The sequence below is a fragment of the Sphingomonas sp. Leaf257 genome (assembly GCF_001422185.1).
Lineage (GTDB): Bacteria > Pseudomonadota > Alphaproteobacteria > Sphingomonadales > Sphingomonadaceae > Sphingomonas > Sphingomonas yabuuchiae.
Window position 1 is genome coordinate 1 of the sequence record NZ_LMMH01000009.1, and the last position, 56473, is coordinate 56473.

The 56473-nt window shown below is 66.8% G+C and carries 48 protein-coding genes, 1 other RNA gene and 1 pseudogene (1 of these 50 cut by a window edge); 22 read left to right on the forward strand and 28 right to left on the reverse strand.

All coding sequences use genetic code 11. The annotated features are described in order from the left end of the window. Positions 1–825 (reverse strand): TonB-dependent receptor (locus ASF14_RS06970; RefSeq protein WP_236696969.1); only part of this gene is annotated, 825 nt, incomplete at both ends. A 772-nt stretch (positions 826–1597) separates the two neighbouring features. Between ASF14_RS06970 and ASF14_RS06975 the strand changes: the two genes are divergently transcribed. Then, the gene (locus tag ASF14_RS06975) at positions 1598–3079 is read left to right on the forward strand and encodes a family 43 glycosylhydrolase (protein WP_056433456.1); all 1482 of its coding nucleotides are present in this window, start codon (positions 1598–1600) and stop codon (positions 3077–3079) included. Positions 3080–3589: 510 nt separating this feature from the next. Here ASF14_RS06975 and ASF14_RS22180 read toward each other — a convergent pair. Beyond that, positions 3590–3793, reverse strand: a pseudogene (locus ASF14_RS22180) (transposase); the annotation flags it as partial. A 525-nt stretch (positions 3794–4318) separates the two neighbouring features. On the opposite strand from ASF14_RS22180, the gene ASF14_RS06985 reads away from it, so the two are divergent. From ASF14_RS06985 to ASF14_RS06995, 3 genes are read left to right on the forward strand one after another with little or no spacing between them, the layout of a single operon-like run. After that, a complete protein-coding gene (locus ASF14_RS06985; protein WP_056433459.1) occupies positions 4319–6085 on the forward strand; it encodes a methyl-accepting chemotaxis protein in 1767 nt (588 codons plus the stop codon). Further along, on the forward strand, positions 6082–6288 hold the full coding sequence (locus tag ASF14_RS06990; protein WP_056433462.1) for a chemotaxis protein CheW: 207 nt from the start codon (positions 6082–6084) through the stop codon (positions 6286–6288). The genes ASF14_RS06985 and ASF14_RS06990 overlap by 4 nt, the downstream gene beginning before the upstream one ends. 50 nt (positions 6289–6338) lie before the next feature. After that, the gene (locus tag ASF14_RS06995; protein ID WP_056433465.1) at positions 6339–7544 is read left to right on the forward strand and encodes a carbohydrate porin; all 1206 of its coding nucleotides are present in this window, start codon (positions 6339–6341) and stop codon (positions 7542–7544) included. 82 nt (positions 7545–7626) lie between these two features. Here the strand turns inward: ASF14_RS06995 and ASF14_RS07000 are convergent, their stop codons facing one another. Then, entirely contained in the window at positions 7627–10536 is a 2910-nt protein-coding gene (locus ASF14_RS07000; RefSeq protein ID WP_056433467.1) for a TonB-dependent receptor domain-containing protein, read from the reverse strand. Positions 10537–10989: 453 nt separating this feature from the next. Between ASF14_RS07000 and ASF14_RS07005 the strand changes: the two genes are divergently transcribed. Together ASF14_RS07005 and ASF14_RS07010 are read left to right on the forward strand one after the other, a co-directional pair. Continuing rightward, positions 10990–12537, forward strand: coding sequence for a L,D-transpeptidase family protein (locus ASF14_RS07005; RefSeq protein ID WP_156361078.1), 1548 nt, complete (start codon positions 10990–10992; stop codon positions 12535–12537). A 9-nt stretch (positions 12538–12546) separates the two neighbouring features. Then, positions 12547–12897, forward strand: coding sequence for a hypothetical protein (locus ASF14_RS07010; protein WP_236696970.1), 351 nt, complete (start codon positions 12547–12549; stop codon positions 12895–12897). Positions 12898–13034: 137 nt separating this feature from the next. Here the strand turns inward: ASF14_RS07010 and ASF14_RS07015 are convergent, their stop codons facing one another. Genes ASF14_RS07015 through uxuA form a run of 3 tightly spaced genes read right to left on the reverse strand, consistent with a single transcriptional unit; the run spans position 13035 to position 17019 of the window. Further along, the gene (locus ASF14_RS07015; RefSeq protein WP_056433472.1) at positions 13035–14411 is read right to left on the reverse strand and encodes a mannitol dehydrogenase family protein; all 1377 of its coding nucleotides are present in this window, start codon (positions 14409–14411) and stop codon (positions 13035–13037) included. Further along, positions 14408–15820 (reverse strand): glucuronate isomerase, encoded by a 1413-nt coding sequence (gene uxaC / locus ASF14_RS07020; RefSeq protein ID WP_056433475.1) that lies wholly within the window; start codon positions 15818–15820, stop codon positions 14408–14410. Before uxaC ends, ASF14_RS07015 begins: the two co-directional genes overlap by 4 nt. Next, on the reverse strand, positions 15817–17019 hold the full coding sequence (gene uxuA / locus ASF14_RS07025; protein WP_236696971.1) for a mannonate dehydratase: 1203 nt from the start codon (positions 17017–17019) through the stop codon (positions 15817–15819). Before uxuA ends, uxaC begins: the two co-directional genes overlap by 4 nt. Positions 17020–17158: 139 nt before the next feature. Here uxuA and ASF14_RS07030 point away from each other — a divergent pair, with 139 nt between their 5' ends. Continuing rightward, on the forward strand, positions 17159–18058 hold the full coding sequence (locus tag ASF14_RS07030) for a sugar kinase (protein ID WP_056433478.1): 900 nt from the start codon (positions 17159–17161) through the stop codon (positions 18056–18058). A 355-nt stretch (positions 18059–18413) separates the two neighbouring features. On the opposite strand, the gene rplA is transcribed toward ASF14_RS07030, so the two are convergent. Continuing rightward, a complete protein-coding gene (gene rplA / locus ASF14_RS07035) occupies positions 18414–19106 on the reverse strand; it encodes a 50S ribosomal protein L1 (protein WP_056433483.1) in 693 nt (230 codons plus the stop codon). 4 nt (positions 19107–19110) lie between these two features. Next, positions 19111–19542, reverse strand: a complete 432-nt coding sequence (rplK, locus tag ASF14_RS07040) for a 50S ribosomal protein L11 (protein WP_007407063.1) — start codon at positions 19540–19542, stop codon at positions 19111–19113. Positions 19543–19786: 244 nt separating this feature from the next. Between rplK and ASF14_RS07045 the strand changes: the two genes are divergently transcribed. Genes ASF14_RS07045 through ASF14_RS07055 form a run of 3 tightly spaced genes read left to right on the forward strand, consistent with a single transcriptional unit; the run spans position 19787 to position 22314 of the window. Beyond that, positions 19787–20554 (forward strand): hypothetical protein, encoded by a 768-nt coding sequence (locus tag ASF14_RS07045; RefSeq protein ID WP_056433486.1) that lies wholly within the window; start codon positions 19787–19789, stop codon positions 20552–20554. 12 nt (positions 20555–20566) lie between these two features. After that, entirely contained in the window at positions 20567–21730 is a 1164-nt protein-coding gene (locus ASF14_RS07050; protein ID WP_056433489.1) for a M48 family metallopeptidase, read from the forward strand. Continuing rightward, positions 21727–22314 (forward strand): hypothetical protein, encoded by a 588-nt coding sequence (locus ASF14_RS07055; RefSeq protein WP_056433492.1) that lies wholly within the window; start codon positions 21727–21729, stop codon positions 22312–22314. Before ASF14_RS07050 ends, ASF14_RS07055 begins: the two co-directional genes overlap by 4 nt. 260 nt (positions 22315–22574) lie before the next feature. Here the strand turns inward: ASF14_RS07055 and nusG are convergent, their stop codons facing one another. The 4 genes from nusG to ASF14_RS07075 all read right to left on the reverse strand — a co-directional run bounded on the left by nusG (position 22575) and on the right by ASF14_RS07075 (position 25919). Continuing rightward, complete coding sequence (nusG, locus tag ASF14_RS07060; RefSeq protein ID WP_042491307.1) at positions 22575–23111, reverse strand: transcription termination/antitermination protein NusG; 537 nt, start codon at positions 23109–23111, stop codon at positions 22575–22577. A gap of 9 nt (positions 23112–23120) precedes the next feature. Continuing rightward, positions 23121–23318, reverse strand: coding sequence for a preprotein translocase subunit SecE (gene secE / locus ASF14_RS07065; RefSeq protein WP_056433493.1), 198 nt, complete (start codon positions 23316–23318; stop codon positions 23121–23123). 376 nt (positions 23319–23694) lie between these two features. Beyond that, a complete protein-coding gene (locus tag ASF14_RS07070; protein WP_056433496.1) occupies positions 23695–23877 on the reverse strand; it encodes a YbdD/YjiX family protein in 183 nt (60 codons plus the stop codon). Beyond that, positions 23874–25919, reverse strand: a complete 2046-nt coding sequence (locus ASF14_RS07075) for a carbon starvation CstA family protein (RefSeq protein ID WP_056433498.1) — start codon at positions 25917–25919, stop codon at positions 23874–23876. Before ASF14_RS07075 ends, ASF14_RS07070 begins: the two co-directional genes overlap by 4 nt. A gap of 311 nt (positions 25920–26230) precedes the next feature. On the opposite strand from ASF14_RS07075, the gene ASF14_RS07080 reads away from it, so the two are divergent. The 3 genes from ASF14_RS07080 to ASF14_RS07090 all read left to right on the forward strand — a co-directional run bounded on the left by ASF14_RS07080 (position 26231) and on the right by ASF14_RS07090 (position 27601). Continuing rightward, the gene (locus ASF14_RS07080; RefSeq protein ID WP_056433501.1) at positions 26231–26440 is read left to right on the forward strand and encodes a cold-shock protein; all 210 of its coding nucleotides are present in this window, start codon (positions 26231–26233) and stop codon (positions 26438–26440) included. Between the two features lie 58 nt (positions 26441–26498). Then, positions 26499–26684 carry a hypothetical protein gene (locus ASF14_RS07085; RefSeq protein WP_056433505.1) on the forward strand — a complete coding sequence of 62 codons (186 nt, stop codon included), beginning with the start codon at positions 26499–26501 and terminating at the stop codon, positions 26682–26684. Between the two features lie 323 nt (positions 26685–27007). Next, positions 27008–27601 (forward strand): NADPH-dependent FMN reductase, encoded by a 594-nt coding sequence (locus tag ASF14_RS07090; RefSeq protein ID WP_056433508.1) that lies wholly within the window; start codon positions 27008–27010, stop codon positions 27599–27601. Between the two features lie 411 nt (positions 27602–28012). Here the strand turns inward: ASF14_RS07090 and ASF14_RS07095 are convergent, their stop codons facing one another. Further along, complete coding sequence (locus ASF14_RS07095; RefSeq protein WP_056433510.1) at positions 28013–28684, reverse strand: thymidylate kinase; 672 nt, start codon at positions 28682–28684, stop codon at positions 28013–28015. After that, the gene (locus ASF14_RS07100; protein ID WP_056433511.1) at positions 28684–28962 is read right to left on the reverse strand and encodes a chorismate mutase; all 279 of its coding nucleotides are present in this window, start codon (positions 28960–28962) and stop codon (positions 28684–28686) included. The genes ASF14_RS07095 and ASF14_RS07100 overlap by 1 nt, the downstream gene beginning before the upstream one ends. 110 nt (positions 28963–29072) lie before the next feature. On the opposite strand from ASF14_RS07100, the gene ASF14_RS07105 reads away from it, so the two are divergent. The 3 genes from ASF14_RS07105 to ASF14_RS07115 all read left to right on the forward strand — a co-directional run bounded on the left by ASF14_RS07105 (position 29073) and on the right by ASF14_RS07115 (position 33139). After that, positions 29073–30083, forward strand: coding sequence for a polyprenyl synthetase family protein (locus ASF14_RS07105; protein WP_056433513.1), 1011 nt, complete (start codon positions 29073–29075; stop codon positions 30081–30083). 311 nt (positions 30084–30394) lie between these two features. Continuing rightward, the gene (gene hrpB, locus ASF14_RS07110) at positions 30395–32845 is read left to right on the forward strand and encodes an ATP-dependent helicase HrpB (protein WP_056433516.1); all 2451 of its coding nucleotides are present in this window, start codon (positions 30395–30397) and stop codon (positions 32843–32845) included. 12 nt (positions 32846–32857) lie between these two features. Further along, on the forward strand, positions 32858–33139 hold the full coding sequence (locus ASF14_RS07115; RefSeq protein ID WP_042491340.1) for an ETC complex I subunit: 282 nt from the start codon (positions 32858–32860) through the stop codon (positions 33137–33139). 436 nt (positions 33140–33575) lie between these two features. Here the strand turns inward: ASF14_RS07115 and ASF14_RS07120 are convergent, their stop codons facing one another. From ASF14_RS07120 to ASF14_RS07135, 4 genes are read right to left on the reverse strand one after another with little or no spacing between them, the layout of a single operon-like run. Further along, on the reverse strand, positions 33576–34109 hold the full coding sequence (locus ASF14_RS07120; RefSeq protein ID WP_082442125.1) for an NUDIX hydrolase: 534 nt from the start codon (positions 34107–34109) through the stop codon (positions 33576–33578). Continuing rightward, positions 34106–34771, reverse strand: coding sequence for a TPM domain-containing protein (locus tag ASF14_RS07125; protein WP_056433522.1), 666 nt, complete (start codon positions 34769–34771; stop codon positions 34106–34108). The genes ASF14_RS07120 and ASF14_RS07125 overlap by 4 nt, the downstream gene beginning before the upstream one ends. Position 34772: 1 nt before the next feature. After that, complete coding sequence (locus ASF14_RS07130; protein ID WP_056433525.1) at positions 34773–35675, reverse strand: TPM domain-containing protein; 903 nt, start codon at positions 35673–35675, stop codon at positions 34773–34775. A gap of 10 nt (positions 35676–35685) precedes the next feature. Beyond that, positions 35686–36279 carry a LemA family protein gene (locus ASF14_RS07135; RefSeq protein WP_056433527.1) on the reverse strand — a complete coding sequence of 198 codons (594 nt, stop codon included), beginning with the start codon at positions 36277–36279 and terminating at the stop codon, positions 35686–35688. Between the two features lie 108 nt (positions 36280–36387). Here ASF14_RS07135 and mscL point away from each other — a divergent pair, with 108 nt between their 5' ends. Continuing rightward, positions 36388–36840: a large conductance mechanosensitive channel protein MscL gene (mscL, locus tag ASF14_RS07140; RefSeq protein WP_056433530.1), complete on the forward strand. Its 453-nt coding sequence runs from the start codon at positions 36388–36390 to the stop codon at positions 36838–36840. A gap of 169 nt (positions 36841–37009) precedes the next feature. On the opposite strand, the gene ASF14_RS07145 is transcribed toward mscL, so the two are convergent. Next, entirely contained in the window at positions 37010–37441 is a 432-nt protein-coding gene (locus ASF14_RS07145; protein ID WP_056433595.1) for an RrF2 family transcriptional regulator, read from the reverse strand. A gap of 37 nt (positions 37442–37478) precedes the next feature. On the opposite strand from ASF14_RS07145, the gene ssrA reads away from it, so the two are divergent. Further along, positions 37479–37828, forward strand: a transfer-messenger RNA (tmRNA) gene (gene ssrA / locus ASF14_RS20695). Between the two features lie 373 nt (positions 37829–38201). On the opposite strand, the gene mutS is transcribed toward ssrA, so the two are convergent. The 3 genes from mutS to ASF14_RS07160 are packed head-to-tail and all read right to left on the reverse strand — an operon-like array spanning position 38202 to position 41243. Further along, the gene (mutS, locus tag ASF14_RS07150; protein ID WP_056433598.1) at positions 38202–40772 is read right to left on the reverse strand and encodes a DNA mismatch repair protein MutS; all 2571 of its coding nucleotides are present in this window, start codon (positions 40770–40772) and stop codon (positions 38202–38204) included. Positions 40773–40800: 28 nt separating this feature from the next. Then, complete coding sequence (locus tag ASF14_RS07155) at positions 40801–41124, reverse strand: type II toxin-antitoxin system RelE/ParE family toxin (protein WP_082442126.1); 324 nt, start codon at positions 41122–41124, stop codon at positions 40801–40803. Beyond that, positions 41064–41243, reverse strand: coding sequence for a hypothetical protein (locus ASF14_RS07160; RefSeq protein ID WP_056433535.1), 180 nt, complete (start codon positions 41241–41243; stop codon positions 41064–41066). Before ASF14_RS07160 ends, ASF14_RS07155 begins: the two co-directional genes overlap by 61 nt. Positions 41244–41375: 132 nt before the next feature. Between ASF14_RS07160 and ASF14_RS07165 the strand changes: the two genes are divergently transcribed. Continuing rightward, positions 41376–43634 carry an NADP-dependent malic enzyme gene (locus ASF14_RS07165; protein ID WP_056433537.1) on the forward strand — a complete coding sequence of 753 codons (2259 nt, stop codon included), beginning with the start codon at positions 41376–41378 and terminating at the stop codon, positions 43632–43634. Positions 43635–43956: 322 nt separating this feature from the next. After that, positions 43957–46344, forward strand: a complete 2388-nt coding sequence (locus tag ASF14_RS07170; protein WP_056433539.1) for a TonB-dependent receptor — start codon at positions 43957–43959, stop codon at positions 46342–46344. Positions 46345–46466: 122 nt separating this feature from the next. Here the strand turns inward: ASF14_RS07170 and ASF14_RS07175 are convergent, their stop codons facing one another. The 4 genes from ASF14_RS07175 to ASF14_RS07190 form a co-directional block, all read right to left on the reverse strand. Further along, a complete protein-coding gene (locus tag ASF14_RS07175) occupies positions 46467–47750 on the reverse strand; it encodes an Hsp70 family protein (RefSeq protein ID WP_056433541.1) in 1284 nt (427 codons plus the stop codon). A gap of 243 nt (positions 47751–47993) precedes the next feature. After that, a complete protein-coding gene (gene treF, locus ASF14_RS07180; protein WP_056433544.1) occupies positions 47994–49547 on the reverse strand; it encodes an alpha,alpha-trehalase TreF in 1554 nt (517 codons plus the stop codon). A 13-nt stretch (positions 49548–49560) separates the two neighbouring features. Then, a complete protein-coding gene (locus tag ASF14_RS07185) occupies positions 49561–50919 on the reverse strand; it encodes a sensor histidine kinase (protein ID WP_330218779.1) in 1359 nt (452 codons plus the stop codon). Then, positions 50916–51584: a response regulator gene (locus ASF14_RS07190; protein WP_056433550.1), complete on the reverse strand. Its 669-nt coding sequence runs from the start codon at positions 51582–51584 to the stop codon at positions 50916–50918. The genes ASF14_RS07185 and ASF14_RS07190 overlap by 4 nt, the downstream gene beginning before the upstream one ends. A 127-nt stretch (positions 51585–51711) precedes the next feature. Here ASF14_RS07190 and ASF14_RS22015 point away from each other — a divergent pair, with 127 nt between their 5' ends. After that, positions 51712–52395, forward strand: a complete 684-nt coding sequence (locus ASF14_RS22015) for a hypothetical protein (protein ID WP_056433553.1) — start codon at positions 51712–51714, stop codon at positions 52393–52395. A gap of 212 nt (positions 52396–52607) precedes the next feature. Then, complete coding sequence (locus tag ASF14_RS07200) at positions 52608–53735, forward strand: mechanosensitive ion channel family protein (protein ID WP_056433556.1); 1128 nt, start codon at positions 52608–52610, stop codon at positions 53733–53735. Positions 53736–53790: 55 nt separating this feature from the next. On the opposite strand, the gene ASF14_RS07205 is transcribed toward ASF14_RS07200, so the two are convergent. Beyond that, entirely contained in the window at positions 53791–55206 is a 1416-nt protein-coding gene (locus tag ASF14_RS07205; protein ID WP_236696972.1) for an alpha,alpha-trehalose-phosphate synthase (UDP-forming), read from the reverse strand. Continuing rightward, positions 55203–56473, reverse strand: partial view of a glycoside hydrolase family 15 protein gene (locus ASF14_RS07210; protein ID WP_443025767.1) — the 3' portion only. Its footprint extends 496 nt past the window's final position; 1271 of the gene's 1767 nt are visible here — the last part of the coding sequence; its start codon lies beyond the right edge, outside the window; the stop codon is at positions 55203–55205. The genes ASF14_RS07205 and ASF14_RS07210 overlap by 4 nt, the downstream gene beginning before the upstream one ends.

Consider the following 56473-nt stretch of genomic DNA (forward strand, 5'->3'; position numbering starts at 1 on the left):
CTGGGTGTTGCGATAGGGGCGGAAGACGCGGCTGCCGTCGCTGGCATTGATCTGCGCCACGCGGTTGTTCAGATTGTAGATATAGCCGTAACGCGAATAGATCGTGGTGTCGCAGCTCAGCGGGCCGTCGATGCCCGCCTGCAACAGGTGGCAGGACTGGGTCGAACGCGAATTGTACGGCAGRTTGTCGGTCTGGCGATAGCTGAAATAGCCCGACACCGACAGCCGGTCCTCGAACAGCTGGGTYCCCGCCGCCACGTTGATCGTCGCGCGCGCGCCGTCATTGGTCCAGCCCAGCGGSGTSGGGAAACCGCGCGACYTGGCGGTGTCGGTCACGACGTTGGCGCGGTTCAGGTGGTTGAAGAAGCCRTAATTGGCATCGACCTGMACSCCCTTGAAATTCTTCTTCAGGATGAAGTTGACCACGCCGGTCAGCGCGTCSGGGCCATAGACCGCGGCCGCACCGCCGGTCAGCACGTCGACCCGCTGCACCAGGGCAGGGGGGATCGAGTTGACGTCGGCCGCCACCTGGCCRCCCARGCGCATGCCGTCGAGCAGCACCAGCGCCGCGCCGCCCGAACCACCGATGTTGCGCAGGTTGACGCGCGCGGTGCCGTTGCCTTCGTCATCGGCCTGGGGCGCGTAAGGSACGATCTGCGGCAGGCGGTTGAGCACGTCCTCGATATTGACGRCACCGCTCAGCTTGATCTCCTGCGCGGAGACGGCCTGGATCGGCGCGGCCGAGGCCAGGTTCGGATTGACGATGCGCGAGCCGGTGACGACGACGTCGTCCGATGCCGGATCGACATCTTGCAGGCGCTGGGTNTGGATCGGCGCGGCCGAGGCCAGGTTCGGATTGACGATGCGCGAGCCGGTGACGACGACGTCGTCCGATGCCGGATCGACATCTTGCAGGCGCTGGGTGAGATTCAGCCGGGCGTCCTCGCGCTCGGCGGCCTTCTGGCTTTCGGACTTGGCGGATACGGAAACGGCGTCCGTCGCCCCATTTGTCGGCTGCGCCGTCTGCGCAGCGGCCGGTGCGGCGACGATTGCCAGAACGGCGCTCGTGGCCAGCAGGAATCCCGTATTCTTCATATACTCCCCCCTTTTTTTCCAAGCGATGATTCGGCCCCGCCATCCGTCCGACCTGTCTGGTTCGCGCCTGATCGTGCGCGACCCATTCCCCTTGGACGTAAACCCTTGCGTGGGGCGGATTTTCCGCCTCCTCGCTTGGGATGACAAAGACCTTATTTGGTATCTTTACGCTGATGCCAATGCTTGCAGAGCAGTCATATTTTTTCAATACTATACTACCACTACGCAACCGGAGACGTGGGACAAATTGGGATAAGCATCTGAAAGCCCGCAATTTCCGACTTTAAAAAAATAGGATTGAGATATTCGGGACGGATTGATCGCAAATTGGTATGGCCGGTGCCTATACCTTTGACACTTCCCCGACGGAGCTGCGGGACCTGTCGCACGAGCCTCCCGGACAAGGTCTTGCCGCCACTGCCATCATGGCTAGGCAACCTCGCCGCCAGCCCAGACCGTATACGATATCGACAAGCGACCGGGTTGCGATCAGGATGCCGTCATGATCCCGCTGATTGCTCTCGCCCTGCAGCTCGCCCCCGAAACCGTACATAGCCGGGGCAACCCGATATTGGCCGACGGGCGTACCTATTCGACCGACCCAGCACCCTTGGTCGATGGCGACACGCTCTGGATCCTGGCGGGGCGCGACGAGGCGCCGGACGGGGTGAACGACTTCATCATGAACGAGTGGCAGCTGCTCTCGACCCGGAACCCCGCGAGCGGCGTGTGGCGGCATTACCCTGCCATCGCCCGGCCGGAGCGCGTTTTCGCCTGGGCCGAGCCGGGCCGCGCCTATGCCGGGCAGATCGTGAAGGCGCGCGACGGACACTTCTATATGTACGCCCCAGTGCTCCAGCGCGACGGCGCCGCGAAGGACCGGTTCGCGATCGGCGTCGCAGTCGCCGACCGCCCGACCGGGCCATGGCGCGATGCGCATCCGTCTGGCCCGATCATCTCGCAAACCGTGCCCGTCGCCAACGATATCCAGAATATCGACCCGACCGTGCTGATCGACGATGCCAAGGGCGGGGACGGCCGCGTGTACATCTATTGGGGGACCTTCGGGCGACTGCGTGCGATGGAACTGGCCCCCGACATGGTCACGCCCAGGGGCCCCGAGCAGGTCGTGACCGGCGCGACCGGCTTTTTCGAGGCGCCTTGGGCAATGAAGCGGCGAGGCACCTATTATCTGCTCTACGCCGCGAACAATGCCGGACCCGACAGCCCCTGTACCCCAACGCTCTATCATGCCTGCCAGGCCTATGCCTCGGCGCCTTCGCCGATGGGGCCATGGACCTATCGCGGCGTGGTGCTGCGCCCGGTGTCCTCGACCACCTCGCATGCCGGCGCGGTGGAGTTCAAAGGCCGCTGGTATCTGACCTATCACACGGCCGACGCGAAGGGCGGCGGGCATTTCCGCCGCTCGGTCGCGATCGATCTGATGGCTTGGGACGACAGCGTCTCGCCCCCCGCCATCCGCCCGGTGCGGCCGACCAGGGCGCCCGCGTCTCCCGCCGCCCCGACCCGCAATGTGGCTTTAAGCGCCTGGCCCACCGCCTCCAACGCCCCCGGCCCGAAGCAATATTGGATCGCCGCGCTAAACGACGGCAAAGTCCGCAGCGCCCCACTGCCACCCGACATGTGGGGCAACTGGACGAAGCAGAACCCGGCCAGCGCCTGGATCGAATATCGCTGGCCCCGGCCGGTGACGCTGAATGCCAGCCGAATTCGCTTCTTCGCCGACCACCCCGCAGGCGCGGACGAAGGCGTCGCGCCCCCTGCGGCCTGGTATCTGGAATATTGGGACGGGCATTGGCGGCGGATCGCGGGCACCTATCCGACCGGCGTCGACGGTTTCCAGGAGGTGAGGTTCGCCCCCGTCACCACCCGCTGCCTGCGCGCGGTGATGCAGGCGTCGGGGGCGGGGGATCGCCATGCCGGGCTGGCTGTGGAGGAATGGGAAGCGCTGGCACCGACCTAATTTAAGTGGCCTCGCAAGGCTGCAGGAAATGCTGCCTGCGCGAGAATTCGAGGCGGCGGCCATCCGCCGTTACATCCGCCTGGTTATCGCGGAGTCCGAGATCATTCGTGAGTTTAAGGTCGGATCGATATTCAGCGTAGCCAGTTCATGACAGTGGCGAGGTGGATGAAGCCGTTGAAGTGGATGGTTCGTCGATCGTAGCGGGTAGCGAAGCGACGGAAATGCTTGAGGCGTCCGAAGGCATCGCTCGATCTTGTTACGGTGTTTGTAGATGGTGTCGTCATGAGGGATGGCGACCTTGCGGTTGTGCTTGGAGGGGATCACCGCCTCGGCGTCGATGCCTGCGATCTGGTTGCGCAAGTCGTGGCCGTCATAGGCTTTGTCGGCGAGTACCGCCTTGGCGCGCTGGCCTTCGAGCAGAGCGGGTGCCGATGCTATGCCGCTGGCTTGTCCGGACGTGATGCGGAAGGGGCGTACGGGGCCTCCCCCCGTGCGCCCCTTTGCTTTGTNGATGCCTGCGATCTGGTTGCGCAAGTCGTGGCCGTCATAGGCTTTGTCGGCGAGTACCGCCTTGGCGCGCTGGCCTTCGAGCAGAGCGGGTGCCGATGCTATGCCGCTGGCTTGTCCGGACGTGATGCGGAACCGCAGGGGCCGACCGAGCGTGTCGGCCTGCATGTGGATCTTGGTGGTCAGCCTGCCTCGGGAACGCCCCAGCGCCTGGTCCTTGGCCTCCCTTTTCCAGTCGCCGCCTGACTATGCGCCCGGACGATGGTGCTGTCGATCATGAGATACCGTTTGTCGCGGTCTGCCGTCTGCGCCTCGAACACCCGCTCCCAGACACCGGCATGGCACCAGCGGCTGAAACGCCGGTGTACCGTCAATTCGATCCTGTATTCATGACATTTCTGTCATGTAATCGTGAGGGAAGGGCTGCCGGAGGGTGGCATCTTGCAATTTCCTGAAAATGATCAGCGAGATTTTTGAGCTGTAAACTCATGCGAAAACAAGATGCTAGCCGGATAGCTTTGGAGGGGCGGTAATCGCGGATGCCGTCTGGTTAACAAAACCACCCCTACAAGCAAACGCTATATTAAATTCCTGTCATGCATGAGCCTGGCGCAAGGATCGAAAGAACCTTGTCGGATTTCTCATGTGCCATTGCTGATCGATGCCGGCATCTTGCTGATTTGCATCGTTTTTACAGTGTGTGGCACGTAAAAGTGAACAGGAAGCAGAGACATGCGTGCCACGATCAAGGTGAAGCTGATCACGACATTCGCCATCGTCCTCGCGATGCTGGCGATCATCGTGGGGTTCAGCGTCAATCGCTTGTCGACCCTGAACACCGCCCAGAGCGACATGGTGGACGACCCGGCCGCCTCGCTGGACCGAATCCAGCAATTCAAGGATGCCATCACGTCGTCGATCGTGGCCCAGAAGAATCTGACCATGAGCGACGATCCCGACTTCATGGCTGGACAGCATGCGGAACTGCGCAAGCAACGCGCCCGTGCGGACCGGCTGATCGCTGAGGCATTGCGCACGGGGGACGATGTCGATCGCGAGATGTATACGGACGCGCAGCGCGGCTGGGCCGAATACAAGTCCATCGCCGACCAGGCGGTCGAACTGGCGCTGGCCAATCGCAACGCGGAAGCCTCGGTCATTTCGCTGGGCGGCGCCAACAAGGCGGCGGTGCGGATCGGCGATGCGGTGAACAAGATCGTGCAGCGCCAGCGACTGGAATTGAAGGCCGCCGATGAGGCGGGGAATGTCCTTTATGCGGAGTCGCGTACGACCCTGCTGATGGTGGCGGCTGCGGCCTTCCTCACGGCCGTGGCGGGGGCCCTGTGGATCAGCCGTATCGTGTCGCGCGGCCTGAACCGCATTGCCGTCGCCCTGGGCGCGGTGGCCACGGGCGATCTGGACCAGAAGGTCGAGGTGTCGAGCAACGATGAAATTCGCGATCTGGTCGATGTCGTCAACCGGATGACCGAAAACCTGCGGACCTCGGCCACGCTGGCGGACCATATCGCGCGAGGCGACCTGACGGTCGAGCATCAGCCGCTGTCCGACAAGGACAAGCTGGGCCATGCGCTGGTCGCGATGGTCGAGCGCCTGCGCGTGGTGGTCGGCGAGGCCACTGAGGCGGCTTCCAGCGTGGCCGCAGGCAGCCAGCAGCTATCGTCTTCGTCGGAACAGGTGAGCCAGGGCGCAACCGAACAGGCCGCCGCCGCCGAAGAGGCTTCGTCGTCGATGGAGCAGATGGCCGCCAATATCAAACAGAATGCCGACAACGCGACGCAGACCGAGAAGATCGCGCGCCAGTCCTCGCAAGACGCCGAAATCAGCGGCACGGCGGTGCAGAAGGCCGTGGTCGCGATGCGCACTATCGCCGAGAAGATCGGCATCGTGCAGGAAATCGCGCGCCAGACCGACCTGTTGGCGCTGAACGCGGCGGTCGAGGCGGCGCGCGCGGGTGAACATGGTCGCGGCTTCGCGGTCGTGGCGGCCGAAGTCCGCAAGCTAGCCGAGCGCAGCCAGACGGCTGCGGCCGAAATCAGCGGCATGTCGTCCGACACCGTGTCCGCCGCCACCCAGGCGGGCGAGATGCTGGTCAAGCTGGTCCCCGATATCCGCCGCACCGCCGAGCTGGTCGCCGAGATCAGCGCGGCCTGCCGCGAGCAGGACCTGGGCGCGGTGCAGATCAACCAGGCGATCCAGCAGCTCGATCAGGTCACGCAGCAAAATGCCAGTGCGTCGGAAGAGATGTCGGCCACGTCCGAACAGCTGGCCGAAAGAGCGGGCCAGTTGCAGTCCAGCATCTCGTATTTCCGCATCGAGGAAGCCGGGCGGGATCACGGCACCCGGCGCCCGGCGCAGCGCACCGTAGCCCGCAAAGCTGCAAAGTCGACCATGGCTTCCGCGCCGTCACGGGGTTTTGCGCTCGATCTGACGTCGGGCGGTCCGGATGACCAAGACCGCGCGTTCGGGCGCGCGGCATGAGCGGGTACACCGAAGCGGGCGTCTTCGCGATCGACGGCGGGCTGTTCGCCCTGCCGGTGACGGCGGTGCGCGAGATACTGGACCGACGCCCGGCCTTTCGGGTGCCCTCCGCGCCCGGCTGGATGGTCGGGCTGCTCGACATGGATGCGATTTCCGGCCTGGCGGACGAAGTCGGTGCCGCCCGTCTGGCGGTCGCGGCATGAAGGGCGGGGCGGGCTCTCGCCTGCCCATACGCCAAAGGGGATTATGAACGATGACGCTGCGTCAATCGATCATGCTGATGGCCGCGCCCATGCTGGCGGTGCTGCCGTCGCCTGCCTTGGCGCAGGAGGAGGAGCCACGCGCCGAAACCAATGGCGAGGGCGAGGATGAGCGGACCAGCGCCTTCAGCCTCGATCTGCTCTACAAGGCCGATCTCGTTGGCGTGGCGGCCGGCGGGGGCACGCGGGGGGCGCGGTTTCTCGACAATATCGATCTGATGGCCGCGGTGGATCTGGACCGCGCGGCCGGATGGGAAGGGGCGAGCGCCTATGTCGGCGTCCTGAGCAATGCGGGCGCGCGGCCCAACGACATTGCGGGCACGTTGCAGGGCGTCAACAATATCGAGGTCGGCAGTCCCGATGCCGTCCTCTATCAGGCCTGGTTGCAACAGCGTTTTGCCGGGGATCGTGGATCGATCCTGGTCGGCAAATATGATCTGAACAGCGAATTCTACGCCAATCCCTCGGCCGCGGCGTTGATCGCACCTGCTTTCGGCATCGGGTCGGAGCTGGCCGCGACGGGACCCAATGGGCCGTCGATCTTTCCCCAGACCGATCTGGGCCTCCGCCTCCGCCTGGAAGACAGACGCCATTATGTGCAGGCGGCCGTGATCCGGGCCCCGCGCGGCGTGGCGGACGAGGGCGGGCCGCGATCGGCCCTGTTCATTGCGGAGGCGGGCCTGAGGGGGCGGACGGCGATCACCGTCGGCGGCTGGACCTATAGCGATCGGCAACCGCGGATCGTGCCACCGGGCGTTACGCTCGGACCCGATACCGCCGCGTCGCATGGTCTGTACGCGTTGGTGGAGCAGGATCTGGCCGGTGAGGCCGACAAGATGGGCTATTGGTGCGCCTTTCTGCGCGTGGGCCTGTCCGATGGGCTGACGACACCCTTTGCGGACGGGATGCAGGTCGGCGTGACCGGGCATGGTGTCCTGCCGTCACGCCCCGAATCGCTCCTTTCGATTGGGTTCGCGACCGCCGGGCTGAGCCGCGCCTATCGCCGGGCCAATCCCGCCGACGAGCCGCCGCTGACGCGGTCGGAAAGTACGATCGAACTGACCTATAGCGACCGCGTGGCACGCTTCCTGACGCTTCAGCCGGATGTGCAATATGTCCATCGCCCCTCCGGGCTGCGCGATGCACCCGGCGTGGTGGTATTGGGCCTGCGGGTAATCGTCGACTGGAAGATCCATTGAACATCACCCCTCCCCTGAAGGGGAGGGGCTCCGTTTGTAACCCATGGGAATGCCCGGGTTCGTCACCCCGGCCACGCCATCGTCAGAATTTGAAGCCCAGTCGGGCATAGCCGAACTGGCCCGGCAGGTCGTAGGTCGTCGGATCGAACCCGCCGCAGCTCAGGCAGTCGGGCGCGCGTTGGCCCAGGATGTTGTTGACGCCCATGGTCAGGGTCAGCCGCTGCGCCAGCCAGGGCATGGTCCAGCCGATCTGGGCGTCGAGATACAGGATCGGCTTCATCTCGCGATTGTCATAGGCGGGCTCGATGACCTTGCCGATATAGCGCCCGGTGAGCGAGGCGAGGAAGGTCTCGCTCGACCAGTCGATCGTCGCGACGCTCTTGAAGCGCGGATAGGCCTGGTCGCCGCGCTCGGTACCCTGCCGCTCCAGCTTCTCGCTGCCGGTCGCGGTGGGCAGGGTGGTCGAATATTCGAACAGGAAGTTGCTCGCCCAGTTCAGGCCGAAGCTGCCCGCCCCGACACGCGGGCTGCGATAGATGAGGGTCACGTCGATCCCCTCGCTCTTCAGCGAAGCGATATTCTGGAGCAGGCCGCGAATCTGCGTGATCTGGCCGCTGCCGGTCGAAGAACGCGTGATCGCGCCGCAGCTGACCGCGTCCCGCTGGTTGACGCAATTGGCGAGCAGCACGTCGGCGCCGACCGACGCGATCGCGTCGTCGACCCGGATGGTATAGTAATCCGCCTCCAGGCTCAGCTGGCTGGCGATACCGGCCTCGCGCGCCCAGCTCGGGCTATAGACGCCGCCCAGCACCCAGCTTTCCGACCGTTCGGGCTTCAGCGCGCGATTGCCGCCGGTCAGGATCGGCAGCTGAAGGCCGTTCTGCACGTAATTGACCGGCACGCCGAGCGCGACGCAGTTCTGCCGCACCGTGCTGTTGGCGGGCAGGCTGGCGATACCCGAGCAGGGATCGATGACATTGCCGTCGAAGCGCGACGGCGTGCCGAACAGCTCGCCGATGCTGGGGGCGCGGAACCCTTGCGCCCAGGTGCCGCGCAGGCGCAGATCCTCGAACGGTTTCCAGCTGAGCCCGCCCTTCATCACCGTGCGGTTGCCGCTGGTCGAGTAATCCGAATAGCGCGCCGCGAACGACCCTTCGAGCAGGCGGAAGAAGGGCACGTCCTTCAGCACCGGGATGCTGAGTTCGCCATATACTTCGTGGACGTCGAACGCGCCTGCCGTCGGCTGGGCCGGAATGTCCGAGCCCAGGCCCGCCGCGACGATGGCGTCGGGGTTGAACGAGCCCGTCTGGCGGCGGAACTCATACCCCGTGGCCAGCCCCAGCGGCCCGGCGGGAAGCTGGAACAGCGTGCCGGTCAGGTTGAGGGTCGCGTCGGTCATCGTCTGTTCGGACCGGTCGCGCTGGGTGAAGGTGACATAGTTGATCATCGCCGGGGTGATCGAACCCGCCCCGCCGAAGATGTTGAACGGTACGCAGGCGCCGGTGCAGTTCGCCACCGGGCCCAGCGCCTGCGCCAGATTGGCGGCGTTGACGTTGCCATGCGCCACCTGCTTGGCCTGGTTCTCGGCATAGATCAGGTTGGCGTCCCAGTACCAGGTGCCCGCGCCGATCGGAATTTGGCCGTCCAGCGTGCTGGACATGTACATGGTGTCGACCCGCTGGCTGTAATGGCGCGGGCCGTTCTCGACGAAGCGGCGGCCGATAAAGGCATAGTTGGCGGGCGTGCCGTTATTGCCCGCGCTCAGCGTCACGCCGAACGGGTTGAACGGATTGGTCCGGTCGATCGAGATGGTGTCGAGCAGATTGCCGTTGCCCGCATCCGGCCCGACGAACAGCGGCAGCGGCGCGGCCTGATTGTCCGAGGTGCGGCGATTGTAGATCAGCCGGGTGCTCAGCCGGACATTGTCCGCCAGCTGGCCGGTGAAATTGACGAAGGCGCCGAAGCGCTCCTGCGGGGTCAGCAGATAGTTGAACGGGCGGAAGTTGAACCGGTCGGCGACGGTGAAGGCCTTGAAATCGCTGTTCGCGCCGGTCGGGTTCAGCGGATCGAAGCGCGGCTGGGTCAGCGGATTGCTCTTCAGCGTCAGGTTCATCGACTCGCCCGTGACGGGGTTGTTGATGATGAACCGGCCATTGGGCGTGCCCGAGCTGCACGTCGTGGTGCACGCGGTCGCGCCGGGATCGGGGAAGGCGTAATAGGGCCGGTCGCCCGCGAAGACCGATCCCTGGTTGATATAGTTCGCGCCGACCACGAGCGAAACGCGGTCGTCCGCCGTCCGGTGGCCCCAGCTGAGCTGATAGTTCTGGGTAACGCCGTCGCCCTTGTCGTAACCGCCGAGCTGCGCGGTGGCGAGGAAGCCGTTCTGGCGCTTCTTGGTGATGATGTTGACCACGCCGGCAATCGCGTCCGAGCCATAGATGGTCGAGGCCCCGTCGCGCAGCACGTCGACACGCTCGATCATGCTGTCGGGAATGGCGTTCAGGTCGACCGCGCCGGGGATGCCGCTCGCCGCGCTGCCGTTGATGAAGCGCAGGCCGTCGACCAGCACAAGGGTACGGCGGCTGCCCAGATAGCGCAGGTCGATTTCCGCCGACCCGGCCCCGACGCCGCCGCCATCGGGCGGGTTGCCGTTATTGCCGGAGCGGTTGAAGCGGGAATTGAGGCCGCCCGCCGCGCCCGGCAGGCGTTGCAGCACGTCGCCGATTGAGGACAGGCCGGTGCGCGCGATATCCGCGCTGTCGATCGCGGTGAGGGGGGCGCTCTGGTCCAGCGGGTTGCGGCGGATACGCGAACCGGTGACGACGATCGTATTGTCGCCCGCCGTCGCATCGTCGCTGGCGGCATTTTCCGCCACGCCCGTGCCGCCGCCCGTCACCTGGGTCTGAGCCTGGGCGTCGACCGCCAGGATCAGGGCACCGACAGCCGCACTTGCCAGCGCCCATTTGCGCAACCGGCTTGCTCCATGAACCATGATCTTTTCCCTCTTTTTGGTTTTGCTGACTCCCGTTCCTGCTGCGGATGTGCGGCGCCTCTTTTCGGGCTGCCTTCGATATTCGGTACGTACGGCCCGGTGATCCGGGATCGATGAGGTGCTTTCTGGTGAATCGGTGACCGATCTTGTGCCGAAGGAGTTTGCCGATCCTGCCGTTCGTCTTACCCAGTCGACAGTCGTATACAGAATATGATCCCGGCGTCGTGTCAAGCGTTGGTCATGGAGAGAGGGGCGGCCGTATCGGCTCTCGCCTCGGTACGCCCAAGCCGGGCCGCCCGGCGTTGGCCGGTTAACGTATGTTGGCGGACAATCTCAAATTCAGGACGTGTGCGACGTTTTGCCTGTCGATCGGTTCAGCTTGGCGTAGGATAGCGTGATGTAAAGCGCCGCTCCCACGACGACATGCCGACGAACAGGGGCTATCATATCCGCATGACCAAAATGCCTTTCTCCGTTTCCCGCCCGTCCGTTGCCCGGCTGCTCGGTACGTTGGCGGTCGGGTCCATGATCGCGACGCCGCTGCTGGCGCAGGTCGCGCCGCCGCCGGTGATGGTCCCCACGACGCCGCAGCAGATTCAGCCCCCCGCCGCGCAGACCCAGATGGCACCGCCCGCCACCGTGCAGCCGCTGCCGCAAGCCGCCCCCGCCGTGGCGATCCCCGCTTTGTCGGAGGCGCAGGCCCGGCAGCTCGCAACGCTGATCGCCGCAGGAGAGGTGGCGCAGGGGCTGCGTCAGGGGCCGCCACGCGACCTGACCACCCTGTCGCCCGCCGCGCTGACCCGTGTGGCGCTGGATTATGCCCATGCGGTGCATGTCGGGCGGCTGGATGCGGCCGACTTCACCAAGGACTGGGGCATCCGTCCGCAGCCCTACGACCCCGCGCCCGGCTTTGCGGAGGCGGTGCGGCGCGACCGGCTGTCGGCCTGGATCGCCTCGCTGCCGCCGCCCTATGCGGGCTATGACGCGCTGGTGAAGGGGCTGGCCCGCTATCGCGCCATGGCGGCGGCGGGGGGCTGGTCGTCGCTCCCGGCGGCCACCATCAACTTCGGCGCGAGCGGACCGCAGGTGCTGGCGCTTCGCAAGCGGCTGGCGATGGAAGACCCGGCGGTCAGCGCCACGGGCGACAGGTTCGACGAGGATCTGCTGGCGGCGGTGCGGCGGGCGCAGCGCCGTTACGGCCTGAACCCGGTCGGCACCGTCGGCACCCAGACCATCGCCGTGCTGAACGTGCCGGTGGCGCAGCGCATCCGCCAGATCATGGCGAATATGGAACGCTGGCGCTGGTTGCCGCAGCAGTTGGAGGCCAAGCGCGTCCAGGTGAACATCGCCGCCGCCGTGCTGACCGTGTTCGACGGCGACAATCCGGTCATGTCGATGAAGGCGGTGACGGGCCGTCCGGGCAACGAGACGCCGATGCTCGTGTCGACCATCCGCAGCATCGTGCTGAACCCGCCCTGGAACGTGCCCAGCTCGATCGCCAACAAGGAGCTGTGGCCCAAGGAAAAGGCCAATCCCGGCTATCTGAAGCGTGCCGGTTTCCGCGTGATCGACAATGGCGACGGCAGCAAGCGGTTGCAGCAATCGTCGGAAAAGAGCGCGCTGGGTCGGTTCAAGTTCGACTTCCCCAACGACTTCGCGGTGTATCTGCACGACACGCCCGCCCAGTCGGGCTTTTCCAAGTTCGACCGGCTGGCGAGCCATGGCTGCGTCCGGCTGGAAAAGCCCGCCGACCTCGCCGCGCTGATGCTGAAGACCACGCCCGAATGGCAGCCCGAGCAGGTCGATGCCGTCCTCGCCTCGGGCAAGACGGTGCGCGCCAGCATGGCCGAGCCGGTGGCGGTCTATCTGCTCTACTGGACGGCTTTCGCGAATGCCGACGGACAGGTGGGTTTCCGCGAGGATCCCTATAGCTGGGACGCGCAGCTCGCGACCAAGATCGAGGCCCGCTCGGCCGAGCGCGCCCAGGCGACCAAGGACTAAAGGGGACAGATGATGAAGATTGCCACCAAAAGCGCCATGGCGCTGTTCGCCGCCGGGCTGTTGCTGGCGGGCTGCTCGCGCTCGTCGGAGGACCCGCCCGTGCCGGTGGAGAACGATACGGCCGTCGTGGAAGAAAATATGACCGCGCCCGACGAGACGCCGGTCATGACCAATGACGCGGACGCCGTCGCCCCGGTCAACATGGCCGCCGACACGATCCCGCCACCGCCGCCCGAGCGGACGGTCGACCAGCAGATGCTGGACGATGCCTCGGCTACCGGCATGACCTCGCGCGTGCAGCGCACACCGAGCAACGATGCGCCCCCGGCGGAGGGTATCGAGCCGAAGGACGGGCAGTAACGAAAGATCCTCCCCGGCACGGGGAGGGGGACCGCCGCGAAGCGGTGGTGGAGGGGGCTCTCCACTGAGTATGTCCTGTGAGGAAGCCCCCCTCCGTCAGTCCTTCGGACTGCCACCTCCCCTTCCAGGGGAGGAATTTACTGCTCGATCTCTCGGACCAGCACCTGCCGCTGTGCCTCGGTCGGCCGCCATTGGCCCGCCATCGAACCACCGTGCCCGAACAGCGCGTCGACCACCTGCGCCGCGTCGCCCTGCGCCCATAGCGCGGCCAATTCCGCCCGGCGCGGATCGGGCGAGGCGTCATTCCCCGTCCGGATAAAGCGCAGCCACGCCGCCAGTGCCGTCACCGTCGCTGGCGCCTCCCCGCCATGCGCCGCCAGAGAGGACAGCCAGCGCGGGCCGACCTTTTGCGATCCGTCGCTGGCGATCTGCGAGAGGCGATGTTCCAGCGTCCGGTTGGCAAAGCGGGCGAGCAGCGCATCGGCATAAGGCCCCAGCGCCTGCCCCGCGGCGGCGGTGAAGCTGGTCGCCGCCTCGTCCCGCATCAGCCGTTCTATCACGGGGCGGATGGCGGGATCGGCGACCGCTTGGTGGACGAATTCATGCCCGCGCTCCAGGCCCAGATAGGCGAGGGCCGAATGCGCGCCGTTGAGCATGCGCAGCTTGGCGGTCTCATAGGGTGCGACATCGGCGACGAACTGCGCACCGCCGACTTCCCAGTGCGGACGGTCGCCCGCGAAGTCGTCCTCGATCACCCATTGGCGATAGGGCTCGGTGATGACGGCGGCTTCGTCGCGCATCCCCAGCACCGCCTTGACGGCCGTACGATCGGCCTCGGTGACGGCGGGGACGATCCGGTCGACCATGGTGTTGGGGCAGCGCCAATCGCGCTCGAACCATTGCCGCGCCGCCGTCTCGCCCTGATGGTCCAGAAACGCGGCCACCCCGGCGCGCAAGACCCGGCCATTGTCAGGCAGGTTGTCGCAGCTGACCAGCGTGAGGGGGCGGTGCCCCGCCGCCCGCCGCGCGACCACCGCCTGCGCCAGATAATGATAGATGCTGTTCCCGTCCGCGACGATGCCCGCAAGGTCGGTCGCACCATCGGGCCGCCGCCAATAGCCCTTTTCGGTGACGGTCAGCGTCACGACCCGCGTGTCGGGCGCGGCGAGGCGTTCGGCCAGCCGTTCGGGCGTCTTGGCCGCGACGATCACGTCGCGGATTGCGCCGATCAGGCGGACGGCTTCGCCCTCGCTCGACCGTTCGGTGACGGTATAGAGGCCGTCCTGCGGCGCCATCTGGTCATGCACGCCGCCCGATCGCAGCGATGCCGCCGCAATGGCCCAGTCGCGGTCGCCCGCCGCCATCGCATCGTCGGTATAGACCGCCTGATGCGCGCGGTGGAACGCGCCGAGCCCGATATGGACGATGCCGATCCGCTGGCCTGCCCGGTCATAGCCGGGGCGCGCCACGGCGTAGGGCAGTACCGCGGCGGTCGCTTCGCTCAGCCGGGTCACAGCCGGTACGCCGTGCGGACCAGACCGTTGGTCAGAGCATGGGCCAGCTCGACCGCCTCATCCTCCTCCAGCCGGTGCTCGGCGACGAGGCGCGCCAGGAAGCCGCAGTCGATCCGCCGCGCGACATCATGCCGCGCCGGGATCGACAGGAAGGCGCGGGTGTCGTCGTTGAACCCGACCGTGTTGTAGAAGCCCGCCGTCTCGGTGGTCATCTCGCGGAAGCGTCGCATCCCCTCCGGGCTGTCATGGAACCACCAGGCGGGGCCCAGCTTCAGGCAGGGATAATGCCCGGCCAGCGGCGCCAGTTCGCGGGCATAGACGCTTTCGTCCAGCGTGAAGAGGATGATGGTCAGGTCGCGCTCATTGCCGACGACATCGAGCATGGGCTTGAGCGCATGGACGTAATCGGTGCGCATCGGCATGTCCGCGCCCTTGTCGCGCCCATGGCTGGCGAACAGGCCCGCATTGTGGTTGCGGAACGATCCGGGATGAATCTGCATCGTCATGCCGTCCGCGACGCTCATCTTCGCCATCTCGGTCAGCATCTGTGCGCGAAAGAGTTCGGCATCGGCGGGCGTCCAGTGGCCGCCGACGATCTTGGCGAACAGCGCCTCGCATTCGGCCGTGGACAGGTTGGCGGTCGCCGCGGTCGGATGGCCGTGATCGGTCGCGGTCGCGCCCAGCGCGCGGAAGGCGGCGCGGCGCTTGGCATGGGCGCCGAGATAGCCGGACCAGCTATAGACATCCTCGCCGGTCAGCTCGGCGAAGCGCTGCATCGCGCCTGTGAACTGCTCATGCTCGACATCGATCACGCTGTCGGGGCGATAGGTGGTGATGACGCGGCCCTGCCAGCCCGAGGTCTGGATCGCCTGGTGATGGACCAACGGATCGTCGGCGCCTTCGGTCGTCGCCAGGCATTCGATGCGGAACCGCTCGAACAGCGCGCGTGGGCGGAAGGCGGGGGTGGCGAGCGCCTCGCCGATCGCGTCGAAATAACGGTTGGCGGTTGCCGCCTCCAGCGCCTCGTCAAAGCCGAACACCTCGGCAAAGACATGGTCGAGCCACATGCGCGACGGCGTGCCGCGGAACAGGTGATAGTTGGACGCGAACAGCTTCCACGCCGCGCGTGGATCGGTCGCGGGGCGGCCACCACGATGTGGGATGCCCAGATCGTCGAGCGCGATGCCCTGGCTGTAGAGCATACGGAAGACATAATGATCGGGTGCGAGCAGCAGGTCGCTGGCATCGGCCCAGGGTTCGTCGGTGGCGAACCAGCGCGGATCGGTATGGCCGTGCGGGCTGATGATCGGCAGGTCCGCGACTTCGGCGTAAAGCGTCCGCGCGATGCCCCGCGTCGTCGGGTCGGCGGGCAGCAGCCGGTCGGGGTGAAGCTCCAGCTTGCGGGTCATGCGGTCAGCTCCAGTTCGGCCGGAGCGGCGTTTGCGTTCAAGCCCAGCATATGCACGATTCCCTGCTCCAGCCCGCGAAGCTCGGCCAGCCCGCGCATCCGGCCAAGCAGCGAATAGCCGGGATTGGAGCTGCGATGAAGGTCGTCCATCATCCGGTGGCCATGGTCGGGGCGCATCACGATCGCACGGTTCTGGGCATGCGAAATCTCGACCACCGCCTGCATCACCTGCGTCATGCGGGCATGGCCGCCCAGATGCTCGGCCTCATGGAAATTGCGCTCGCCCGCTTCCCAGCCGACCGAGCGGAGGTGGAGGAAGTCGATCCGCTCGGCAAAGCGGCGGACCATGGCGGGCAGGTCGTTGTCCGGCCGTGCGCCGAACGATCCGGTGCAGAAGCACAGGCCGTTCGCCAGCGAGGGCACGGCGGCGTAGAGATGGTCGAGGTCGTCGGCGGTGCTGACGACGCGCGGCAGGCCGAAAATGGGGAAGGGCGGGTCGTCGGGATGGACGACCAGTTTGATGCCGACCTCCTCGGCAATCGGGCAGACCGCGCGCAGGAAGGCGATATGGTTCGCCCGCAGCGCCTCGGCGTCGATCCCGGCATAGGTGTCGATCGCACGCTGGAAGGCGGGCGAGTCGAAGCTCTCCTCGCTGCCCGGAAGCCCGGCGATGATCGTGCGCTCCAGCTTGTGGCGCTCCTCAGGCGTCATCGCGGCGAAGCGCTCGGCGGCGGCGGCGCGAACGGCTTCCGAATAATCCGCCTCGGCGCCGGGGCGGCGCAGGATATGGATGTCATAGGCCGCCACCGCCGCCCATTCGAAGCGCAGCGCGGTCGCACCGTCAGGCAACGGCCAGTCCAGATCGGTCCGCGTCCAGTCGAGCAGCGGCATGAAATTATAGGTGACGGTCCGCACGCCCTCGGCCGCCAGGTTGCGCAGGCTGTCGCCGTAAGCCTGGACGAGTTCGTCGGTCAGTTCGCCGCGCTTGATCGCGTCATGTACCGGCAGGCTCTCGACCGTCGACCAGCCCAGCCCGGCCGCCTCGATCATCGCCCGCCGCTCGGCAATCGCCTCGCGCGGCCATACCACGCCGTTGGGAATTTCATGCAGTGCGGTGACGACCTCTGTGGCGCCCGCCTGGCGGATATGGGACAAGGCGATGGGGTCGGCGGGTCCGAACCACCGCATGGACTGGATCATCAACACGGCCGCTATTCCCTCGTCCCAAATCGCATTTTCTCTGCGGTTAGCGGTAGCATTCGGCATTCGGATTGACCAGTTACAAATTTTGGCCTTGCCACTATGGTGGTGAAGCCGGAGAGCGATAGGAGAGAAGTGGATGCGGATCATCGTCGTCGGAGAAGGGATGATCGAATTGTCGCGCGCAGACGGCGGGCTGTGGCGGCTGGGTCATGGCGGCGACACGCTGAACACCGCGATCCATCTGGCGCGGAAGGGTCGTGACGTCCGCTACGTGACCGCCTTGGGTGAGGATCCGTTCAGCGCGACGCTCCTTCAGGACTGGACGGCCGAGGGCATCGACACCAGCCTGACCCTGCGCGATCCGACCCGCATGCCCGGCCTGTATGCGATCACCACCGACGAGGCGGGCGAGCGCAGCTTTTCCTATTGGCGGGGACAGAGCGCCGCGCGGCGCACCCTGTCCCTGCCGGGCAGCGAGGCGGTGATAGCGGAGGCGGAACAGGCCGATCTGCTGCTATACTCGCTCATCACCCTGGCGATCCTCGACGAGCCGAGTCGCGAGCATCTGTTCGATCTCGCGCAACGGGTCCGCGCGCGGGGCGGCCGGGTCGCGTTCGACGGCAATTACCGTCCCCGCCTGTTCGCCAGCCAGGACGAAGCACGCGAGCTGTGTCGCCGGGCGATCGGCGGCTGCGATATCGGCCTGCCGACGCTGGAGGATGAGGCGATGCTGGTCGACGCCAAGTCCGCCGAAGAGGTGCGCGACCGCTGGCAGGGCCTGGGTGCGGGCGAGGTCGTGGTGAAGCTGGGGGCCGATGGATGCCTGGTCACCGGTGTCGGTATCGTCCCCCCGCCCGAGCGCCTGTCGCCGCGTGACACCAGCGGGGCAGGGGATGCATTCAACGCGGGCTATCTGGGGGCGCGGCTGGACGGCTTGAATCCGGCCGAGGCGGCGGTGCGGGGGCATAGGCTGGCCGGGTGGACGGTCATGCGCTCGGGCGCGATTCCGGCGCGGGATGACGACTTGCCGCATTGACGGATTTTGGACTGACCAAAATTGATCGGTCGGTCATCGTTAAATCCGCCCCACCCCCGGCCCAGTGGCAGGTAAACGGTGCCCCGCATCGTTCAGGTCATGCCGGGGGCATGACCGACCTGCCACTCCTGAAGGGGAGGGGGGGGACTCGCCCTCTTCCTGCGGCCAACCTACCCTCCGTTCGCACTGAGCGAAGTCGAAGTGCAGGGGATTCGCTTGCGGCGAGGCCGTGGCGTGGCCTTCGACTTCGCTCAGGCTGAACGGAGTAAGGGGGGGCGCCACCCTGCCACGAAAAAGGGGGCCGGAACCTCGGTTCCGACCCCCTGATCCTGTCAGCATGCGCTGGCGGCTTGGCTTACGCGCCCGGGATTTCCGAGACGTTCACCTTGATGCCGCGGCCCATCGTCGACGAGACGGCGACCTTGCGGACATACTTGCCCTTGGCGCCCGACGGCTTGGCCTTGATCAGAGCGTCGACCAGCGCGTCGAAGTTGGCGCGCAGGTCTTCCGCCGGGAACGACGCCTTGCCGATGCCCGAATGGATGATGCCGGCCTTTTCGACGCGGTACTCGACCTGACCGCCCTTGGCCGCCTTGACGGCTTCGGCGACGTTCATGGTCACGGTGCCCAGCTTCGGGTTCGGCATCAGGCCCTTGGGGCCCAGCACCTTACCGAGGCGACCGACGACGCCCATCATGTCCGGGGTCGCGATGCAGCGATCGAAGTCGATGGTGCCGCCCTGGATGGTTTCCATCAGGTCCTCGGCACCCACGACGTCCGCACCGGCGGCGCGTGCTTCGTCGGCCTTCGCGCCCTTGGCGAACACGCCGACGCGAACGGTCTTGCCGGTGCCCTTGGGCAGGGTGACGACGCCACGGACCATCTGGTCGGCGTGACGCGGGTCAACGCCCAGGTTGACGGCGACTTCGATCGTCTCGTCGAACTTCGAGGTCGCGTTGGTACGAGCCAGCGTGATCGCTTCGTCGATGCCGTGCAGCTTCTCGGCGTCGATCTGGACGGCCTTCTGCTTCTTGGTCAGCTTCGCCATGATCTTAGCCCTCCACCACTTCGAGGCCCATCGCGCGGGCGGAGCCTTCGATGATCTTGGTCGCAGCCTCGATATCGTTGGCGTTCAGGTCCTTCATCTTGACCTGGGCAATTTCCGCGAGCTTCGAGCGCGCGATCTTGCCCGCCGACACCTTGCCCGGCTCCTTCGAGCCCGACTTCAGGTTGGCCGCCTTCTTGATGAGGTAGGTCGCAGGCGCGGTCTTCGTCTCGAACGAGAACGAACGGTCGGCATAGACGGTGATGACGGTCGGCAGGGGCGTGCCCTTCTCGACTTCACCGGTCTGCGCGTTGAACGCCTTGCAGAATTCCATGATGTTCACACCGCGCTGACCCAGCGCCGGGCCGATCGGCGGCGAGGGGTTGGCGGCGCCTGCAGGGACCTGCAGCTTGATATAGCCGGTAATCTTCTTTGCCATGTCACTCTCTTCTCGAGTCTAGCGGTCGTGACGGGCACGCGAGGCATGAGCCAGCGCACCCTCCCGCAAGGGTTCCGTCGCAAGATGCTAGGGAAGCGCGGGCCGATAGCCGAAAAGGGGAGAAATGGCAAGGCCAGCATTGCGCTTGTCACGGCCGATCCGGCCATGTCACTCTGGATTCATGATGGACGACTCGGTCGAGGGAGCGACCGGTTCCGCCATCGCTCGAACGGGGGTTCGACACATGCGACTGGGATGGGGTGCGCTGGCCTGTGCGGCGGCGCTGACATTGGCGGCCGCACCGCTGGCGGCGCAGGAAAAGACCGGCAACAAGCCCGGTTTCACGCTGGCCCCGGGTACCGCGACCATCGTCCTGATGCGGCCCGAAATCGCGGTCGGTGCGCAGTCGACCGGCGGGTCGTACGAACCCAATGCCGACTGGACCGATCAGGCGCGCGAGAATCTGGGCAGGGCGCTGGCCGAGGCGCAGGGCAAGCTGGGCAACCGGGTCGTCACTCATGTCGAGCCGGTCGGGCAGGGCGCGGCCACGGCGCATGAATATCGCGCGCTGTTCACCGCGCTGGCCGATTCGGTCATCACCTATCAGTTCTTCCCCGGCAATCGCCTGCCGACCAAGAAGCGCAGCGACAGCTTCCTGTGGTCGATCGGGTCCGAGGTCGCCAAGCTGCCGGGCGTGCAGGGAGCGGACTATGCGCTCTTCGTGACGACTGAGGATCATTACGGCTCGACCGGGCGCAAGCTGTTGCAAGTCTTCGCCGCCGGGGTGGCCGGGATCGGGGTCAGCGCGGGCGTGCACAAGGGCTATGCCGGGCTGATCGACCTGAAGACCGGCGATCTGGTCTGGCTCAACGCCGATCTGGCGATGGGCGGCGATGTCCGCACGCCTGAGGGGGCGGCCAAGCGCGTGTCGCAATTGCTGGAGGGTTTTCCGGGCAAGCCGGTCGAGGCGCCGGTCGCTCCGGCGGCCCCGACCAAGACCGCCGCGCGCTGACGGGAGGCGATCATGGCCGGATGGATCATCGCCGCTGTGCTCGCAGGGGCGGCTCTGGGCGCAGGCGCGTCCGACAGGCTCGCCCCGCTGCCGCCTTACGGCACGGCCTATACGCCGACGACCGTCGACGAGCGCGGGCTGTGGCAACAGGCGGATGAGGCCGAGCGCGATCTGCGCGACTCGCCCGCCGTGGTACGCGATGCGGCGCTGAACGCTTATCTGACCAAGGTTCTCTGCCGTTCGGTGGGCGAGGATCGCTGTCGCGGCGTGCGTATCTATGTGGTGCGCGCGCCGGTCTTCAATGCCTCCATGACGCCGAACGGTATGATGGTCGTCTATACCGGTGCGCTGCTCCGGTTGCGTGACGAGGCGGAACTGGCGGCGCTGCTCGGCCATGAGTTCGGGCATTTCGAGATGCGCCACGGGCTGAAGACGTTTCGCCGGGGGCGGGCGATCGGCGACATCCTCGCCTGGACCAGCGTGATTTCGCCTTACAGTACCTTGCCGGTCAGCCTGATCCAGCTGCATTTCGCCTATAGCCGTGCGCAGGAGACGGAGGCCGATTTGATGGGCCTGCGCTATCTGAGCGCTGCAGGCTATCGGCCGCTGGCCGCTTCGCGGATGTGGGAGCGGCTGATGGCGGAGGACGATGCGACCGCGCTGGGGCGCAAGCGGCACGTCACCCATCATTATGCCGCTGGATTCTTCGCCGATCACCCGACCGAACTCGCCCGCGCAACCTATCTGCGCGAAGCGGCGGGGGCGGATGGCGAGCGCGGCGACGATTCGCGCGACGCGTTTCTGACGGCGATGCGCCCATGGCGGGCGAGCTTCCTGGCCGATCAGATCAAGCTCAACGATTTCGGCGGCTCGGAGTATCTGCTGGGCGAACTGGCGGGCGGGCAATGGACGCCCGACCTGCTGCTGACGCGCGGCGAACTCTATCGCGAGCGCGGTAACCCCCGCGATCTGGTAAGCGCGGCGCAATTCTATCAGCAGGCGATCGACACGGGCTGTACCGACCCGATCGCCTGGCGCGGGCTGGGCCTGTCGCTGCTGCGGGGGCAGCAGGAGGCGGCGGGGCGGGCCGCACTGAAAACCTATCTGGAGCGCGCACCGCAGGCGAGCGACCGCGCGGCCATGGCGATGTTGATCGGGGAAGGGGGCGTGCAATGAAGGGTTTGAGGATCGCGGCGATCGGACTGGCGCTGGTTGCGGCCCCGGTGCTGGCGGGCAACAAGCTGATCCCGGCGGGGCAGCCCATGGCGGTCGCTAAATCGGTGCTGACGGTCACGCCCTCGGTCGAATGGAACAAGCTGGGCGCGCGGCCGGGGCGCAATTCGGAGACGTGGACCTTCGATGGCGATGCGCTGAACGACCTGACCTTCTATGGCGGGATCGAACCCGAACAGACGCTGTTCCGCGAGGTCAGCAAGCGCACCAAGCCGCTGCCGCGCGTCAAGGCGACGATGCTGGTGACCGACATACCGACGCTGGTCGAGAACAGCTATCGCATCGCGCTCGACACGCCATTGTTCACGGTCGAGGGGATGGAGCCGATGGCCTTTGCGGGTAAGCCGGGCATCCGCTTCACCTATAGCTTCACCCGGCCGAACGAAGACCTGCCGCGCAAGGGCGAGGGGCGCGGCGCGATGATTGGCGGCAAGCTGTACCTGATCACGTTCGAGGCGCCCCGGCTGCATTATTTCGACGCCGGGGTCGCGGCGTTCCGGCAGGTGGCGAACAGCGCGAAATTGTAGGGGGGTGTTTCTTCCAGCCCTCCGTTCGCACTGAGCGAAGTCGAAGTGCACGGGACTCGCTGGGCGGCGAGGGGCGGGCGTGGGCTTCGACTTCGGCGCAAAGCGCCGAAGTTTATCCTGAGCGGCTGGCTTGCCAGCCAGCCGAAGGGCTCAGCCTGAACGGAGGTAGGGGAGCAGGCGGGAGTTGAAGATAAGCCCCAAATACGAAAAGGGCCGGTGGCGTCGCCGCCCCGGCCCCGTTTTCGTCGGATGGTCCGAACTTACTTCGAGCGTTCGACCTGCTCGAAGTCCAGTTCCACCGGGGTGGCGCGACCGAAGATCGACACCGACACCTTGACCTTGGACTTGTCGAAATCCAATTCCTCGACCACGCCGTTGAAGCTGGCGAAGGGGCCTTCCAGAACCTTGACCGCGTCGCCGATCTCGTAGTCGACCTTGACCTTGTGCTTCGGGGCGGCGGCGGCTTCTTCCTTGGAATTCAGCATCCGCGTGGCTTCCGCCTCGCTGATCGCCTGCGGCTTGCCCATCGCGCCCAGGAAGCCGGTCACCTTCGGCGTGTTTTTGACGAGGTGATAGACCTGGTCGGTCATGTCGAGCTTGGCCAGCACATAGCCGGGCATGAACTTGCGCTCGACCGCGATCTTCTTGCCGCGGCGGGCCTCGGTCACGGTCTCGGTCGGCACCTCGATCTGGTCGACCAGATGGTCGAGGCCCAGACGGGTGGCCTCGGCCATGATCGAGTCGCGGACCTTGCCCTCGAAACCGGAATAAGCGTGGATGATGTACCAGCGCGCCATGAGAACCCTTTACTTCGCGAACGACAGCAGGGTGCGGACCAGCGTCTCGAAGAACGAGTCGACCGCCAGGAAGAAGATGGCCAGGATCGTGGTCATCACGACCACCATCACACCGGTCATCACCGTCTCGCGCCGCGTCGGCCAGACGACCTTCTTGGTCTCGGTCTTGACCTGGTTGAGGAATTCGATGGGGGTCGTCTTCGCCACTCGTGCCGTTCCCGCACCTGCGTTGAAATTACTGTCAGCGGGGCATGGGTCCGCCGTCGCCTGCCCCAGGGGGCCTGCGACGAAAGGTCCGTCCGCGCTGTTCGGATGGGAACGCGATGTAGCTGTGGCTCGGGTAAAAGGCAAGGGCGGGGGCGGGGCGGGGGTTTCCGGCTCACGCGAAGACGCGATGGCGCGAAGGTTTTTTGTTCGCGCAGAGGCGCGGAGGACGCAGAGGGGCTTTGGCTGCGCTCAGAAGTGGCCGAATATGAGTCGCGCGGTGGGATGGTCTGGCCTGTCGGCCGGGCCTAACACCTCCGCGCCTCCGCGAGAACCAACCTTCTTTCTTCTTCCCGTCCTCGCGGTTTCGCAGGAACGATCAACAGCAGCGCCCGCCATTCTTCCCGCCGTATCGCGCCTGTTGCCGCTCGCGGAAGAAGGTCACCTCGTCCATCGGCTCCCGGTCGGGATGTTTCACCGCCATATGCGCCACATAGGCCTCATAGCTAGGCATTCCGACCATCGCATTGCCGATCTGGCGCAGGCGGGCGAGCCAGCTCATTCGGCGGCCACCGGTTCGGGCGGGACCTCGGTCACGCTCGGCCGGTCGATACGGCGCGCGATCAGGCAGGTCCGCACCGCATAGACCAGGATCGCCAGCACCACGCCCAGGAAGATCGCGCACAGCCCGGCGTCGATCCGGTCGTTGAAGATGATCCGCCCCATCTCCGCCATGGTCTTGGCGGGCGGCAGCACCTTGCCCGACGCGGCGGCGCTGGCGAACTTGTCGGCATGCGCCAGGAAACCCACGCGCGGGTCGGCCGAGAAGATCTTCAGCCAACCGGCGGTCAGCGTGCAGGCGAGCAGCCAGACCGTCGGGATCACCGTGATCCAGGCATAACGGTCCTTCTTCATGCGGAACAGCACGACCGTCGCCAGCATCAGCGCGACGGCGGCCAGCATCTGGTTGGAGATGCCGAACAGCGGCCACAGCGTGTTCACCCCGCCGAGCGGATCGGTGACGCCCTGATAGAGGAAGAAACCCCAGGCCGCGACGCACAGGCCGGTCGCGATCAGGCCCGGCGCGACCTTGCTCGATCCCCGGAAGCTGGGGACGACCAGGCCGATCAGATCCTGCAGCATGAACCTCCCTGCGCGGGTCCCCGCATCGACGGCGGTCAGGATGAACAGCGCCTCGAACAGGATGGCGAAGTGATACCAGAAGGCCTTCATCGCCTGTCCGCCGAACAGGTGGCTGAAGATTTCCGCCATCGCCACCGCCAGTGTCGGCGCGCCGCCCGCACGGCTGATGATCGTATGCTCGCCCACGTCACGCGCGACCTGGGTCAGCGTGTCGGCGGAGATGGGAAAGCCCATCGCGGTGACGGCGGCGGCGGCGCTGGCCGGATCGGTGCCCAGCACGGCGGCGGGCGCGTTCATCGCAAAATAGACGCCCGGATCGAGGATCGAGGCCGCGACCAACGCCATGATCGCCACCGCGCTTTCCATCAGCATCGCGCCGTAACCGATGAAGGGTGCGTCCTTCTCGCTGGCGATCAGCTTCGGCGTGGTGCCGCTGGCGATGAGGGCGTGGAAGCCCGACACCGCGCCGCAGGCGATGGTGATGAACAGGAAGGGGAAGAGCGGCCCGGCCCAGACCGGCCCGCTGCCGTCGATGAACTTGGTCAGCGCGGGCATCTTCAGCGGCGGCGCCATTACGACGATGCCGATGGCCAGCGCCACGATCGCGCCGATCTTGAGGAAGGTCGACAGATAGTCGCGCGGCGCGAGAAGCAGCCACACCGGCAGCACCGAGGCAACCGCGCCATAGCCGATCAGCAGGAAGCAGAGCTGCACCGGCGTGAAGGTGAACAGCGGCGCCAGTGTCGCCGATTCAGCGATCGACTGGCCATAGACGATGGCGAGGATCAGGCCGATGAAACCGATGATCGACACCTCGCCGATCTTCCCCGGCCGGACCCAGCGGGTATAACCGCCCATCAGCATCGCCAGCGGCACGGTGGCCGCCACGGTGAACAGGCCCCAGGGGCTTTCCGCCAGTGCCCGCACGACGATCAGCGCCAGCACCGCCAGGATGATGACCATGATCATGAAGGCACCGAACAGCGCGATGGTGCCCGCGACCGGGCCCATCTCCATGCGGATCAACTCGCCCAGCGAGCGCCCGTCCCGCCGCATCGACAGGAACAGCACCAGGAAATCCTGCACCGCGCCCGCCAGCACAACACCCGCAAGAATCCAAAGCGTGCCGGGCAGATAGCCCATCTGCGCCGCCAGTACCGGCCCGACCAAAGGCCCGGCACCCGCGATGGCGGCAAAATGGTGGCCGAACAGCACCGTCCGGTCGGTCGCCACATAGTCGAGGCCGTCGGCCCGGCGGATGGCCGGAGTGGGGCGGCGGGGGTCGATGCCGATCACCCGCGCGATGAACAGCGCATAGTAACGATAGGCGATCAGATAGACCGAGACGGCGGCGGCCACGATCCATAGCGCGTTGATCGGTTCACCGCGTACCGTGGCGACCACGCCCAGCGCGCCCGCTCCGACGATCGCCAGTGCGATCCAGGGAAGGTGTTTCGTCATGCCCCGCTCGGTCCTCCCGTTCTGCTTTGTCCTTCTTCTAACCCGCCCGACCGGCGACGCCAGTCCCGAAAGCCGGTCGGGGTGAAGTTCGGGCGTTCATGGGGGCGCTCGCAAGGCCATGCTGTCGGTCGATCGGGGTGAGCGGAAACAGTATTTTCGCACCGGCCCTTACATTTGCGCGCGGGGACCCGATATTGATCCGTGCTAAAGTCGCAAATCGACGGTTCTCTGCTTTGTGGCTCGTTCCTTCTTTCCCTGCACCGCGGCCCCGAACCCGGCCCTGCCTGGTTCATCATGATGAAGGAACGAATATGAGCATCACGGGAACCGTCAAATTCTTCAACGCCGACAAGGGTTATGGCTTCATCGCCCCCGAGAGTGGCGGCGCGGACGCCTTTGTCCATATCAGCGCGGTCGAGCGCGCCGGGATGATCACGCTGAACCAAAACCAGCGGGTCACCTATGAACTGGAAGAGGATCGTCGCGGAAAGATGGCGGCGGTCAACCTTCAGCCCGCCTGAATGTCGAAGCGGTAGCCGGTCCGGCTACCGCTTTTTTTGTGGCCCGAAAGGATAATCCATGTCTCGCGATGCCATCTTCTTCCGCAATCAGGCCGAGATCGAGCGCAACAACGCCGCCGATGCGACATTGCAGAATGTCCGCGACCGCTGCGAGCGTGCCGCCGCGTCCTGGGACGCGATGGCCGTCCGGGCCGAGCGGGCGGAACTGGGACGCGCGGCAGCGGCGGCGCGAGCGGCGCTATAGGCCGAAGCGGAATCCGTAACCCAGCCCCAGCGTCGCCTGCCGCCGCTGCCCCGCTCGCGGATCAGCGGTGAATCGGCGACCGGGCCGCCCAGGCCGTAGGGCACACGCCCCGTCCGCGCGATAGGGCGTCAGGTCGCCGACAAGTCCGCGACCATGCCGTCATGCCGTCATGCCGTCATGCCGTGTGAATCCCTGCCGTACTTCCTGCGCCTGCGCCGGACAGGCGAGCGGCACGACGATTCCCAAAGCCCGGACAAGGCCAGCGGGCCTCTGAGCAAACTTAGCGCTTGCCCCGCCGCGCGGTCCGGGGTGAAAGGCTCGGCATGGCCAGCGCATCCTCTTCCCCGCTCGTCGTCGGCATCGGCGGCACGATCGGCAGCGTCTCTTCGACCGAGCGCGCGCTGCGCACCGCGATGACGGCGGCGGCGGACGAAGGGTTCCGCACCCATGTCTTCGGCGGCGAGGATCTGGCGCGCCTGCCGCTCTACAACCCGCGCGCGGGCGAGCGGACCGAGGCGGAGCGCGTGTTCGTCGACACCGTGCGACAGGCGTCGGCGATCATCATCGCCAGTCCCGGCTATCATGGCAGCATATCGGGGCTGGTGAAGAACGCGCTCGACCTGTTGGAGGAAACGGCGAAGGACGACCGGCCCTATTTCGCCGACCTGCCCGTGGGGCTGATCGCCACCGCCTATGGCTGGCAGGCGACGGGTTCGACCATCGCGGCGCTGCGCTCGATCGTCCATGCGCTGCGGGGGTGGCCGACGCCCTTCGCGGCGGCAGTGAACACGCAGCAGACGCACTTCGACGCGGAAGGGCGGATCAGCGACCCGGCGGTCGAGGGGCAGTTGCGCCTCGTCGGCCAACAGGTCGCCCGCTTCGCACCGCTGGCCGGGACGATCCGCGCGTCGAACTGAGGGGCGTTTTCTGCGTCAATCTTGTTCACGCCAAGCCGTAAAGAGTTTGATTTCGCGCGGAGGCGCGGAGGACGCAGAGAAGTATCGCGCGCGGCGGCGCGAAGTTCTCTTTCTCCTGATCGCTTGAGGGGGACGGGCTGCAAGAGCCGCGAGCACGACAGCTCCGCGTCCTCCGCGCCTCTGCGCGAACCAAATCTTCTCTCTTCGCGGCATCGCGGCTTCGCGTGAGATCAATGATTTCATCAAGGGGAGAAGTTCGCGAATTAAGTCAATCCGTTCCCCGGCGAAGGCCGGGGCCCAGTTCCTTCCAAGCCGGTGGCGCGTCGAAACGTTGCGTGGGGGGCCAATGCCTCGCGCATCGATAGCGCCTGGAAACTGGACCCCGGCCTTCGCCGGGGAACAATCGATGGGTTAGCGCAGGCGCTCCGTCGCCAGCGCCGTGATCTCGTCCGCAATCGCCGCCGGATCGCGCAACGTACCGCCCGCCACGGTCGACACCGTCACCCATTCGCCCAGCATCGCCCCGTCCGCCATCGCGGCGTAATTGGCGCGCACCCGCGCCTGAAGCCCCAGATCGGCCTCATAGGCGTCATAGGTGTCGTCGGTATAACTCCGCTTGCGCTTGCGGGCGATCAGGTCGCGCGCGACGTCGAGCGGCGTGTCGAGATAGACCGACAGATGCGGGGCGGGCAGGCGGAACTGCACCGTCTCCAACTGCTCGATCCATTGCAGCAGCGCGGGCGCCTGGTCGGGCGCCACCTGCGCCGCCTGATAGGCCATGTTCGACGCGATATAGCGGTCGAACACGATCACGTCGTGTGCTTCGGCCAGTTCGATCAGGTGCGGCCGCGATTCGAATCGGTCGAGCGCATAGAGAGTCGCCGCCGTCTCGGGCGCGGCGGCATGGGGCAGGCGGCCCGCCAGATACTCGCCCAATGCCCAGCCGCCGACCGTCTCGGCATAGCGCGGGAAGGACAAGGCCGCCGCCGACAGCCCGGCGGCGTTCAGCCGCTCGGTAACGGCCGCCGTCGCGGTTGCCTTGCCTGCGCCGTCCGCGCCTTCGATCGCCAGCAGGAATGCCATCAGCCGCGCAGTCGCTCATGGTGGCGGATCACTTCGTCGATGATGAAGCGCAGGAATTTCTCGGAAAATTCGGGGTCCAGCTGCGCATCGCTCGCCAGTTGGCGCAACCGGGCGATCTGCGACTCCTCGCGGCCGGGATCGGCCGGGGGCAGTTCGTTCTCCGCCTTGTAGCGTCCGACCGCCTGGGTGATCTTGAATCGCTCGGCCAGCATGAAGACCAGCGCGGCGTCGATATTGTCGATCGACTGGCGATAGCCGGTCAGCACGGTGTCGGACATGATCGGTCTGTCTCCCTCTGGCGGCCCGCGCCGCACATGAATTCGCGCGGGCCCTTTCGCGCTTAGGCTTGCGTTCGGCAAGCGTTGTCGCCAGAGGCTCTTACCTGCCCATGACCGTAACCGCCACCCGCCTCGCCAAGCCCGCGCCCTCGCTGGACCCGATGATCCGGCTGGTGGCCGACGACATGAACGCCGTGAACCAGGTCATCATCGACCGCATGGCGTCGGAAATCCCGCTGATCCCGCAACTGGCGGGCCACCTGATCGCGGGCGGCGGCAAGCGGATGCGCCCGATGCTGACGCTCGCGAGCGCACAGCTGCTAGGTTATCAGGGCAACAGCCATCATGTCCTGGCCGCGGCGGTCGAGTTCATCCACACCGCCACGCTGCTGCATGACGATGTCGTCGACGGCTCCGACCTGCGGCGCGGGCGGCGGACCGCCAACATCATCTGGGGCAATCCCGCCAGCGTGCTGGTCGGCGACTTCCTGTTCAGCCGGTCCTTCCAGCTGATGGTCGATGCGGGCAGCCTGAAGGTGCTGAACATCCTGTCGGGTGCCTCGGCGGTGATCGCGGAGGGAGAGGTGAACCAGCTGACCGCCGTGCGGCAGGTGGGGTTGGCCGAGGAACGCTATCTGTCGATCATCGACGCCAAGACCGCCGCGCTGTTCGCCGCCGCCTGTCGCATCGCGGCGGTCGTCGCCGAGCGGCCGGAGGCGGAGGAGCTGGCGCTGGAGGCCTATGGTCGGAACCTGGGCATCGCGTTCCAGCTGATCGATGATGCGATCGACTATGTGTCGGACGCAGGCACGATGGGCAAGGACGCGGGCGACGATTTCCGCGAGGGCAAGATGACCCTGCCGGTGATCCTGGCCTATGCGCGGGCGAACGACGAAGAGCGCGCATTCTGGAAGGATGCGGTCGAGGGGCGGCGGACGTCGGACGAGGACTTCGCCCACGCCATCGCGCTGGTCCGCAAGAGCCGGGCGGTCGACGACACGATGGCCCGCGCGCGCCATTATGGCGGGTTGGCGATCGAGGCGCTGCGTGGCTTTGCCGATGGTCCGGCGAAGAGCGCGATGATCGAAGCGGTCGAGTTCGCGGTCGCGCGGGCGTATTGAAACCAAACAACCGTTCCCCGGCGAAGGCCGGGGCCCAGTTGCCGTGCAGTGTCGAAGCCACGAAACGCTTTGCCTCCCCCGCGTTGTGTAACGCGCCACGAATTTCGTGGAGCCTGGGCCCCGGCCTCTGCCGGGGAACGGCTTGACTGAGACTGCATCCCATCCTCCGTTCAGGCTGAGCGAAGTCGAAGCCCACGCCTCGACATTCGCCACACGGACGGGGCTTCCCTTAGCCTTCGACGTCGCTCAGCCCGAACGGAGGTGAGGCGCAGGTCCTTCACCCCGCTCCCCAAACCCCCTATCGCACCCCCATGACCCTGCCCGTCACTGCCGTCCTGCCCGACCTGCTGACCGCGCTCGCCGACGCCCCCAACGCCGTCCTCGTCGCGCCCCCCGGCGCGGGCAAGACCACGGCCGTCGCGCCCGCCCTTCTCGACCAGCCCTGGTGCACCGGCGAAATCCTGCTCCTGTCCCCCCGCCGCCTCGCCGCCCGCGCCGCCGCCGAGCGCATGGCCGCACTCGCCGAGGAGCCGGTCGGCCGCACCTTCGGCTATGCGACCCGGATGGACACCAAGGTCAGCGCCGCGACCCGCGTGACCGTCGTCACCGAAGGCATCTTCGTCGCGCGCATCCAGGCCGATCCCGAGCTGGCGGGCGTCTCGGCGGTGCTGTTCGACGAAGTTCATGAACGCAGCCTCGACGGCGATTTCGGGCTGGCGCTGGCGTTGGATGCGCAAGCAGGATTGCGACCCGATCTGCGGCTGGTTGCGATGTCCGCCACGCTCGATGGCCGTCGCTTCTCCAGCCTGATGGGCGATGCCCCGGTCATCGAGAGCGAGGGGCGCAGCCATCCGCTGACCCTGCGCCATCTCGGTCGCGCCACCGAAGCGCGGATCGAGGACTCGGTCGCCGCCGCCATCCGCCGCACACTGACCGAGGAGGCGGAGGGCGACATCCTCGCCTTCCTGCCCGGCACCGCCGAGATCGCACGCACCGCCGAGCGGCTGGCGAACCTTCCCTCCGCCATCGCGATCCACGAACTCCATGGTTCGCTCGACCCGGCGGCGCAGCGCGCGGCGATCCGGCGCGATCCGGAGGGACGGCGGCGGATCGTGCTGGCCACCTCCATCGCGGAGACCAGCCTGACGCTGGATGGCGTACGGATCGTCGTCGATTCCGGGTTGGCCCGCCGCCCGCGCTACGACCGCGCGGCGGGCATGACCCGGCTTGTCACCGAGCGCGCCAGCCAGGCCGCCGTCATCCAGCGCGCGGGCCGCGCCGCGCGCCAGTCGCCGGGTGTCGCTTACCGCCTGTGGGAAGAAGCCGCGACGGCGGGCCTGCCACGTTTCGATCCCCCCGAGATCCTGGAGGCGGACCTGTCGGCGCTGCTGCTCGGCACCGCGCTCTGGGGGGTAAGCGACCCGCGCGCACTGCCATGGCTCGACCCGCCGCCCGAGGCGGCCGTTGCGGAAGCCCGCGCCCGCCTCACGGTGCTGGAGGCGCTGGACGAAACCGGCCGCCCGACCGCGCATGGCAAGGCGATCGCCAAACTGCCGATGCCGCCGCGCCTGGCGCATATGCTGATCCGCAGCGGCGAGCGCGGGCTGGCGTCGACCGCCGCCGAGGTCGCCGTGCTGCTCGGCGAGCGTGGCATGGGCGGGCAGGATGTCGATGTCGAACAGCGCCTGCGCCGCTGGCGGACCGAGCGTGGCCCCAAGGCGGAAGCGGCGAGGGCGATGGCGAAACGCTGGACCGGCCTCGCCCCGAAACCGGTCGAGCGGGAGATTTGGGACCATGCGGCGGGCGTCTGCCTCGCGCTCGCCTATCCCGATCGGGTGGCGCGGCGGCGTGACGGCACGGGCGAGAATTGGGCGAGTGTGGGGGGCAGGGGCTTCCGGCTCGATCCCGCCTCTGGGCTGGCGAGTTCGGAATGGCTGGCGGTGGGCGAGACGCAAGGTGCGGCCTCGGGCGCGCGCATCCTGTCGGCCGCGCCGCTCGACCTTGCCACCGTCGAGGCGCTGTTCGCCGATCGGATCGAGACGCGGCGGACCGTCACCTTCAACCCGGCAACGGGCGGCGTCGAGGCGTTGCGCGAACGGCGGCTGGGCGGGCTTCGCCTGTCGAGCGGCCCCGATTCGGGCGCGTCACCCGACGCCATCGCCGAGGCGCTGGTCGAGGGGGTGCGGACGCATGGCCTGTCGCTGCTGCCCTGGAGCGACGGGGCGGGGGCTTACCGGGCGCGAGCGGCCTATGCCGGGGTGGCGCTGGACGACGAGACGCTGCTCGAACGGCTGGACGACTGGCTGCCCGCATTGGTCGCGGGCAAGCGGCGGCTGGACGCGCTGGCACCGGGCGCGCTGACCGAGGCGATCCGCAATCTGGTCGACTGGAACGACCAGCGGCGGATCGATTCGATGGCGCCGTCGCAGTTCACCAGCCCGGCGGGCAGTAGCCATGCGATTGATTATGCAGCCGAAGGTGGTCCGCGCGTCGAGCTGCGCGTGCAGGCGCTGTTCGGCCTCGCCGAGCATCCGGTGATCGGGGCCGAGCGCGTGCCGCTGGTCCTCAGCCTCACCTCACCCGCCGGGCGGCCGATCCAGACGACGCGCGATCTGCCCGGTTTCTGGGCGGGAAGCTGGAGCGCGGTGGCCAAGGAAATGCGCGGCCGCTACCCCCGTCACCCCTGGCCCGACGACCCCGCGGCGGCGTCCGCGACGCTGCGCACGAAAAAGGCGGATGCAAGAGCCGCCGGTTCGCGATAAGGGACAAGAATTATGGCCACTGCTCGCATCTTCCAGCGCCCCAAGAACGCGATGCAATCCGGCAAGTACCGGACCGATCGCTGGCAACTCGAATTCGAACCGACCGAGGCGAAAAAGCCCGATCCCCTGACCGGCTGGGCCGGCAGCGGCGACACGCAGGAACAGGTCCGCCTGACCTTCGCGACGCTGGAAGAGGCGATCGCCTATTGCCAGCGCGAAGGGCTCGATCATCATGTCGTGCCGACGCCGCAAAAGACGTTGAAGCTGCAAAGCTACGCCGACAACTTTCGCTGAGGTTCAAGCGCTCCGGTCGAGGCCGGGGCGCTTTTTCTTTCGCGCGTGGCGCTTGAGGGGGTTGGTTCGCGCGGAGACGCGGAGACGCGGAGGTGTCTCGCCCGGCGGCATCGGGATCGCTTCATAACCGGCTGATTAGAGCGGTATGTCGCTTCCGCGCGCCCATCCTCTCTGCGTCCTCTGCGCGAACAAAGTTTCTTGGCACCTGCCCGTCGGTCCCGGCGGGTCACCATGTATTCGCGCGAAGCCGCGATGACGCGAAGAATTTGTGAATTGGTTCGCGCAGAGGCGCAGAGAGCGCAGAGGTGGCGTGTCTGGTGGCATCCGGCGCGCGTGACAAACGGCCGGTTGAAGAGATATTTCGCTGCCGCGAGCAAGACCTCTCCGCGCCTCCGCGTCTCCGCGCGATAAATCGTCTTCGCGGCTTCGCGCGAACTTAAAAGCCCAGGATGCCGCCACCCAGCAGCAAGAGCAGCTTGGCATCGACCGCCACGCCCGCCGCGCGGCGTTCGGCGATGAAGGCGGAAACCTCGGACAGTTTCACCCGGTGAACGACGATCTGTTCGTCCGAATCGCCACCGCCTTCGCCGACCTTCACCAGCCCGGTGGCCCGGACCAGGGTGAAACGCTCCGACGTCATGCCCGGCGAGGAACAGAATTCCCCCAGCGCCTCGATCCGGGCGGGGCGATAGCCGGTTTCCTCTTCCAGCTCGCGTGCGGCGCCGTCGAGCACCGCTTCGCCCTCGGTCTCGTCACCGATCAATCCGGCGGGCATTTCCAGACAGGTCAGGCCCAGCGGAATGCGGAATTGCTCGACCAGCAGGATATGGCCGTCCTCGATCGCCAGGATGACGGCGGCGCGGATGTCGCGCGGTCGGTCGGCATATTCCCAGGTGCCGCGCTTGCGCAGCGCCAGGAAACGCCCCTCGGCCAGGGTTTCGAGGGGGGCGTCCATACGGGGATCGGTCATAGCGAGATCGGTCTGTCCGGCAGTTCGTTGGTGTCCGCCGCCGTCTTGGGGAAATGTGTCGCCAGCACAAGCCCGATGCGCTCGACCGCCGCGCTCAGCCCTTCGCCGACATGGCCCTTGGCGACATGGGGCAGCATCACCGCCATGGCGCGGCCCCAGGTTTCCGGCCCGACCTTGCCGGTCAGGCCGGAGTCGGCGACGATCTCGGCCATATGCTCGTCCTCCGAGAGGTAGAGCAGAACGCCGTAACGACTGTCGGTCCGTCGCTCGGCCGAGACGCGGAACAGCAGGACGGCACGCGCCCGGACGCGGGCATGGCGGATGCTCTTGGGCACCAGCGCGATGCGGCGCGCGACGGGGCCGAGCAGCGCAAAGACCAGACCGAAGACCAGAATCTGTGCGAGCATCAGCACGCCCAGGATCAGATCCTCGCCCGGCGCGCTCCAGGCGTCGTGGACCAGCGCCAGCAGCTTCAACCCCAGATCGGGGAAGAGCGCGGCGAAGAGCGGCACCAGCAGCATGGCGGCCGCCGCATACCACAAGGCGATATCACGATACTCGTCCGACCGGGGCGCGACGATGGTGACGATCTCCGCATCCGTCGTCGCCTCCGCGCGCGCGACGGCGGCGGTGACCAGGTCGCTATCGGCTTCGCTCAACATCTTACCAATCCCCCGATGCGCCGCCGCCGCCGAAATCGCCCCCGCCGCCGCCGGTAAAGCCGCCGCCGAACCACGATCCGTCGCTGCCGCCGCCGGACGAGCCGCCGCCCGAACTCCAGCCGCCGCCCGATCCGCCGCCGCTGCCCCAGCCTGGACCCCAGAGGATGATCGGCCAGCCTCCGCCGCCGCGACGCCCACCGCCGCCCCCACGATCATCATCGTCATCGTCGTGGAAACGCTGGCCCTGTCGGCGGCGCAGGATCGACAGCAGGACGAAGCCGCCGATGAAGATCACCAATATGATGACGATCGGAAAGCCGTTGGAATCGCTGCCGCCGCGGCGATGCTCGCGGTCGAACTGCTTGGCGGCCTCGGCCACCTTGGCCTGGGCTTCCTCGGGCGAGGCGCGAAGCTGGGCGATGACCGCGTCTGCGCCCGCGTTCAGGGCACCCGATATGTCGCTCGATTCCCGAAGGCGCGGGATCATCAGCGTACGGATCATCTGCGACGACCAGGCGTCGGTCAGGATCGGCTCCAACCCACGCCCGACCTCCAGCCGGGGGCCGCGCTGGCCCTTGCCCTCATTGGGCGCGACGAACAGGATCGCGCCGTTGTTCGCGTCCTTCAGGCCGACGCCCCAGGCCCGGCCCAGCCGATAGCCATAATCCTCGATCGGATAGCCCTGCAGGTCGGGGATCGTCGCGACCACCAACTGGCGGCCGGTATCCTTCTGCAAGGCCGCCAGCTTCTGTTCGAGCTGGGCCTTGGTCGCGGGATCGATCTTGTTCGCCGCGTCGACGACCAGCCCGTCGAGCTTGGGAAAGGTCTGCGCCATCACGGGGACGGCGCAGAGGATCAGCCAGAGCCCGATGACCGGGCGAAGCAACCGGGTGAACCGGGGCATGAGAATACGATCAGGCGCCGAAATTCACCTTGGGCGCATTCTCGGCGCCCGGCGTGGTCGCCTGATAGGGGGTCTTGGGCTTGGCGCCGTAGAACACCTTGGCACCGATCGCGTCGGGGAAGGTACGGATGCGGGTATTATAGGCCTGCACCGCCTTGTTGTAATCGCCGATCGCGATGTTGATGCGGTTCTCGGTGCCTTCGAGCTGGCTCATGAAGGTCTGGAAATTGTCCTGGCTCTTCAGGTTCGGATAGGCCTCGACATTGGCCAGCAGGCGGCCGAGCGAGCCGCTGAGCTGGCCCTGCGCTGCCGCGAACTGCTGCATCTTGGCGGGGTCGGACAGGTCGTCACCCGACACCTGGACCGAGGTCGCCTTGGCGCGCGCGTTGACCACCTCGGTCAGGATCGACTTTTCCGAGGCGGCGGCACCCTTCACGGTGGCTTCCAGATTGGGAATCAGGTTCGCGCGGCGCTGATAGGCGGCCTGAACGTCGGCCCATTTCGCGTTCACATTTTCCTCGGCCGTGGGCACGCTGTTCATGCCGCAGCCGGACAAAGCGACGGCCATCACGACCGGGGTCAGGGCAAGAACGGGACGACGCATTCGAATATTCCTCCGTCAACTGTATCGGCTATATAAGACGCGTGAGGCGCTTGGCGAAGGGCAAAAGCGACGATAGCCTGAAAGTTCATCGAATAGAGGGAGTTGGCGATGCTCAAGGAATTTCGCGCCTTCATCGCGCGGGGCAATGTGCTCGATCTGGCGGTGGCGGTCATCATCGGGGCGGCGTTCAGCAAGATCGTGACATCGCTGACCGACGACGTGCTGATGCCGGTGATCGGCAAGATTTTCGGCGGTCTGGATTTCTCCAGCTATTTTCTGCGCATGGGGCCGATACCCGCCAATTATGCGGGTTCGCTGACCGATTATGCCGCGCTGAAGAAAGCGGGCGTGCCGCTGCTCGGCTATGGCGCGTTCGTGACGCAGGCGGTCAATTTCGTGATCGTCGCCTTCATCATCTTCCTGCTGATCCGCACCGTGAATCGTGCGACCGCGATCTTCGAGAAGGACAAGACCGTAGCCGCCGCCGAGCCCAAGGCCGAACCCGCCGATGTCGCGCTGCTCCGCGAAATCCGCGACGAACTGCGCGCGCGGCGTCCCTGAGCGTTTAAATCAGAAGGCTGGTGTTCCCCGGCGGAGGCCGGGGCCCAGTTGTCGTCAAGCCCGTGACGCGCAGCAACGTCGCTTGGGAGGCGGCGTCGCCCCGCCTCCGTTGCTTCACCGCAACTGGACCCCGGCCTCCGCCGGGGTGGCACAATGTTGGGTAAAGGGCTTAAGCCGCCGCCAGCTTCTTGGCCGTTGCATCCGCTAGGCTGGTACCGTCGAGAATCCGCGCCGTCTCGTCGCGCACGCGCATCATCGCATGGCGGATGGCGCAGTCGGCTTCGCTCTTGCAGTCGTTGCACGGGCGATAGGCGGTCCGGCTGACGCAGGGCACCAGCGCCAGCGGCCCTTCGATCGTGCGGATGATGTCACCCAGCGAGATCAGATGCGCGGGCCGCGCCAGCCGGTATCCGCCCATTTTGCCGCGCTGGCTGTCGAGCAGCTGCGCGCCCTTCAGGTCGGCGAGGATCAGCTCCAGGAATTTGCGTGGCACATTGGCCTCGGCCGCGATGCGGGTCATCGAGGTCGGCGGCCCGTCCACCGGCATTTCCGCCAGGAACAGCATCGCGCGCAGCGCATAACGGGACCGCTGGGTCAACATGGCCGCCTCCATGGACCCAAAATGGGGCGAGCGAAAGGCATTTGCGTAATGCCGCCGGGCTTCCTATATCCCCTTTTGCCGGGTTTCACCCGGCTATGACGATAAACTGCGGCGAGTAATAGACGCAGCGGACCCGGGGGCAGTACCCGGCGGCTCCACCATAAAAGGTGGTGTACTTGGACACCGTTTCTGACGGGGCCGAACCAGGATCGACGTGTGTTGAAAAGCGCTGTTTTCGTTCGGAATGGGACCACCGCAACGGCCCATATACACAAGTGCCAACGATAACGAAGCACTCGCGATTGCGGCGTAATTGAGGGCCTCGCGGCCTGACATTACACCAAAATAGCGCGGTCGGACCCCACCGGGCAACAGAAGGGGAATCCAGCGGTACGGGGAGCACCGGGCAACAGAAGCTCCCCACTTTCCTGTTCTTGATGATCGGGGCGGAGGCATTTCATTCATGCCCGATCAGCTTCCCACCCTCCGTTCGCACTGAGCGAAGTCGAAGTGCACGGGCCGTCCTTGTGGCTGGGCGAGGTGCGTGGCCTTCGACTTCGCTCAGGCTGAACGGAGGTGGGGAGATTTGTCTTCTCTACTCTTCGACCCCGGCGAAGGCCGGGGCCCAGTTGCGGTGAGCCATCGAAGGCGGGATACCGATTGCCTCCCCCTGACGATCCTAGCGCGCCTTGGGCTGCGTGGAACCTGGGCTCCGGCCTGCGCCGGGGTCGAAGAAGCGAGTAAGCGGGAAGGGGCTCGTTCACCCCTCCCGCGCCAACGCCTTCAACTTGTACAGCGCATCCAGCGCCTCGCGTGGCGACAGGGCGTCGACGTCGAGCTTCTCCACCTCCGCCCGGATCGCATCGCACTGTTCTTCCTCGATCTGCGCCGCGGCGGCGAACAGCGGCAGGTCGTCCAGCCCCGCCGCCAGCCCGCCGGTCTTGGCGCGGCCCGCCTCCAGCTTGGCCAGTACTGATTTGGCCCGCGCCACCGTCGTCGGCGGCATCCCCGCCAGCCGTGCGACCGCCAGACCGTAGGAGCGATCGGCCGGCCCTTCCGAAACCTCATGCAGCAGGACCAGTTCGCCCTTCCACTCGCGCGCGCGGACATGGTGGAGCGACAGCGCCTCGCACCGCTCGGCCAGCCGGGTCAACTCGTGATAGTGAGTCGCGAACAGGCAGCGGCAGCGATTATCCTCATGGATCGCCTCGACGACGGCCCAGGCGATCGCAAGGCCGTCATAGGTCGAGGTACCACGCCCCACTTCGTCCAGGATCACGAAGCTGCGTGGGCCAGCCTGTGCCAGGATCGCGGCCGTCTCGACCATTTCGACCATGAAGGTCGAGCGCCCACGCGCAAGATTGTCCGACGCGCCGACCCGGCTGAACAGCCGGTCGACCAGTCCGATCTTGGCGTGCGTGGCGGGCACATAGGACCCGGCTTGCGCCAGCACTGCGATCAGCGCGTTCTGACGCAAGAAGGTCGACTTGCCGCCCATATTCGGGCCGGTAACCAGCCAGAGCCGTGAGGATTCCGACAGCGAACAATCATTGGCGACGAACCGCTCACCCGAGCGCGCCACTGCCGCCTCGACCACCGGATGCCGCCCGCCCGTCACATCGAAACAGGCATGGTCGACCAGTTCGGGCCGGACCCAGCCGCCCTCCACCGCACGTTCCGCCAGCCCGCTCGCCACGTCCAGTCGGGCGAGCGCATCCGCCGTCGCGGCGATCCCTTCGCGCGAGGCGAGCGCGGCGGCGGTCAGCTCCTCCAGATGCGCGGCCTCGGCGGCCAGCGCATGGGCGCCTGCCTGCGCGACCTTGCTGGCGACCTCATGCAACTCGGGCGTGTTGAAGCGGACGACGCCCGCCAGCGTCTGGCGATGGGTAAAGCCCGATTCCGGCTTCATCAGCGCATCGGCCGAACGTGCAGGGACTTCGACATGATAGCCGAGCACGCCGTTGTGACGGATCTTCAGCGCGGCAATGCCGGTCTTCTGGCGGAACTCGGTCTCCAGCGCGGCGATGGCGCGGCGTCCGCCCGCACCCGCATCGCGCAGATCGTCGAGCGCCACGTCATAGCCCGCCGCGATATAGCCGCCCTCGCTCGCCTCGATCGGCGGCGAGGGGACGAGCGCGCGGCGGAGCAGGTCGATCAGTGCGCCATGGCCGCGCAAACGGGGCGTCGTCTCGCGCAGCAGGGGAGGACCATCGGTCAGTTGCTCGGACAGCGCCCAGGCCCCGTCGAGGCCATCCCGCAGCTGCCCCAGATCGCGCGGGGAACCACGCCCCGCCGCGATCCGGCCGATGGCGCGGCCGATATCGGGCAGCGCCCGCAATGCTGCACGCAAACGCTCACGAAGCGCGGCATCGTCATGGAAATGCTGCACCAGATCGAGCCGCGCCTCGATCGCATCCCGGTCCATCAGCGGCGCGCCGATATCCCCGGCCAGCGCCCGCGCACCCGCGCCCGTCACCGTCCGGTCGACCGCATCGAGCAGCGAGCCCTTGCGCTGGCCGTTCGCGGTCTGGGTCAGCTCCAGACTTTCGCGCGTCGCCGCGTCGATCGCCATGGCGCCTGCCGCTTGGCTCAGGACGGGCGGGCGCAGGAAGGGCAGGGCACCCTTGGCGGTGTGGTCGAGATAGGCGACCAGTCCGCCCGCCGCCGACAGCCCGGCACGGCTGAACTGGCCGAACCCGTCCAGCGTGGCGACGCCGTACAGCCGCTTCAGCCGGTCCTCGCCGCTGCCGCTGTCGAAGGTCGAAGAGGGGCGCAACGTCGTCGCGGCATCGGCATGGACCGCATTCTCGGCGGCGACCACTTCGGCGGCGGCCAGGCGGGCCAGCTCTGCCCCCAGTGCGTCGGCCTTCACATCGATCACCACGAACCGCCCGGTCGAGATGTCGGCGGCAGCCAGTGCCACCGTGCCGCCTGCCTCGCCGATCGCGACGCACCAGTTATCGGACTTGGCGTCGAGCAGGGCTTCCTCGGTGAGCGTACCCGCCGTCACCACCCGCACGATGCCGCGCGATACCAGCGCTTTGGAGCCGCCGCGTGCCTTGGCCTCGGCAGGCGTCTCGGTCTGTTCGGCGATGGCGACGCGGTGCCCGGCCTTGATCAGGCGCTGCAGATAGGCGGTCGCGGCATGGACCGGCACCCCGCACATCGGAATCTTCTCGCCTTCATGCTCCCCGCGCGAGGTCAGCGCGATGTCGAGCACGCCCGACGCGATGCGCGCATCGTCGAAGAACAGTTCGAAGAAATCGCCCATCCGGTAGAAGAGCAGGCAATCCTCGGCCTCGGCCTTCAGCGCCAGATATTGCGCCATCATCGGGGTGGGGGTGGTCATCGGCACTTCTTCAATCTTCGGAGAGTTGGGCGGCATGGCGGATACCGAGGATCACCACCGTATCGCCCTCATGGACATAACGCAGAATATAGGGGCGAACCGTCACCATCTCGCGACGACCCTGCGGAATCGGTCGGCCGCGATCGGGAAATTCCCGGAGGGAATCAGCAAGTTCCAGCAATCGCGCACCCAATCGCCGGGCTGCAGAAGGATCGAATTCTTCCAGATAATCGACGATCGCGGTAAGTTGCAGCGAGGCCTGGATCGACCAGCTTATTCGAGCCATTCGCGGGGCAGGGGCTTGCGATCGGGCGTACCCCAGGTCTTCAGCCATTCGGCCATCTTCTCATGCGGCACGAAACGGCCGGCCCGAAAATCCACAAGCGCGCGTTCATCGGCGGCCAGTTCCGCCGCCTCGTCGCGCTGCTCGAAAATGCCGGGCTCATGCTCCATAGATGAACTTATAAGGCTGATGGCTGGCCTTGCCTAGGGCGGCAAAACTCCCGCGTGACAGGGTTGTCAGCCACGCCCGAAAGCTTCAAGAGCCGTAGCGTCCTTGTATCCACAGCATCGAAGGCCGCGCGCATGTCCGACGAACCCACCGACCAGTTCTCCGAGCGCGAGGCCCTGCTGTTCCATTCCGAGGGACGCCCCGGCAAGATCGAGATCATCGCGTCCAAGCCGATGGCGACGCAGCGCGATCTGGCGCTGGCCTATTCGCCCGGCGTCGCGGTGCCGGTGCTGGCCATCGCCGAAGACCCCGCCACGGCTTACGACTATACGGCCAAGGGCAATCTGGTCGCGGTCATCTCCAACGGCACCGCGATCCTGGGTCTCGGCAATCTGGGCGCGCTGGCGTCCAAGCCGGTGATGGAGGGCAAGGCCGTCCTCTTCAAGCGCTTCGCGGATGTCGACTCGATCGATATCGAGTTGAAGACCGAGGATGTCGACCGGATCATCGACGCGATCGAGCTGATGGAGCCGAGCTTCGGCGGCATCAACCTGGAAGACATCAAGGCGCCGGAATGCTTCATCATCGAGCAGACCCTGCGCGAGCGGATGAACATCCCGGTCTTCCATGACGACCAGCACGGCACCGCGATCATCTGCGCGGCGGGTCTCATCAATGCCTGCCTGCTGACCAAGCGGCGGCTGGACGAGATCAAGGTCGTCGTCAACGGCGCGGGCGCGGCGGCGATCGCCTGTACCGAGCTGATGAAGGCGATGGGCGTGCGCCACGACAATGTCATCATGTGCGACCGCACCGGCGTGATCTATCAGGGCCGCGACGACGTCAATCAATGGCAGTCGGCGCATGCCGCCGCCACCGATCGCCGTACCCTGACCGAAGCGCTGCACGGCGCGGACGTGTTCCTGGGCCTGTCGGCGGCGGGTGCGCTGAAGCCCGAGATGGTCAAGGACATGGCGCCGTCGCCGATCATCTTCGCGATGGCCAATCCCGAGCCGGAAATCCGCCCCGAGCTGGCGAAGGCCGCGCGCCCCGACGCGATCGTCGCGACCGGGCGTTCGGACTATCCGAACCAGGTCAACAACGTCATCGGCTTCCCCTTCATCTTCCGCGGCGCGCTCGATGTGCGCGCGACCGGCATCAATGACGAGATGAAGATCGCCGCCGCCAACGCCATCGCCGAACTGGCACGCCAGCGCGTGCCGGAGGAAGTGGCGCTGGCCTATGGCACGCAGCACAGCTTCGGCCCGGAATATATCATCCCGGCGCCGTTCGATCCGCGCCTGATGGAGCTGGTCCCCTCGGCGGTGGCCAAGGCGGCGATGGATTCGGGCGTGGCGACGCGGCCGATCCTCGACATGGACGCCTATCGCCAGAAGCTGCGGGCGCGCCTCAACCCGACCACCTCGGTCCTGACCCTCGCCTATGAGGGTGCCAAGGCGCATCCGAAGCGCGTGCTGTTCGCCGAGGGCGAAGAGGAAGTGGTGCTGCGCGCCGCCATCGCCTTCAAGGAGGGCGGCTACGGTACCCCCGTGCTGGTCGGTCGCGACGATGTGTATGACCGTCTGGCGGCGTTGGGCGTCACCAACCCGCAGGAATATGAAGTCCATAACAGCCGCACCTCGGAGATGGTGCCGCAGATGGTCGACTTCCTGTACCAGCGGCTTCAGCGTCGCGGCTATCTGCGCCGCGATGCCGAGCGGATGATCAACCAGGACCGCAACATCTTCGGCTCGGTCATGCTCCAACTGGGCCAGGCCGATGCGATGATCACCGGCATCACCCGCACCTATGCGCAGAGCTTCCGCGAGATCCGCCGGGTCATCGATCCGGTCGACGGCAAGGTGCCGTTCGGCATCCACCTGCTCGTCGGGCAGAGCCACACCGTCTTCATCGCCGACACCACGGTCAACGAGCGTCCCTCGGGCGAGGAGCTGGCCGACATCGCCGAGCGCACCGCCGCCGTCGCCCGTCGCATGGGGCATGAGCCGCGCGTGGCGTTCCTGTCCTATTCGACCTTCGGTAATCCCGAAGGCCAGTGGATCGACAATGTGCGCGACGGCGTGCTCGCGCTCGACAAGCGGCAGGTCGGGTTCGAATATGAAGGCGACATGTCGCCCGACGTCGCGCTGAACCCCAAGCAGATGGCGAACTTCCCCTTCTCGCGCCTGTCGGGTCCGGCCAATGTCCTCATCATGCCGGGTCTTCAGTCCGCCAATATCTCGGCCAAGCTGCTCCGCGAACTGGGCGGCGACAGCATGATCGGGCCGATGCTGATCGGTATGGAAAAGCCGGTGCAGATCGCGCCGATGACCTCGACCGCCGGGGACTTGGTGACGCTGGCGGTGCTGGCGGCGGGCGGCATCGCGCGCTGATCTTCGTCGGACGGTAGGCAAGGGGGGCTGGGCAGCAGAAGTTGCCCGGCCCCTTTTTTTCCTCCCCTGCAAGGGGAGGTGGCAGGGCGAAGCCCTGACGGAGGGGGGGCGCTGTGCGAGGTTCCGCCATCCTCGCAAGTGGTAACACCCCTCCACCAGCTTCGCTGGTCCCCCTCCCCTTGCAGGGGAGGAAAAGTACGTGACCGCAAAACCACAACTCCACCCCGTCACATTCCGGTCATTACGCTGTCGCCACGGTGTCACGCACCGGCCCCATGCGCCCGCTCCATTGGGTTAACGAGCCATTTGGGGGCCAGATTACATGGTAAAGTTTCTGATCGGTGTCGCGCCGCTGGCGCTGATCGCATCGGGTGCGTCGGCGCAGACGCTGCCCGTACAGGCCGCCGTCACCGGCACGACCACCGATCCGGTGGCGGCCGATCCCGCGCCCGAGGGCGAGCAGGCCAATGTCCCGGCCGATGTCGTCGTGCTCGGCTTCGGCCAGAGCCGCCAGGTGCAGACGATCACCGCCGCCGATCTCGACCGGCTGACCCCGGGCACGTCGCCGCTCAAGGCGATCTCGAAGCTGCCGGGCGTCAATTTCCAGGCGGCTGATCCGTTCGGGGCCTATGAATGGTCGACCCGCATCTCGCTTCGTGGGTTCAACCAGAACCAGCTGGGCTTCACGCTCGACGGCGTGCCGCTGGGCGACATGAGCTATGGCCCGACCAACGGCCTGCATATCAGCCGCGCGATCATTTCCGAGAATATCGGCTCGACCAGCGTGGCGCAGGGTGCGGGCGCACTCGGCACCGCCTCGACCAGCAATCTGGGCGGCACCATCCAGTTCACCAGCCGCGCGCCGTCCGACACCGCCGCGCTCGCCGCCTCGGGCACCTATGGCAGCAACGACACGATCCGCGCCTTTGTCCGCGCCGACAGCGGCGACCTGGGCGGCGGCCTGAAGGGCTATCTGAGCTATTCCTATCTGACCACCGACAAGTGGAAGGGTTTCGGCAGCCAGCGCCAGCATCAGGCCAATGCCAAGATCGTGAAGGACTTCGGCGACCGGGGATCGATCACCGGCTTCTTCAACTTCTCGGATCGTCGCGAGAATGACTATCAGGACCTGAGCCTCGATATCATCAAGCGTCGCGGCTATTATAACGACAACATCACGAACGATTATCCGCTCGCGATCCTCTATGCCAAGCAGGCGACCAACGGCGCCGCGGCCGCGGCCTATGCGCGCGCCAATAACGGGTCGCTGACCGGCTTTTCCGCGCCCTATGCCGGGATCGGCATCGGCCTGCCGACCGGCATCACGCTGGACGACGGCTATTATGATGCGGCGGGCCTGCGCCGTGACTATCTGGGCGGCGTGACCTTCGCGGCCAAGCTGACCGAGGCGCTGTCGCTGACCTCGACCAGCTATTACCACCATAACAAGGGCCAAGGCTCGTGGATCACGCCCTACAGCCCGACCCAGCTCGGCGCGCCCAATGCCGATGGCACGCCGATCACCAACCCCGCGCCGCTGTCGTTCCGCACGACCGAATATAGCCTCGACCGCGCCGGCACGATCGCCAAGCTGGCGCTGACCACCGGTGCCAACAAGCTGGAGCTGACCGGCTGGTATGAGAGCAACACGCTGCACCAGGCGCGTCGCCTCTATGGCATGACCGACACCGCGACGCCGAACCGCAGCGCGCTGGATTTCCAGCGCAATCCGATGGCGACCGTCTGGAACGGCAAGTACGACACCGAGACGCTGCAATATTCGGTCGGCGATACGCTCGACATCGGCCAGCTGACCCTCAATGGCGGCTGGAAGGGGATGCGGGTTCGCAACCAGGCGAACACGCTGGCCGGCACGCTGGCACGCGGTCGGATCAAGAGCGAGGACTGGTTCCTGCCGCAGGTCGGTGCGGTGCTGCACCTAGGCAACCAGGCGGAAGTCTTCGCCAGCTATACCGAAAATATGCGCGCCTTCATCGCGGCGGCGACGGCTGCGCCCTTCTCGATCAGCCAGGCGGCATTCAATTCGGTCGCGGGCACCGTGCGCCCCGAAAAGTCGAAGACGGCCGAGGGCGGCGTCCGCTATCGCACCGGCGGGCTGCAGCTGTCGGCGGTCGGTTATTATATCGACTTTTCCGACCGCCTGCTGACCTATTCGGTCGGCACCGCGATCCAGGGTATTCCGCCGACGCTGAACAATGTCGGCGGCGTGGAAAGCTATGGCGCGGAGGTTTCGGCCTTTTACCGCCTGACCTCGGCCTTCTCGGCGCTGGCCAGCTATTCCTACAATCATGCCACCTATCAGCAGACGGTGCGCGACGGCTCGGGCAATCTGCTCGCCGAAAAGGGGCGTTACGTCGTCGACACGCCGCAGAACATGGTCAAGGGCGAGCTGGTCTATGACGACAGCCGGTTCTTCGGCCGCGTCGGCGCGGACTATATGTCGAAGCGCTACTTCACCTATCTGAACGACCAGTCGGTCGCGGGCCGAGTGCTGGTCGACGCGAGCATCGGTTATCGGTTCCCGAAGGAATGGGGCGGTTTCGCGATCGAGGGCAGCGTGACCAACCTGACCGACAAGCGCTATATCGCGACCATCGGCACTAATGGCTTCACGGCCAGCGGCGACAACCAGACGCTGCTCGCCGGTGCCCCGCGCCAGTGGTTCGTGACGCTGAAGAAGGGGTTCTGAGCTAAGCCGTAATGCACGCCCCTCCCGTAAACGGGAGGGGATGGGGGAGGGTAAGGAGTCTCACCGAGACCGTCGCTTGCGGCCGTGCCCTCCCCAACCCCTCCCGCCTGCGGGAGGGGCTTTCAGACCGCCCAGGCCCCGATATCCGCCTGCTCCCCGATCAACGCCAGGCCATGCGCGATCGAGGTGAGTTCACCTCCGGTCGCGATCCTCTCGCCGCCGAAGCGCAGCTCGAACATTTGCCGGATCGCGGGCATCAGGGAGGTGCCGCCGGTCAGGAACACCCGGTCGATCGCGCCCGCCTCGGTCCCTGCCGCCGTCAGCGCCCGGTCGACCGCCTGCTCGATCCGCGCGAGGTCGGGCGCGATCCAGCTTTCGAAATCCTTGCGGGCCACATCCGCCTCGATCGACAGCCCGCCGCCTTCGAAACGGAACCGCGCGTCCTCCGCCGCCGACAGGTCGCGCTTCACCCGCCCGACCGCATCGTAGAGTCGATATCCCTGCTCCTCCTCGATGATCGCGATCATCCGCCCGATGGCCTCGGGGTCGAGCGCGGCGCGGCGCAGCTTTTCCAGTTCGGCCAGCGTCTTGCGATTGCGCATCAGCGCCAGCCGCGACCAGTCGCCGAAATCGGCGAAATAGCCGCGTGGGATTTCGAGTATCTTGTCGAACGAGCGATATTTTCCGCCCGCCCCCAGCAGCGGCAGGACGAGATGGTCGATCAGCCTTTGGTCGAACCGATCGCCAGCGATACCGACACCGGCATGGCCCAGCGGCTCGCAACGCCGATCCGCGCCGGGGGCGGCGATGCGCACGACCGAAAAGTCGCTGGTGCCGCCGCCGAAATCGGCGACCAGCACAGTGGCAGGCTCGGTGATCCGCGACGCATAGCTGAACGCCGCGCCCAGCGGTTCATAGACATAATGGATTTCGGCCCCGAGCCGCGCGAACATCGCGTCGTAACGCTGGCGAGCCAAGGCCTCGTCCGGCCGGTGCCCCGCATATTCGACCGGCCGCCCGACGACGATCCGTTTCGCCTTGCCGTCGAGGGTGCCGCCGCTGCGCGCCGCCATCCGGTCCAGAAAGGCGCGGCCCAGTTCCTCGAAGCGATAGCGTTTGTCGAACACGGTCGCGTGCTCGAACACGGGCGAGGCGGCGACCGACTTGAACGACTGGATGAACCGGCTGCCGCCCGGAAAGTCGAGATATTCGGCGATGGCCCATGGCCCCGCCTCGACCTCGATCCCGTCATCCTCCCAGAAACACAGCGCCGAGCGGAAGACGGGGTCTTCGCCCTTCGGCGCTTTGAGCGGGACGAGATGCGAGTCGCCGCCCTCGGCGCGGGCGATCACCGAGTTTGTGGTGCCGAAGTCGATACCGAGGATGGCGTGCGGGGTGTCGGTCATGCGGCGTCCGCTACACGATGCGGGCGCCCAGGGGAGGGGGTTTCTTGCCTTCTTGCTCCCCTCCCGCAAGCGGGAGGGGCTGGGGGAGGGCAAAGCCACAGGCTACGGTCTCTGCGAGGTTCCCGGCCCTCCCCCCGACCCAGTTTCAGGTAAACGATGCCCCGCATCGTTTAGGTCATGCCGGAGGGCATGACCGACCTGAAACTCGCCTGCGGGAGGGGGAGCAGAAGGTCATCGGTCGTTTCAGCCCAAATCCGGCCACCGCTCCAGCATCGCCGCCGTCACGCCGTTGGTCCAGCCAAAGCCGTCCTGCGTCGGATATTCCCCGCCGCCGCCGGGCTTGCGTTCCTCGACGTCGTATTTTTCCAGCAGCTTGCCCGTCTCGGCATAGGTGCGCGCGACGGTGGCGACCCAGCGGCGGGCGATGTCCTTGGCCAACGCCTGTTCGCCGTACCGCCCTAGCCCCTCGACCGCGATCCATTGCAGCGGCGCCCAGCCATTGGGTGCATCCCATTGCTGGCCGGTGCGCAGGCCCGTGGTGCGCAGGCCGCCTTCGCCGATCAGCGTGGCACGGGTCGTGGCGGCGACCGCACGCGCCTGGTCCGCGCTGGCCAGTCCGGCGAATAGCGGGAAGAGCGATGCGGCGGTCTTCGCAGGCGTGGGCCGCTTGGCCACCCGGTCCCAGTCGGCATAGCGTCTTTCGGCCGCCCCCCAGAGATAGCGGTCGATCGCCGACTTGCGCCGCGCCGCCATATCGGTGAAGCGCCGCGCGGTCGCCGCATCCCCCGCCGCCATCGCCCGTGCGGCGATGCGGGTTTCGGCCATCCACAACAGGCTGTTGAGATCGACCGGCACGATATCGGTGGTGTGGATCGTCTCCAGCCGCATCGGATCGGCCAGCCAGCGCGAGCTGAAGTCCCAGCCCGATTCCGCCGCCGCCCGCAGGTCGCGCTGGACGACGCCAGCGGCACGCGGCGCGGCCTTGGCGGCGGTTTCGCGGTCCTCGCGCCAGCTTTCGTCGCGAGGGCTTTCGCGCGCATCCCAATAGCGGTTGAGCAGGCTGCCATCGGGCATCCGCACGACATGGGCGCAGGCCCCCGAGGCATCGAGGCAGTTCGCCCCCGCCATCCAGTAATCATGCTCGCGCACCAGCGCCGCCAGTCGCCGCTTCGCCAGTACGGGATCGCGATTGTCCGATAGGTCCATCATCAGCGCGAGGAAAGGCGGCTGAGACCGGCTGAGATAATAGGTCCGCGTGCCGTTGGGGACATGGCCATAACGCTCGACCAGATCGACGAAATCGGCCAGCATCGCCTCGATCAGCGGGGCCTGGCCGTCCGCCTTCAGGCCCAGCATCGTAAAATAGCTGTCCCAGTAATAAATCTCCTGGAACCGGTCGCCCGGCACGACATAGCCATGGTCGAGGCCCAGCGCCGACGATCCCGCCACCGGCGTGAAAGGCGCGCGGCCCAGGATCGGCCAGAGCTGGCGGATGCGCTCGCGCAAGGGGGGCTTGGTCTGGGTATCACCGCGTACCGAGAAATAGCGACGGACAAAGGCGGCCAGCGCGTCCTTGCCGACCGGCTTTTCGCGGGCATAGGCGGCCATGATCGCCTGCGGGTCCTCGCGCGGCACCGCGTCGGCAAAGGTCTTGCCGTCGGGAAAGACCTGCGCTTCCTGCACCGCGCCAAAGAGCGGGCCGTAGATATCGGCGGGGGAGGGCGGTGCGTTCTGCGCCTGGAGCAGCAGGGCCAGCGCGGGCAGCAGGACCAGCGGGCGCAAGCGGTTGGCGATCATTATCCTCTCCTGTCTATTCGGTTCGCGCGGCGCGGGGCAGCAGGACGGTGGCCGACAGGCCGCCGCCCGGTGCTTCATCCAGGACTAGCCGACCGCCATGCAGTTCGGCCAGTTCGCGCGCGATCGCCAGGCCGAAGCCATGCCCGTCGCCGCGCTCGTCGAGCCGCGCGCCCGCCTGCGTCGCGCGGAACCGGTCGGCCTCCGGAATGCCGGGGCCGTCATCGGTAACGCTCAGCCGGATCTGCCGCCCTTCCGCGACCGCCGTGATGGTCACCCGGTTGCGGGCATGGCGGGCGGCATTGTCGACCAGATTGCCCGCCACCTCGTCCAAATCCTGCGCGTCCATCATGACCGACAGATCGTCGGCGATGTCGGTGGTGATACGTACGCCCCGTTCGGCATGGATGCGCGCGATGGCATCGGCAAGGTCGGCCATTGCGGGGCGCAGCAGCGTTGCGGCGCGACTCGTGCCCAGTTGCACCCGGGCGCGCGCGAGGTGGTGGCGGATGGTGTCATCGATCCGCGCGACCTGCGCGGCGCGGGGCGGATCGTTCGCCAGATCGAGCGCCAGAGTCGCCACCGGCGTCTTGAGTGCATGCGCCAGATTGGCCGCCGAGGCCCGGGCGGCCGCCAGCGCGCGTTCGCTGTCGGCGGTCAGCGCATTCAGCTCGGCGGCGAGCGGCTGGAGCTCGGCGGGCTGGTCCTCATCGACGCGGGTGCGCTCGCCCGTCCGGATGGCGGCCACCTCTTCGCGCAGCCGCCGCAGCGGGCGCAGGCCGAGCCGCAACTGGATCAGGCTGGCGGCGGCGAGCAGCACGCCCAGACCCGCCAGCATCGCGAGCAGCGGCACCAGCGCGGCACGGATCGGTCGCGCCACGACCGCGCGCGGGGCGGCGGCGGTGATCGTCACGGCCCCGCGTGTCGAGGGGATGGTGACCTGCCGGGCATGGACGCGAACGCCCTGTTCGGTGCGACCCTCGGCCGGGCGGGGCGGCTCGACGGGCGTGGGCCCGCCGGGCGGGGGGGCAGGGGGCGGGCCGCCCTCGACAGGCCCCGGCGGATGCGGCGCGGCGAGCGGCGGAAAGTCACCCGACCCGATCACCCCGTCCGGTCCCGCGATCCGCCAGCGCCAGCCGGGTTCGGGCTCCAGCAAACTGCGCCGCTGGTCGATGCGGGCCCGGTCGACCTTACCCTGTCTGTCGACGGCGGAAGCGAGGACGGCGATCTCGGAATCGAGCCGCTGGTCGAGCCCGCGCGTGACGATCCCTTCCAGCGCGCTCGCCAGCCCCCAGCCCGCGAGCAGCAATGCCGCCAGGATCGCCGCCCCCGAGATCAGGATCATCCGGCCGTGAATCGACCGGGGCAGTCTCACGCGGCCTCTCCGGCGGTCAGGCGATAGCCCATGCCCCGCACGGTCTCGATCAAATCGGCGCCGATCTTCTTGCGCAGGCGGCCGACGATCACCTCCAGGCTGTTGGAATCGACATCGGCATCGCCTTCATAGACGCGCTCGAGCAGTTCCAGTCGGGGGATGACCGCATCCTTACGCAGCATCAGCGCGGACAGGACGCGCCACTCGAACGCGGTCAGCTTCAGCGGCAAGCCGTCCAGCTCGAACTGTCCGGTCTGGCTGTCGAAGGAGAGGGGCCCGCAGGTCAGGCGCGGCTGGGCATGGCCCGCCGCACGGCGGACCAGCGCGCGCAGGCGCATGACCAGTTCCTCGACGCGGAAGGGCTTGGTCAGATAATCGTCCGCGCCCGCCTTGAACCCGGCCACCTTGTCCGACCAGCCATCGCGTGCGGTCAGGATCAGCACGGGCAGGGCGCGACCCGCCTCGCGCCATTGACGCAACAGGGTCATGCCGTCGCCATCGGGCAAGCCCAGGTCGAGCACGGCGGCGTCATAGATTTCGGTATCGCCCGCATGGCCCGCATCGACGCCCCGGTCGAACAGATCGACCGCGCATTGCTCGGCGCGCAAGGCCCGCGCGATGGCGGGGCCCAGTGCGGGATCATCCTCGACCAGCAAAATCCGCATGACCTGTCCGTTATCCCCTTATCGCCCCGCTATCGTCGCATAGCCTAAACCCAATCTGAACCGCGCGGTTCAGCGGGCATCGGGGCGAATCACCTAAAAGCATCTCCATCAACCAAGGAGATCGACAATGTCTCGTTTCCATATTCCGACCCCCCGTCTGCAGGGCAAGGCGCCGCTCGCCGCCGCCGCTGCGGTCCTGATCGCACTGGGCGCTGGCGGTGGCGCTGCCGCCGTCTCGATGACCCGGCCGAACGTCACCATGGCGCCGACCGTCCAGACGCCCATCGCCAAGCTGGCCTCGACCAGCGGCGTCGTCACCGCCAAGGGGCGCGTGGCCGAAGTCTTCGGCGACCGTTTCGTAGTCCAGGACGGCACCGGCCGGGCGATGGTCGCCAGCAACCGCGACGCGATGCCTGCGGTCGGCAGCAACGTGATGGTGCAGGGCCGCTATGACGACGGCATCATGCACGCCCAGTATCTGGTCAATCCGCAGGGGACGGTCACTCCGGTCGGTCCGCCTCCGCCCCCGCCGGGCGGTCCGCGTGGCCCCGATGGCGGCCCCGGTGGCCCCCGTGGTGACGGCCCGCCGCCGCCTCCGCCGCCCCCCGGCGGTCCGGGCGGACCCGGTGCTCCGGGTGGTCCGGGCGCCCCGCCGCCGCCCCCGCCGGGTGGTTGCGCACCGGGTGCGGTGCCCCCGCCGCCTCCGCCTGCGCCGGTAAACGGTGCGGCACCGCAGGGTGCGCCGGTTCCGCCGCCCCCGCCGCCTGCCGCGGCTCCGGCACCTGCCGGTGCGGTTCGCCCGGCGCGGTGATCCGGACATGACGAAGACGCCCTCCGGCTTTGGTCGGGGGGCGTCTTTTTGTCTTGGGGGCAAGGTAATCGCGTGGCCTTCGACTTCGCTGAGGCTGAACGGAGGTTGGGAACAGGGCTTGCTCCAAACGCCGTTCGGCCTGAGCGAAGTCGAAGGCCAAGGGAATCCCGCCCCCACAAGGAACCTTCGCCCCTCCCACCCTTTAGCCCCCCATGCGCTGGCTTCGATCGCTCGACATACCGGCCGAATGGCTGTGGCTTCAAAACCTGACGATCATTGCGGTCGCGATCCTCGTCGCCGTGCTGGTGCACAGCGTCGCGATGCGGATCGCAGGGCATGCCGCGCGGCGGACGGCCAGCCAGAGCGACGATCTGGTCCTCGCGCATATCCGCCAGCCCCTGCGCTGGGTCGCGATCGCCATCGCGGTCAGCTTCGCGATGCGCCTCGTTCCGATGTCGAGCGATGGGCGCGAAATCTGGCGGCAGGCCTTGGGTTTCTGTGTGCCCGCCCTGCTCGGCTGGCTGGCGGTATCCGCGCTGCGCGCACTTCAGGGCGTGGTCTATCTGCGCGCCGATATCAGTGTCGAGGACAATCTCCGCGCCCGGCGAAAGCGGACGCGGGCACAGATATTGGGGCGGATCGGCATCTTTCTGATCGTGTTCCTGACCGTCTGCCTGATGCTGCTCAGCGTGCCTGGCATCCGGACCATCGGCGTCACGCTGATGGCGTCGGCGGGTATCGCAGGGTTGGTCGTCGGTGCCGCCGCGCAGCCCGCGCTCAAGAACCTGATCGCGGGCGTGCAGATGGCCTTTACCGAGCCGATCCGCCTCGACGACGTGGTCATCATCGACAATGAATGGGGGCGGATCGAACAGATTCACCTGACCTTCGTCGTGGTCCGCATCTGGGACGAGCGGCGGCTGGTCGTGCCGGTCGCCAAGTTCCTGGAGAACAGCTTCCAGAACTGGACGCGCGAGACCAGCCAGTTGCTGGGTTCGGTCTTCTGGTATCTCGATCCGGCGGCGGACATTCCGCGCCTGCGCGAGAAGATGGGCGAACTGGTCGAGGCGAGCACGCGCTGGGACCGGCGTTTCTTCAACATGCAGGTGACGGACGTGAAGCCGGACTCGATCGAGGTGCGCGGGCTGATGACGGCGCGCGATGCTTCGACCGCGTTCGATCTGCGCTGTGAGATCCGGGAGGGGCTGCTGGACTATATCCGGCGCGACATGCCCGAGGCCTTGCCCCGGCGGCGGTTGGAGCACCATCCGCAAATTCCTCCCCTGCAAGGGGAGGTGGCAGGGCGAAGCCCTGACGGAGGGGTGTCACCCTCTCGATAGCGGGACACCCCTCCGACGCGCTATGCGCGCCACCTCCCCTTAAAGGGGAGGAATTTTAGGATGCCGCCTCTTCGATCACCTTGGCCTCTGCCTTCACCCCGTCCCCGCGCAATGCGGCCAGGAACAGCTCGCACCACCAGAACACGTCCTCGCGCCGGACATTTTCGATCAGGCTTTCCCAACGCCGGATACGCTCGGCACGCGGCATGGCCAGCGCCTGGACGATCGCGTCGGACATTTCCTCGGCGCTGTACGGGTTGATGAGGACCGCGTCCTTCAACTGCTCGGCGGCACCGGCGAAGCGCGACAGGATCAGCACGCCGGGGTCCTCCGGGTCCTGCGCCGCGACATATTCCTTGGCGACCAGGTTCATCCCGTCGCGCAAAGGGGTGACCAGCCCGATGCGGGCCGCGCGATAGATGCCCGCCAGCACCGGCCGGGGAAAGCCCTTGTTGACGTAGCGGATCGGCACCCAGTCGATATCGGCATATTCGCCGTTGATCCGCCCCGACAGCGCATCGAGATTGGCGCGAATTTCCTGATAGGTGTTCACCTTCTCGCGGCTGGGCGGCGCGATCTGGAGCATATAGACCAGTGCCCGTCGTTCGGGATTCTGCGCCAGGAAGCGTTCGTAACCCAGGAAACGCTCGGCCAGCCCCTTGGAATAATCCAGCCGGTCGACGCCGACGATCAGGCTACGCCCCGTGGCCGACATATACATGCGCTCGCGCGCGAAACGGGCGTCATGGCCGTTCGCGGCTTCCTCGAACTCCCGGGTCTCAATGCCGATCGGGGCGCGGATCGCCTGGATGGTGCGGCCGTTCCACGTCACTTCGCCATTCTCGCCGAGCGTCCCGCCCAACTCCTTGGTCACATAGTCGCGGAAGCTGTCCAGCCAGTCCTCGGTATGGAAGCCGACCACGTCATAGGCGAACAGCGACTCGACCAGCTTGCGATGGCTGGGCAGCGACATCAGCAGCCGCACCGGCGGCCACGGGATGTGGAGGAAGAAGCCCATCCGGTTCTTGAACCCCCGCTTGCGCAGGTCGCGGCCCAGCGGGATCAGGTGATAGTCATGCACCCAGACCAGATCGTCGGGCTCGATCAGCGGCTGCACCGTTTCCGCGAAGCGATCGTTGACACGCGCATAGCCGGAATCGAAGTCGCGCTCGAACTCGGTCAGGTCGATCCGATAATGGAAGAGCGGCCACAGCGTCCGGTTGGCATAGCCGTTATAATATTCGTCGATATCCTGTTCTTCCAGGTCGATCGTGGCGGTCGTCACGCCGCCACCCTGCTGGAAGTTGATATGGCCGCTGAACTGGTCGGTGGTCTCCCCCGACCAGCCGAACCAGATACCGCCCTGTTCCCGCAAGGCGGCGAGGAGTGCGACCGCCAGCCCGCCCTGATTTCCGCCCGGCCCGGTGGTGGGCGGCTGGACCCGGTTCGAGATGACGATCAGGCGACTCATCGCACGGCACTCCATGGTTTACTCAGCAGGACGGCGCAGTTGATCAGGCCGACCAGCGAATAGGTTTGCGGATAATTCCCCCACAGCTCGCCCGTATTCGGGTCGATATCCTCGGACAGAAGCCCGGCGGGGGTGCAGCGCGCCACCATCTCCTCGAACAGCGCGCAGGCGTCCTCATGACGCCCGGTGACATACAACGCTTCGATCAGCCAAAAAGTGCAGACATTGAAGGCGGTATGCGGCAGGCCGAAGTCATCCTCGGTCGCATAGCGCAGCATGTGGCTGCCCCGACGCAGCCCCTTTTCCACCGCATCCAGCGTCGAGCGGAAGCGGGGATCGTCGGGCGACAGGAAGCGCAGGTCGAGCAGCTGGATGATGCTGGCGTCCAGATCGTCGCCGCCGAAGGTCGCCGACATGCGCTGCGTTTCCTCGCGCCATGCCGATTGCTCGATCGTCTCGCGCATCAGGTCGGCGCGCTCCTGCCAGAAGGCGCGGCGTTCCTCCAGACCGAGCGCCTGCGCGGCATTGGCGAGGCGGTCGCACGCGGCCCAGCACATGGCGGCGGAATAGGTATGGACGTGGCTCTTGGTGCGAAGTTCCCACAGCCCCGCGTCCGGCTGGTCGTATTTGGCCCAGGCCCGCTCGCCGACGCGCTCCAGCGAGTGGAAATCCTCGACGCCCGACATGCGGAACAGGCGGGTGTCGAAGAACGCCTGCACGTCGGACAGCACGATCTGGCCATAGGCATCATGCTGGATCTGTTCATAGGCCTGGTTGCCGACCCGCACCGGACCCATGGCGCGGTAGCCGGGCAGCTTGGTCTCGATCCGCTCGACCAGAGTCGCCTCGCCACCGACGCCGTAGAGCGGCTGGATATGCCCGCCCCGCGCGGCATCGACGATGTTGCGGAGATACTCCAGATACCCCTCCAGCACGTCGAGCGCGCCCAGCCGGTTGAGCGCCTGCACCGTGTAATAGGCGTCGCGAATCCAGCAGTAGCGATAGTCCCAGTTGCGCCCCGAATCGGCATGTTCGGGCAGCGAGGTGGTCAGCGCGGCGACGATCGCGCCGGTTTCCTCATGCTGGCACAGCTTCAACGTGATGGCGGCGCGGATGACCACAGCCTGCCACTCGACCGGGGTGGCGAGGCCACGCACCCAGTGATGCCATTCATGGGTGGTGCGCTCCAGCATGGCGCGGCTCGCCTCGCTGAGCACGCCCGCGAAACTCTCGTCCGGGCCCAGGAACATGTGGATCGGGCGTTCGA

What these genes read in the sequence shown, in the direction of transcription:
- ASF14_RS06975 (WP_056433456.1), top strand. Translation starts at nt 1,598, where the DNA reads ATGATCCCGCTGATTGCTCTCGCCCTGCAGCTCGCCCCCGAAACCGTA.
- ASF14_RS06985 (WP_056433459.1), top strand. Translation starts at nt 4,319, where the DNA reads ATGCGTGCCACGATCAAGGTGAAGCTGATCACGACATTCGCCATCGTC.
- ASF14_RS06990 (WP_056433462.1), top strand. Translation starts at nt 6,082, where the DNA reads ATGAGCGGGTACACCGAAGCGGGCGTCTTCGCGATCGACGGCGGGCTG.
- ASF14_RS06995 (WP_056433465.1), top strand. Translation starts at nt 6,339, where the DNA reads ATGACGCTGCGTCAATCGATCATGCTGATGGCCGCGCCCATGCTGGCG.
- ASF14_RS07000 (WP_056433467.1), bottom strand. Translation starts at nt 10,536, where the DNA reads ATGGTTCATGGAGCAAGCCGGTTGCGCAAATGGGCGCTGGCAAGTGCG.
- ASF14_RS07005 (WP_156361078.1), top strand. Translation starts at nt 10,990, where the DNA reads ATGACCAAAATGCCTTTCTCCGTTTCCCGCCCGTCCGTTGCCCGGCTG.
- ASF14_RS07010 (WP_236696970.1), top strand. Translation starts at nt 12,547, where the DNA reads ATGATGAAGATTGCCACCAAAAGCGCCATGGCGCTGTTCGCCGCCGGG.
- uxaC (WP_056433475.1), bottom strand. Translation starts at nt 15,820, where the DNA reads ATGACCCGCAAGCTGGAGCTTCACCCCGACCGGCTGCTGCCCGCCGAC.
- uxuA (WP_236696971.1), bottom strand. Translation starts at nt 17,019, where the DNA reads ATGATCCAGTCCATGCGGTGGTTCGGACCCGCCGACCCCATCGCCTTG.
- ASF14_RS07030 (WP_056433478.1), top strand. Translation starts at nt 17,159, where the DNA reads ATGCGGATCATCGTCGTCGGAGAAGGGATGATCGAATTGTCGCGCGCA.
- rplA (WP_056433483.1), bottom strand. Translation starts at nt 19,106, where the DNA reads ATGGCGAAGCTGACCAAGAAGCAGAAGGCCGTCCAGATCGACGCCGAG.
- rplK (WP_007407063.1), bottom strand. Translation starts at nt 19,542, where the DNA reads ATGGCAAAGAAGATTACCGGCTATATCAAGCTGCAGGTCCCTGCAGGC.
- ASF14_RS07045 (WP_056433486.1), top strand. Translation starts at nt 19,787, where the DNA reads ATGCGACTGGGATGGGGTGCGCTGGCCTGTGCGGCGGCGCTGACATTG.
- ASF14_RS07050 (WP_056433489.1), top strand. Translation starts at nt 20,567, where the DNA reads ATGGCCGGATGGATCATCGCCGCTGTGCTCGCAGGGGCGGCTCTGGGC.
- ASF14_RS07055 (WP_056433492.1), top strand. Translation starts at nt 21,727, where the DNA reads ATGAAGGGTTTGAGGATCGCGGCGATCGGACTGGCGCTGGTTGCGGCC.
- nusG (WP_042491307.1), bottom strand. Translation starts at nt 23,111, where the DNA reads ATGGCGCGCTGGTACATCATCCACGCTTATTCCGGTTTCGAGGGCAAG.
- ASF14_RS07070 (WP_056433496.1), bottom strand. Translation starts at nt 23,877, where the DNA reads ATGAGCTGGCTCGCCCGCCTGCGCCAGATCGGCAATGCGATGGTCGGA.
- ASF14_RS07075 (WP_056433498.1), bottom strand. Translation starts at nt 25,919, where the DNA reads ATGACGAAACACCTTCCCTGGATCGCACTGGCGATCGTCGGAGCGGGC.
- ASF14_RS07080 (WP_056433501.1), top strand. Translation starts at nt 26,231, where the DNA reads ATGAGCATCACGGGAACCGTCAAATTCTTCAACGCCGACAAGGGTTAT.
- ASF14_RS07085 (WP_056433505.1), top strand. Translation starts at nt 26,499, where the DNA reads ATGTCTCGCGATGCCATCTTCTTCCGCAATCAGGCCGAGATCGAGCGC.
- ASF14_RS07090 (WP_056433508.1), top strand. Translation starts at nt 27,008, where the DNA reads ATGGCCAGCGCATCCTCTTCCCCGCTCGTCGTCGGCATCGGCGGCACG.
- ASF14_RS07095 (WP_056433510.1), bottom strand. Translation starts at nt 28,684, where the DNA reads ATGGCATTCCTGCTGGCGATCGAAGGCGCGGACGGCGCAGGCAAGGCA.
- ASF14_RS07100 (WP_056433511.1), bottom strand. Translation starts at nt 28,962, where the DNA reads ATGTCCGACACCGTGCTGACCGGCTATCGCCAGTCGATCGACAATATC.
- ASF14_RS07105 (WP_056433513.1), top strand. Translation starts at nt 29,073, where the DNA reads ATGACCGTAACCGCCACCCGCCTCGCCAAGCCCGCGCCCTCGCTGGAC.
- hrpB (WP_056433516.1), top strand. Translation starts at nt 30,395, where the DNA reads ATGACCCTGCCCGTCACTGCCGTCCTGCCCGACCTGCTGACCGCGCTC.
- ASF14_RS07115 (WP_042491340.1), top strand. Translation starts at nt 32,858, where the DNA reads ATGGCCACTGCTCGCATCTTCCAGCGCCCCAAGAACGCGATGCAATCC.
- ASF14_RS07120 (WP_082442125.1), bottom strand. Translation starts at nt 34,109, where the DNA reads ATGACCGATCCCCGTATGGACGCCCCCCTCGAAACCCTGGCCGAGGGG.
- ASF14_RS07125 (WP_056433522.1), bottom strand. Translation starts at nt 34,771, where the DNA reads ATGTTGAGCGAAGCCGATAGCGACCTGGTCACCGCCGCCGTCGCGCGC.
- ASF14_RS07130 (WP_056433525.1), bottom strand. Translation starts at nt 35,675, where the DNA reads ATGCCCCGGTTCACCCGGTTGCTTCGCCCGGTCATCGGGCTCTGGCTG.
- ASF14_RS07135 (WP_056433527.1), bottom strand. Translation starts at nt 36,279, where the DNA reads ATGCGTCGTCCCGTTCTTGCCCTGACCCCGGTCGTGATGGCCGTCGCT.
- mscL (WP_056433530.1), top strand. Translation starts at nt 36,388, where the DNA reads ATGCTCAAGGAATTTCGCGCCTTCATCGCGCGGGGCAATGTGCTCGAT.
- ASF14_RS07145 (WP_056433595.1), bottom strand. Translation starts at nt 37,441, where the DNA reads ATGTTGACCCAGCGGTCCCGTTATGCGCTGCGCGCGATGCTGTTCCTG.
- mutS (WP_056433598.1), bottom strand. Translation starts at nt 40,772, where the DNA reads ATGATGGCGCAATATCTGGCGCTGAAGGCCGAGGCCGAGGATTGCCTG.
- ASF14_RS07155 (WP_082442126.1), bottom strand. Translation starts at nt 41,124, where the DNA reads ATGGCTGAAGACCTGGGGTACGCCCGATCGCAAGCCCCTGCCCCGCGA.
- ASF14_RS07160 (WP_056433535.1), bottom strand. Translation starts at nt 41,243, where the DNA reads ATGGAGCATGAGCCCGGCATTTTCGAGCAGCGCGACGAGGCGGCGGAA.
- ASF14_RS07165 (WP_056433537.1), top strand. Translation starts at nt 41,376, where the DNA reads ATGTCCGACGAACCCACCGACCAGTTCTCCGAGCGCGAGGCCCTGCTG.
- ASF14_RS07170 (WP_056433539.1), top strand. Translation starts at nt 43,957, where the DNA reads ATGGTAAAGTTTCTGATCGGTGTCGCGCCGCTGGCGCTGATCGCATCG.
- ASF14_RS07175 (WP_056433541.1), bottom strand. Translation starts at nt 47,750, where the DNA reads ATGACCGACACCCCGCACGCCATCCTCGGTATCGACTTCGGCACCACA.
- treF (WP_056433544.1), bottom strand. Translation starts at nt 49,547, where the DNA reads ATGATCGCCAACCGCTTGCGCCCGCTGGTCCTGCTGCCCGCGCTGGCC.
- ASF14_RS07190 (WP_056433550.1), bottom strand. Translation starts at nt 51,584, where the DNA reads ATGCGGATTTTGCTGGTCGAGGATGATCCCGCACTGGGCCCCGCCATC.
- ASF14_RS22015 (WP_056433553.1), top strand. Translation starts at nt 51,712, where the DNA reads ATGTCTCGTTTCCATATTCCGACCCCCCGTCTGCAGGGCAAGGCGCCG.
- ASF14_RS07200 (WP_056433556.1), top strand. Translation starts at nt 52,608, where the DNA reads ATGCGCTGGCTTCGATCGCTCGACATACCGGCCGAATGGCTGTGGCTT.
- ASF14_RS07205 (WP_236696972.1), bottom strand. Translation starts at nt 55,206, where the DNA reads ATGAGTCGCCTGATCGTCATCTCGAACCGGGTCCAGCCGCCCACCACC.